50 protein-coding genes (2 of these 50 only partly in view) are annotated in these 57119 nt (G+C 63.9%); 13 read left to right on the forward strand and 37 right to left on the reverse strand.

Annotation, left to right across the window (positions count from 1 at the left end):
* From RYH74_RS15595 to RYH74_RS15605, 3 genes are all read left to right on the forward strand, one after another.
* Positions 1-1111, forward strand: the 3' portion of a protein-coding gene (locus tag RYH74_RS15595; protein ID WP_317409698.1) for an FAD-dependent oxidoreductase. The gene continues 410 nt to the left of window position 1, outside the view; the window shows 1111 of its 1521 coding nt (coding positions 411-1521); its start codon lies off the left edge, out of view; the stop codon is at positions 1109-1111.
* 71 nt (positions 1112-1182) lie between these two features.
* Positions 1183-2193, forward strand: a complete 1011-nt coding sequence (locus tag RYH74_RS15600) for an aldo/keto reductase (protein ID WP_025339051.1) — start codon at positions 1183-1185, stop codon at positions 2191-2193.
* A gap of 235 nt (positions 2194-2428) precedes the next feature.
* Positions 2429-3526 carry an alkene reductase gene (locus RYH74_RS15605; RefSeq protein WP_286919266.1) on the forward strand — a complete coding sequence of 366 codons (1098 nt, stop codon included), beginning with the start codon at positions 2429-2431 and terminating at the stop codon, positions 3524-3526.
* Positions 3527-3672: 146 nt separating this feature from the next.
* On the opposite strand, the gene RYH74_RS15610 is transcribed toward RYH74_RS15605, so the two are convergent.
* The 17 genes from RYH74_RS15610 to RYH74_RS15690 all read right to left on the reverse strand — a co-directional run bounded on the left by RYH74_RS15610 (position 3673) and on the right by RYH74_RS15690 (position 22560).
* Entirely contained in the window at positions 3673-4653 is a 981-nt protein-coding gene (locus tag RYH74_RS15610; protein WP_085589598.1) for an LLM class flavin-dependent oxidoreductase, read from the reverse strand.
* A gap of 100 nt (positions 4654-4753) precedes the next feature.
* The gene (locus tag RYH74_RS15615; RefSeq protein WP_075045186.1) at positions 4754-5665 is read right to left on the reverse strand and encodes a LysR family transcriptional regulator; all 912 of its coding nucleotides are present in this window, start codon (positions 5663-5665) and stop codon (positions 4754-4756) included.
* Positions 5666-5742: 77 nt separating this feature from the next.
* Positions 5743-6435: a TraX family protein gene (locus RYH74_RS15620; RefSeq protein ID WP_317409699.1), complete on the reverse strand. Its 693-nt coding sequence runs from the start codon at positions 6433-6435 to the stop codon at positions 5743-5745.
* 3 nt (positions 6436-6438) lie between these two features.
* The gene (locus RYH74_RS15625; protein ID WP_317409700.1) at positions 6439-7515 is read right to left on the reverse strand and encodes a metal-dependent hydrolase; all 1077 of its coding nucleotides are present in this window, start codon (positions 7513-7515) and stop codon (positions 6439-6441) included.
* A gap of 309 nt (positions 7516-7824) precedes the next feature.
* Positions 7825-9075: an OprD family porin gene (locus RYH74_RS15630; protein ID WP_075045183.1), complete on the reverse strand. Its 1251-nt coding sequence runs from the start codon at positions 9073-9075 to the stop codon at positions 7825-7827.
* 54 nt (positions 9076-9129) lie between these two features.
* Positions 9130-10329 carry a benzoate/H(+) symporter BenE family transporter gene (locus tag RYH74_RS15635; protein WP_317409701.1) on the reverse strand — a complete coding sequence of 400 codons (1200 nt, stop codon included), beginning with the start codon at positions 10327-10329 and terminating at the stop codon, positions 9130-9132.
* Between the two features lie 161 nt (positions 10330-10490).
* Positions 10491-11405 carry a catechol 1,2-dioxygenase gene (catA, locus tag RYH74_RS15640; RefSeq protein ID WP_317409702.1) on the reverse strand — a complete coding sequence of 305 codons (915 nt, stop codon included), beginning with the start codon at positions 11403-11405 and terminating at the stop codon, positions 10491-10493.
* A 30-nt stretch (positions 11406-11435) separates the two neighbouring features.
* Positions 11436-12764, reverse strand: coding sequence for an MFS transporter (locus RYH74_RS15645; protein ID WP_075045180.1), 1329 nt, complete (start codon positions 12762-12764; stop codon positions 11436-11438).
* Positions 12765-12822: 58 nt separating this feature from the next.
* Positions 12823-13584, reverse strand: coding sequence for a 1,6-dihydroxycyclohexa-2,4-diene-1-carboxylate dehydrogenase (locus RYH74_RS15650; protein WP_075045179.1), 762 nt, complete (start codon positions 13582-13584; stop codon positions 12823-12825).
* A gap of 145 nt (positions 13585-13729) precedes the next feature.
* Complete coding sequence (gene benC, locus RYH74_RS15655) at positions 13730-14740, reverse strand: benzoate 1,2-dioxygenase electron transfer component BenC (RefSeq protein ID WP_317409703.1); 1011 nt, start codon at positions 14738-14740, stop codon at positions 13730-13732.
* Positions 14741-14812: 72 nt separating this feature from the next.
* The gene (gene benB / locus RYH74_RS15660; protein WP_004374327.1) at positions 14813-15298 is read right to left on the reverse strand and encodes a benzoate 1,2-dioxygenase small subunit; all 486 of its coding nucleotides are present in this window, start codon (positions 15296-15298) and stop codon (positions 14813-14815) included.
* Positions 15295-16653: a benzoate 1,2-dioxygenase large subunit gene (benA, locus tag RYH74_RS15665; protein ID WP_046614216.1), complete on the reverse strand. Its 1359-nt coding sequence runs from the start codon at positions 16651-16653 to the stop codon at positions 15295-15297. The genes benB and benA overlap by 4 nt, the downstream gene beginning before the upstream one ends.
* A gap of 159 nt (positions 16654-16812) precedes the next feature.
* Positions 16813-17769: a helix-turn-helix transcriptional regulator gene (locus RYH74_RS15670; RefSeq protein ID WP_075045177.1), complete on the reverse strand. Its 957-nt coding sequence runs from the start codon at positions 17767-17769 to the stop codon at positions 16813-16815.
* A gap of 361 nt (positions 17770-18130) precedes the next feature.
* Positions 18131-19186: a GlxA family transcriptional regulator gene (locus RYH74_RS15675; RefSeq protein WP_075045176.1), complete on the reverse strand. Its 1056-nt coding sequence runs from the start codon at positions 19184-19186 to the stop codon at positions 18131-18133.
* 141 nt (positions 19187-19327) lie between these two features.
* Positions 19328-20356 carry a glycine betaine/L-proline ABC transporter substrate-binding protein ProX gene (proX, locus tag RYH74_RS15680; RefSeq protein WP_085664793.1) on the reverse strand — a complete coding sequence of 343 codons (1029 nt, stop codon included), beginning with the start codon at positions 20354-20356 and terminating at the stop codon, positions 19328-19330.
* A 70-nt stretch (positions 20357-20426) separates the two neighbouring features.
* Positions 20427-21380: a glycine betaine/L-proline ABC transporter permease ProW gene (proW, locus tag RYH74_RS15685; RefSeq protein WP_317409704.1), complete on the reverse strand. Its 954-nt coding sequence runs from the start codon at positions 21378-21380 to the stop codon at positions 20427-20429.
* Between the two features lie 19 nt (positions 21381-21399).
* A complete protein-coding gene (locus RYH74_RS15690; protein ID WP_025339033.1) occupies positions 21400-22560 on the reverse strand; it encodes a glycine betaine/L-proline ABC transporter ATP-binding protein in 1161 nt (386 codons plus the stop codon).
* 417 nt (positions 22561-22977) lie between these two features.
* Between RYH74_RS15690 and RYH74_RS15695 the strand changes: the two genes are divergently transcribed.
* Positions 22978-23958: a LysR family transcriptional regulator gene (locus RYH74_RS15695; RefSeq protein ID WP_025339032.1), complete on the forward strand. Its 981-nt coding sequence runs from the start codon at positions 22978-22980 to the stop codon at positions 23956-23958.
* A 139-nt stretch (positions 23959-24097) separates the two neighbouring features.
* Here RYH74_RS15695 and RYH74_RS15700 read toward each other — a convergent pair whose 3' ends face one another.
* Positions 24098-24829 carry a hypothetical protein gene (locus tag RYH74_RS15700; RefSeq protein WP_025339031.1) on the reverse strand — a complete coding sequence of 244 codons (732 nt, stop codon included), beginning with the start codon at positions 24827-24829 and terminating at the stop codon, positions 24098-24100.
* A 242-nt stretch (positions 24830-25071) separates the two neighbouring features.
* Positions 25072-25863, reverse strand: coding sequence for a histidinol-phosphatase (gene hisN / locus RYH74_RS15705; RefSeq protein ID WP_075045172.1), 792 nt, complete (start codon positions 25861-25863; stop codon positions 25072-25074).
* A gap of 146 nt (positions 25864-26009) precedes the next feature.
* Between hisN and RYH74_RS15710 the strand changes: the two genes are divergently transcribed.
* Positions 26010-26900, forward strand: a complete 891-nt coding sequence (locus tag RYH74_RS15710) for a universal stress protein (protein WP_317409705.1) — start codon at positions 26010-26012, stop codon at positions 26898-26900.
* A 245-nt stretch (positions 26901-27145) separates the two neighbouring features.
* Positions 27146-29269: a TonB-dependent siderophore receptor gene (locus RYH74_RS15715; RefSeq protein WP_317409706.1), complete on the forward strand. Its 2124-nt coding sequence runs from the start codon at positions 27146-27148 to the stop codon at positions 29267-29269.
* A 168-nt stretch (positions 29270-29437) separates the two neighbouring features.
* Here the strand turns inward: RYH74_RS15715 and RYH74_RS15720 are convergent, their stop codons facing one another.
* From RYH74_RS15720 to ptrR, 4 genes are all read right to left on the reverse strand, one after another.
* Entirely contained in the window at positions 29438-29959 is a 522-nt protein-coding gene (locus RYH74_RS15720; RefSeq protein WP_046614221.1) for an acyloxyacyl hydrolase, read from the reverse strand.
* 197 nt (positions 29960-30156) lie between these two features.
* On the reverse strand, positions 30157-30903 hold the full coding sequence (locus RYH74_RS15725; RefSeq protein WP_317409707.1) for a phytanoyl-CoA dioxygenase family protein: 747 nt from the start codon (positions 30901-30903) through the stop codon (positions 30157-30159).
* 54 nt (positions 30904-30957) lie between these two features.
* Entirely contained in the window at positions 30958-31401 is a 444-nt protein-coding gene (locus RYH74_RS15730) for a hypothetical protein (protein ID WP_025339026.1), read from the reverse strand.
* Between the two features lie 125 nt (positions 31402-31526).
* Positions 31527-32393 (reverse strand): putrescine utilization regulator PtrR, encoded by an 867-nt coding sequence (gene ptrR / locus RYH74_RS15735; protein WP_013972688.1) that lies wholly within the window; start codon positions 32391-32393, stop codon positions 31527-31529.
* A 107-nt stretch (positions 32394-32500) separates the two neighbouring features.
* Here ptrR and RYH74_RS15740 point away from each other — a divergent pair, with 107 nt between their 5' ends.
* A complete protein-coding gene (locus RYH74_RS15740) occupies positions 32501-33886 on the forward strand; it encodes an aldehyde dehydrogenase family protein (protein WP_317409708.1) in 1386 nt (461 codons plus the stop codon).
* Positions 33887-34009: 123 nt separating this feature from the next.
* Here RYH74_RS15740 and RYH74_RS15745 read toward each other — a convergent pair whose 3' ends face one another.
* Both RYH74_RS15745 and RYH74_RS15750 read right to left on the reverse strand, forming a co-directional pair.
* A complete protein-coding gene (locus RYH74_RS15745; RefSeq protein WP_238066370.1) occupies positions 34010-35920 on the reverse strand; it encodes an AAA family ATPase in 1911 nt (636 codons plus the stop codon).
* Positions 35921-36084: 164 nt separating this feature from the next.
* Positions 36085-36984, reverse strand: coding sequence for a helix-turn-helix domain-containing protein (locus tag RYH74_RS15750; RefSeq protein ID WP_085589571.1), 900 nt, complete (start codon positions 36982-36984; stop codon positions 36085-36087).
* A 183-nt stretch (positions 36985-37167) separates the two neighbouring features.
* On the opposite strand from RYH74_RS15750, the gene RYH74_RS15755 reads away from it, so the two are divergent.
* From RYH74_RS15755 to RYH74_RS15765, 3 genes are all read left to right on the forward strand, one after another.
* Positions 37168-38526, forward strand: a complete 1359-nt coding sequence (locus RYH74_RS15755; protein ID WP_085589569.1) for a glutamine synthetase family protein — start codon at positions 37168-37170, stop codon at positions 38524-38526.
* Positions 38527-38666: 140 nt separating this feature from the next.
* Positions 38667-39755, forward strand: a complete 1089-nt coding sequence (locus RYH74_RS15760; protein ID WP_025339021.1) for a polyamine ABC transporter substrate-binding protein — start codon at positions 38667-38669, stop codon at positions 39753-39755.
* A gap of 13 nt (positions 39756-39768) precedes the next feature.
* Complete coding sequence (locus RYH74_RS15765) at positions 39769-41064, forward strand: NAD(P)/FAD-dependent oxidoreductase (protein ID WP_317409709.1); 1296 nt, start codon at positions 39769-39771, stop codon at positions 41062-41064.
* A 103-nt stretch (positions 41065-41167) separates the two neighbouring features.
* Here the strand turns inward: RYH74_RS15765 and RYH74_RS15770 are convergent, their stop codons facing one another.
* On the reverse strand, positions 41168-41473 hold the full coding sequence (locus tag RYH74_RS15770) for a helix-turn-helix domain-containing protein (RefSeq protein ID WP_003260255.1): 306 nt from the start codon (positions 41471-41473) through the stop codon (positions 41168-41170).
* On the reverse strand, positions 41454-41837 hold the full coding sequence (locus RYH74_RS15775) for a type II toxin-antitoxin system RelE/ParE family toxin (protein ID WP_085615606.1): 384 nt from the start codon (positions 41835-41837) through the stop codon (positions 41454-41456). Before RYH74_RS15775 ends, RYH74_RS15770 begins: the two co-directional genes overlap by 20 nt.
* A gap of 211 nt (positions 41838-42048) precedes the next feature.
* On the opposite strand from RYH74_RS15775, the gene RYH74_RS15780 reads away from it, so the two are divergent.
* On the forward strand, positions 42049-42726 hold the full coding sequence (locus tag RYH74_RS15780; protein WP_025339019.1) for a DUF3313 domain-containing protein: 678 nt from the start codon (positions 42049-42051) through the stop codon (positions 42724-42726).
* A gap of 140 nt (positions 42727-42866) precedes the next feature.
* On the opposite strand, the gene RYH74_RS15785 is transcribed toward RYH74_RS15780, so the two are convergent.
* Entirely contained in the window at positions 42867-44243 is a 1377-nt protein-coding gene (locus RYH74_RS15785; protein ID WP_317409710.1) for an L-serine ammonia-lyase, read from the reverse strand.
* A gap of 146 nt (positions 44244-44389) precedes the next feature.
* Here RYH74_RS15785 and RYH74_RS15790 point away from each other — a divergent pair, with 146 nt between their 5' ends.
* Entirely contained in the window at positions 44390-45331 is a 942-nt protein-coding gene (locus tag RYH74_RS15790) for a LysR substrate-binding domain-containing protein (protein WP_075046970.1), read from the forward strand.
* A 170-nt stretch (positions 45332-45501) separates the two neighbouring features.
* On the opposite strand, the gene RYH74_RS15795 is transcribed toward RYH74_RS15790, so the two are convergent.
* The 9 genes from RYH74_RS15795 to RYH74_RS15835 all read right to left on the reverse strand — a co-directional run bounded on the left by RYH74_RS15795 (position 45502) and on the right by RYH74_RS15835 (position 55430).
* Positions 45502-46923 carry an undecaprenyl-phosphate glucose phosphotransferase gene (locus tag RYH74_RS15795; RefSeq protein ID WP_075045164.1) on the reverse strand — a complete coding sequence of 474 codons (1422 nt, stop codon included), beginning with the start codon at positions 46921-46923 and terminating at the stop codon, positions 45502-45504.
* Positions 46924-47080: 157 nt separating this feature from the next.
* Positions 47081-47833: a WecB/TagA/CpsF family glycosyltransferase gene (locus RYH74_RS15800; protein WP_317409711.1), complete on the reverse strand. Its 753-nt coding sequence runs from the start codon at positions 47831-47833 to the stop codon at positions 47081-47083.
* The gene (locus RYH74_RS15805) at positions 47833-49020 is read right to left on the reverse strand and encodes a glycosyltransferase family 2 protein (protein WP_317409712.1); all 1188 of its coding nucleotides are present in this window, start codon (positions 49018-49020) and stop codon (positions 47833-47835) included. The genes RYH74_RS15800 and RYH74_RS15805 overlap by 1 nt, the downstream gene beginning before the upstream one ends.
* Positions 49017-50219: a glycosyltransferase gene (locus RYH74_RS15810; protein WP_317409713.1), complete on the reverse strand. Its 1203-nt coding sequence runs from the start codon at positions 50217-50219 to the stop codon at positions 49017-49019. The genes RYH74_RS15805 and RYH74_RS15810 overlap by 4 nt, the downstream gene beginning before the upstream one ends.
* A 60-nt stretch (positions 50220-50279) precedes the next feature.
* On the reverse strand, positions 50280-51284 hold the full coding sequence (locus tag RYH74_RS15815) for a VirK/YbjX family protein (protein WP_317409714.1): 1005 nt from the start codon (positions 51282-51284) through the stop codon (positions 50280-50282).
* A gap of 154 nt (positions 51285-51438) precedes the next feature.
* Positions 51439-52413, reverse strand: a complete 975-nt coding sequence (locus RYH74_RS15820) for a glycosyltransferase (protein ID WP_317409715.1) — start codon at positions 52411-52413, stop codon at positions 51439-51441.
* Between the two features lie 5 nt (positions 52414-52418).
* Positions 52419-52943, reverse strand: coding sequence for a serine O-acetyltransferase (locus tag RYH74_RS15825; RefSeq protein WP_075045158.1), 525 nt, complete (start codon positions 52941-52943; stop codon positions 52419-52421).
* Positions 52944-52951: 8 nt separating this feature from the next.
* Positions 52952-53908, reverse strand: a complete 957-nt coding sequence (locus tag RYH74_RS15830; protein ID WP_075045157.1) for a glycosyltransferase family 2 protein — start codon at positions 53906-53908, stop codon at positions 52952-52954.
* A gap of 55 nt (positions 53909-53963) precedes the next feature.
* Positions 53964-55430: an FAD-dependent oxidoreductase gene (locus tag RYH74_RS15835; protein WP_075045156.1), complete on the reverse strand. Its 1467-nt coding sequence runs from the start codon at positions 55428-55430 to the stop codon at positions 53964-53966.
* A gap of 373 nt (positions 55431-55803) precedes the next feature.
* On the opposite strand from RYH74_RS15835, the gene RYH74_RS15840 reads away from it, so the two are divergent.
* Positions 55804-57119, forward strand: the 5' portion of a protein-coding gene (locus RYH74_RS15840; RefSeq protein WP_317409716.1) for an O-antigen ligase family protein. 211 nt of this gene lie beyond the right edge of the window; only the first 1316 of its 1527 coding nucleotides appear in the window; it begins with the start codon at positions 55804-55806; its stop codon lies off the right edge, out of view.

Genomic DNA, 57119 nt, shown 5'->3' on the forward strand with positions numbered 1-57119 from the left:
TGGCTTTGCCGGCCGCCTGGTCTGGGTCGATCAGGAGCGCCAGCCAGCCTACGATCGTACTTCCCTCAGCAAATTCGTGATCGCCGGGCAGATGCCGCCCGATGAGGTGCCGGCCCTGCTCGACGCAGACGCCCTGCGCAAGGGCCAGCTGGAGCGCAAGCATGGCAAGGTGCGCACCCTGAACACGCAGAAGCGCCAGATCACCCTGGCCGACGGCCAGCAGATCGACTATGACGCCTGCCTGCTGGCCACCGGCGGGAAGGCGCTGCGGCCCGACATCCCGGGCGTCGACCTGCTTGGGGTATTTACCCTGCGCTCACGGGAAGATGCGGCGCAACTGCTGGACGCTGCCGAGCCCGGCCAGCCGGCAGTGATCGTCGGCGACGGTTTCATCGGCCTTGAGGCCGCCTCGGCCTTGCGCAAGTACGGTGTGCAGGTGCACCTGGTCACCCGCCATGAGGTCCCCCTGGCCCGGCAGCTGGGCGAGCGCATCGGCCGTAGCATCCGCGAGTTGCACGAACGCAAGGGGGTCACCTTCCATGGCCCCACCGAGGTTGAGCGGATCGAGGGCCAGGGCAAGGTCGAGGCCGTGCTGCTGGCCAACGGTGAACGGCTACAGACGCCATTGGTGCTGCTGGGCACCGGGGTCAGACCGGCGACCGCTTTCATCCAGGGGGTGCTGCTGACCGAGGACAAGTCGGTGCAAGTCGACGCTGAAATGCGCGCTGCAGATGGCCTGTGGGCCGCAGGGGATATCGCCACCTTTCCGCTCAGCGGGCGCCCGGTGCGTATCGAACACTGGCGCCTGGCCCAGCAACATGGGGTGATCGCCGCCGCCAACATGCTCGGCGAGCAGCGCCGATATGCCGACGTGCCGTTCTTCTGGACCTACCAGCACGGCCGCACCTACGAAGTACTGGGCCACGCGCGGGACTGGAACCGCATCGAGTTCGTCGGCGAGCCGGAAAAAGGCGACTTCATCGCCTTGCAATGCGTGGATGAGCGGGTCGAGGCGGTCATCGCCAAGGGCTATTCCGATGCCATGGCGACGTTGTCGCAACGCCTGAAGCGCCCGTTGACCTTGCAGGAGGCCTTGGCGCTGATCGGTTGAGGCTGCCTTTCATTGCGCCCCGGTTGTGTGTAAAACGGGTAGATCAGCCGACTGCACAAGGACCCAAGCGCATGATCTACCGCCCCCTCGGCCACAGTGGCCTGCAGGTTTCCGCCCTTACCCTGGGCAGCATGATGTTCGGCGAGCAGACCAGCACCGAGGACGCCCTGCGCATCATCGACAAGGCCTGGGACCAGGGCATCAACTTCATCGACACCGCAGACGTGTACAACGCCGGGCGCGCGGAGGAAATCGTCGGCGAAGCGGTGGCCCGCCATCGCCAGGACTGGATCGTGGCCAGCAAGGTGGGCTTCGGCCCGGCCGATGGCCTGCCCAACCGCAGCGGGCTGTCGCGCAAGCACATCTTCAATGCCCTGGAGGCCACGCTGACGCGCATGGACATGGACTACCTGGACATCTACTACCTGCACCGCGAAGACCACAAGGTGCCGCTGGAAGAAACCGTACAGGCCATCGGCGACCTGCTGCGCCAAGGCAAGATCCGCTACTGGGGCGTGTCCAACTTCCGCGGCTGGCGCATCGCCGAGGCCTGCCACATTGCCGAGCGCCTGGGCGTGCCCAGGCCAGTGGTGAGCCAGCCGCTGTACAACATCGTCAATCGCCAGGCCGAGCCGGAGCAACTCACCGCAGCCGGCGCCCATGGCCTGGGCGTGGTGCCGTTCAGCCCGCTCGCGCGGGGCGTGCTCAGCGGCAAGTATGCGCCGGGGGCGGTGCCGGATGCCGGTAGCCGTGCCGGGCGCCAGGACAAGCGCATCATGGAAGTGGAATGGCGCCAGGAGTCGCTGGCCATTGCCCGGCAGATCCAGGCCTATGTGGAGGCCAAGGGCGTGGGTATCGTCGAGTTCGCGATTGCCTGGGTGCTGAACAATCGGCTGGTCAGTTCGGCGATTGTCGGGCCGCGGACGGAAGAACAGTGGGATACCTATGGCGGCGCGCTGGCGGTGAAGATTACGGCGGAGGATGAAGCGTTCATTGATTCGCTGGTCACGCCGGGGCATGCGTCGACGCCGGGGTTCAATGATGTGGCGCATTATGTGAGTGGGCGGTTGGCCCGTAGCTGATCGTACTCCTGTCCTGGCCTCTTCGCGGGTAAACCCGCTCCCACAGGGTCACCTATGCCTTCAGGGCCTGTGCAACCCCTGTGGGAGCGGGTTTACCCGCGAAGAGGCCGGGACAGGCGACATCCAAGCTGCTGGAACAAATCATTGGGGAGCCCAATGCCGGGCTCCCGGTCCCCCCTTTCCCCAATCACCTCGGTATCGTGCGCACCATTGGTTTTCCACCTCTGGAGCAGCAATGAAACTCTTGCAACCCCTGAAAGTCGGCCCGCTCACCCTGCCCAACCGCGTGTTCATGGCCCCCCTCACCCGCCTGCGCAGCCTCGAGCCGGGTGACGTACCTACCCCGCTGATGGCCGAGTACTACCGCCAACGCGCCAGCGCCGGGCTGATCATCACCGAAGCCACGCAGATTTCCTTCCAGGCCAAAGGCTATTCCGGCTCGCCAGGCATCCACAGCGCCGAGCAGATCGCCGCCTGGAAGCGTGTCAACGAAGGCATCCACGCCGATGGCGGCCATAGCGCCGTGCAGGTGTGGCACACCGGGCGGGTATCGCACACTTCCCTGCAACCCGGCGGCGAAGCACCGGTGGCACCTTCGGCGCTGCCGGCCGCTGCCCGCACTACCCTGCGTGACGAGCACGGCAACCTGATGCGTGTGGAAACCTCTGCGCCGCGAGCGCTGAGCGAGGCGGAAATCGCCGGCATCGTTGCAGACTTCGGCCAGGCGGCGGCCAATGCCCGTGAAGCCGGGTTCGACTTCATCGAACTGCACGCCGCCCACGGCTACCTGCTGCATCAGTTCCTCACCCCCAGCGCCAACCAACGCGAAGACCGCTACGGCGGCAGCGTCGAGAACCGTGCGCGTATCGTGCTTGAAGCAGTGGACGCGGCGATTGCCAACTGGAGCGCCGAACGCGTGGGTATCCGTGTGTTCCCGCTGGGTGGTTTCAATGGCGTGGACAATGGCGAGGACCAGGAAGCCGCAGGCCTGTACCTGATCCGCGAACTGGCCAAGCGCAACCTTGCCTACCTGCACCTGTCCGAACCGGACTGGGCCGGCGGCAAGCCGCTGCGTGACGAATTCCGCCAGGCGATTCGTGCAGCCTACCCGGGGGTGATCATTGCTGCCGGTGCCTACACCGCCGAGAAAGGTGAAGACCTGATCGGGCGTGGCTTGATCGATGCCGTAGCGTTCGGGCGCAGCTTCATTGCCAACCCGGACCTGGTAGAGCGGCTGCGGGTGCAGGCGCCGTTGAATGCGCACCGGGCGCAGTTCGATTATGCCAATGGGGCTGAGGGGTATACGGATTATCCGTTCCTCAAGCAGGCTTGATGCTGAAAGAGGGAGCTGATGGGCTCCCTTTTTTGTTGCCTGTGCCGGCCTCTTCGCGGGTGAACCCGCTCCCACAGGGATCCCACAAAGTTCAAGTCTGTGGTGATCCTGTGGGAGCGGGTTCACCCGCAAAGAGGCCGGTAGCTTTAACCCAGCTGCGCCAGGGCCTGCGCGGCATAGGCATGCGAACGCTGCCGCGCCAGCGGGTCGTGAATGCGGCAGTCGATCATCAGTTCATCCGCCCCGGTCTGCTCGATCAGGGTGCGCAACCCTTCCCTTACCCGCTCCGGCCCGCCGGCCACGGTGCAGGCCATCACCTGCTCGAGTACCGCGCGCTCATGGCCCGGCAGGCTCTCGACATAACCCTCCTGCGGCTTGGGCAGCAGGCCGAAGCGCCCGACATGCAGGTCCAGCATCCACTTGCGATGGGAGCTGGCCAGGTAATCCGCCTCGGCGTCGCTGTCGGCGGCGAACAGGTTCATGCCCACCATCACATACGGCTTGGCCAGTTGTGCCGAAGGCTGGAAGTTGGCCCGGTAGTGGGCAATGGCCTGCAGCAGGTAGCGCGGGGCAAAGTGCGAGGCGAAGGCATAGGGCAAGCCCAGTTTCGCTGCCAGGTCGGCGCCGAACAGGCTGGAGCCGAGGATCCACACCGGGATGTCATGCTTGCCCGGCACGCCGCGCACGCGGCGCTGGCCGTTGTCGGCCAGGTAGTCGCGCAGTTCGGCGATGTCCTGGCTGAAGTCGCGCTCTGGCGCAGCACCACGCAAGGCGCGCACGGTCGGCCCGGAGCTGCCCGGCGCACGGCCGAGGCCCAGGTCGATGCGGCCAGGGTGCAGGGTGTCGAGCGTACCGAACTGCTCGGCTACCACCAGCGGCGCGTGGTTGGGCAGCATGATGCCACCGGCGCCGACGCGGATATGCCGGGTGGCGTTGGCGATTTCGTTGATGACCAGTGACGTGGCGGCCGAGCCGATGCCCGGCATGTCGTGGTGTTCGGCGATCCAGTAGCGGCTGTAGTGCTGTTGCTCGACATGGCGCGCCAGTTGGCGGGACTCTTCGATCGCGTCGGCGAAGGTCTTGCCTTCGCCGATCATGACCAGGTCCAGTACGGACAGTGCAGTCATGGGGTCTCCACAGGGATTATCAGTGACTGCCAGTTTCCCTGCTGCGCAGCCAGTGATAAACCCGGCTTCAGGCCCGGCATAGGGGCCTGCCATTCCCCAATCAGTATTCCCAGGGCACGCCCGGTTCCCAGCTGGCTACCAGCAGGTCGATGAAGCCGCGTACCCGTGGCGACAGGTGGCGCTTGCTTGGGTAGACGATGCGAATCGGGTCTGCTGGCGGCCGATAGGCTTGCAGCACCTCCACCAGGGTGCCGGCACGCAGGTCGTCGCCGGTAATGTAGGTGGGCAGGTGAATCAGCCCGAAACCCGCCCGCGCGCCTTCGAGCATCGCCTCGGAGCTGTCGATGTTCAGCCGCCCGGGGTCTTCGCACAGGTGCAGCCCCGCTTCGGTATGGAAGCGCCACGGCATGGCCTTTTCACCGGCCAGGAAGGCGATCTTGTCGTGGCCGTAGAGGTCGCCGGGCACCTGCGGTACGCCGCGTGCGTCCAGGTATGCGGGCGAGGCGCAGGTGACGAACTGCTGCCAGGCCACCGTGCGCGTCAACAGTTGCGAGTCTTCCTTCGGTGCGCCGATACGCACCGCAACGTCGATACCCTCCTCGACCAGGTCGACGAAACGGTCGGTGAAGCGGATATCCGCGCGCAGCTCGGGCCACTGCTTCAGGTAGCGGTCGAGAATCGGCAGCACATGGCGCTGGCCGAACGACAGGGGTGCTGTCAGGCGCAGGGTGCCGGTGGGCTTGCCCCGGCGCTGGGCCATGGTGCTTTCCACCTCGTCCAGGTCATCCAGAATCTGCCGCCAGCGCTCGTAGGCCACCAGGCCCTCGTCGGTCAGGCTCAGCTTGCGCGTGGTACGGTTGAGCAGGCGCACGGCCATGCGCGCCTCCAGGCGAGCGATGCTCTTGCCCACCGCCGAGCGCGTCAGGCCCAAGGTGGCGGCGGCGGCGGTAAAACTGCCGGCCTTCGCGGCGCTGACGAAGGCGGCGATGTCGCCGAAGCGGTTGGGTTCCATGGGGGGTTCCTGAGTCTGGTGCGGCCGGTTTAGATGGGTATGGATTTGTGAAATGCAAGCAGGACCGTCGAGAGCGATCAAGCGAAAACCTTGATCGCCAATAAATGCACCGGATAGAACAGGTAGCCCCAACGCCCCACTGCTGGCACCCGCCAATCATCATGACGCAGCAACAGCAACCCGACCGGAATCGCCAAGGCTGCAGCAATCAGCGTCAGCACGGTAATGGGCGCCAACAGATGTTCCCGCAACCAACTGTTGGTCAGGTTCCCACCCATGGCCAACAGGCAAGGCAACACCCAGGCCGCCCCTCCCTTGCGGCGGGCCATCAACCAGGCGCCCGGCAGCATCACCCCCGACAACCCGTACATCAGCTGTTCGCTGAACAACCACCCTGCAAGCAGACCGGCAACGCCAAGCACGCGCGCCGACCTCGACGGATGATGCACGCCCCAGGCAACCAGCAACCCCAACACCAGGGTCGGCATCACGCTGAACGTTGGCGAACCACTGTCCAGCCAACGGTATACAGGCTCCGACAGCACCGCGAACACCAGCATCAACCCCAGATAACGCAGGCTGCCGCGGGTATACAGCGCCCCGCCTCTGGCACGCCCCACATTCACTGCAATGGCCAGGCAGAACAGCGGAAACGCCAACCGGCCAAGTACGAACAGGCCATCGGCAGCAGGCCACAGGAAACGCAGGTGGTCGGCGACCATGGTCAGCATCGCCGTCCACTTGACCAGGTCCAGCCCGGCTGAGCGCATGCCTCAGCGCCCGGGCTCGACTGCGCCAGGGCCCAGGTAACGGTCGGTCCAGGCAGCCAGCGGCAAGGGTGGCTGCTGTTCGACGATCCGTCGCCAGATCAGCACCAGGTCGTCGCCATTGAACGCCGCCCCTGGTCCAGCGCCCTTCCACATCGACGGCACATCGGCGATCCAGTGCCCCTGGCTGTCACGGTGGGCCATGTTGAAGCGGAACGTGTAGTTCCCCGGGATGCCCATGCGCAGGTCGCTGACCACCAGCGCATCGCCGATCTGGTCGTAGCGCAGCCAGTCATCGGTGAACCAGCGCAAACGCTGGTGCAACGGGTGCCCGGCCAGCGCTTGCGCCAGTTGCAGATTACGCGGCAAACGCTGCATTTCTGGCGCTTGCTGGTCGAACCCGCTGCTGATGCCTTCGTAGTAATCGCCATCCGGGGTCTTGGCCAGCACTCGCCAGACCAGGCTGTTGAAAGCTATCGGCACGGCACGTACCTCGCTGACGGCGATACCTTGGCGATCGAGGGCAGCCTGGAAACGTTGCTCGGCCGCCATGCGTCCGGCCAGGCCGAAACCCAGGTAGGCCGCGCTGAATACCAGGGCCAAGGTGAGTAGCTGCGTAGCCTTGCTGGTCAGCCCCTTGATGATTGCGTAGATCACCGCGGCCAGCAGCGGCACGGTGTAGACCGGGTCGATGATGAACACCGCGGCCCAGCTTTCCGGGGTGGCCTGCAAGGGCCAGAACAACTGCGTGCCGTAGACCGTGAAGGCGTCGAGCAAGGGATGGGTGACCAGTACCAGCCAGAACGCCATGAACAGCCTGGGCAAGGTATAGCCTTTGCCAGGCCAGCACTTGTTGACCAGCCAGGCCAGCAGCAAGGCCAGCCCGGTGAGCACGAACAGGGAATGAGAAAAGCCGCGGTGGTAGGTCATCTGCGACACCGGGTCGGCGTAGCGGATGATCACGTCCAGGTCGGGAAGCGTGCCCAGCGCCGCGCCATACAGCAGTGAGCGGCGGCCCTGGATGCGGCCGAGTACGGTACCTTGCAGGGCCGCGCCGAGTACGGCCTGGGTGATGGAGTCCAAGGGTGGCATTCCTGAAAAGGTGGTTTCCAGAAGCTACCTTCATCCTGCCCTGATGCGCAATTCCCTTGGTTATGGGCTTTCATTGTGGGAGATGGCCCAGCCCTTTGGGCTGCGCTGTCGCGTAGATAACTGAAAGTGCAAGCAATCCGCGTACCCTGTGGGAGCGGCTTTAGCCGCGAAGAATCCAACGCGGTGCATGGCACCGGCTGCGCCGGTGTTCGCGGCTAAAGCCGCTCCCACAGGGTCCCTGCTAACTCAATGAGTTATGTGCAGCTCCTACAAAGGTCCTGCAGGCACCCTGTGGATGCGTCAGAACAACTGCCAGGTGTACACCAGCGTCAAGCGGTTCTCGTCGATGTCGCTGCGGTAGTTGGACCGGGCCATGGCATTGCGCACCCGGATCCCCAGCCCCTTCAGCACCCCGCCCTGCACGGCGTAACCGATGTCCAGGTCGCGCTCGCGGTCGCGCCCTTCATAACCCAGCCCAGTGTCGACATTGTTACCGGTGATGTAGCGCACGGTAGCCGTCAGCCCCGGCACGCCCATGGCCGCGAAGTTGTAGTCGTAGCGCACCTGGTACGAGCGTTCGTCGGTGTAGGCGAACTCATAGGTCGGCACTTCGTTACCCAGCGGCGAGATGTTGGCAAACACCCGTGGGAACGGGCTGTCGCCATAAATGCCCTGGTAGCCGGCATGGAAGCTGTGCCCGCCATGCCGGGCCGTGAACATCGAGAAAAACGCCTGGTTGTCGATGTTGCCGAGCAACGCATCGCCATCCTCGCGTGCAGTGAAATACCCCAGGTTGGCGCTGAGCACCCAGTTGCCTACGGGCTTGCTGTGCTTGAGGCCGACAAAGCCCTGTTCGTAGATGTCCTCCAGTTGCCCGTACCACAGGCTGACGCTGCTCTGGTTGGCATTGAACGCATAATCCCCGCCCAGGTAGTTGAAGGCATCGCTTTCTGCCTGGCGCATCGGCACATGGCCGAGCATGGCGTTCATCTTGCCGTCGCCGCCTTCGTTGCGCAGGTGGGTGCTTTTCAGGTGCCCGGCCTGCACGGTCAGGCCGTCGATTTCCGCCGAACTCAGGCTTGCGCCCTGGTAGGTGGGAGGCAACAGGCGGATGTCGCTGAAGGTCAGCACCGGCAGGTTGGGTTGCAGTTCGCCGACGCGCAATTCGGTCCTGGACAACCGGGCCTTGAAGGTGGGCGCCAGGCGGCTGTATTCGTCGGCAGCGCGGCCATCGCCGTGCACCGGCAGCAACCCGGTGTTGGTGCGGTCGGGGCTGCTGTCGAGCTTGATGCCCAGCAGGCCCAGGGCGTCCACGCCAAAGCCGACCGTGCCCGGGGTGTAGCCCGACTTGAAGTCGAGGATGAAGCCCTGGGCCCACTCCTCGGCCTTGGATTGCCGGTTGGCCCCGACGATGTCGGAGAAGTCGCGGCTGAAGTAGTAGTTACGGGCACTCAGGGTGGCCTTCGAATCTTCGAAGAAGCCGCCTTCGGCGGCCAGCAACGGTTGGCTGAGCAAAGTCAGGCCCAGGGCGACGCAAGGGGTGTTGTTCATTCCGAAGCTCTCTTGATCTTGTTTTTATGGGTAAAGCGTTGGAAGCACGGCGGTTCATGGGGTACGGCGCAGCACCTCCCGGGCACGTGGCTGGCGCAGCCTGAGCAACCCATGGCTCAGCAGGCCGAACAGCAGGCCCCAGAACGCTGCCGACAGGCCCAGGAAGGCCACCCCCGAAGCGGTGACCAGGAAGGTGAACAGCCCGGCATCGCGCTCGGTCGGTTCTGCCAGGCTGCGGGCCAGGGCGTCGCTGATGGCGCCATACAGGGCCAGCCCGGCCAGGGCGGCGATCAGGGCGGCGGGGAATGCTGCGAACAGCGACATCAGCGTGGCCCCGGCGATCCCCAGCAGCAGGTACAGCGCACTGCCAGCCACCGCCGCGACATAGCGCCGCCGTGGGTTTTCATGGGCTTCATGGCCAGTGCACAGGCTGGCGGTGACCGCCGCCAGGTTCAGCCCGTGGCAACCGAACGGCGCCAGCGCGGCGCCGGCCACGGCGCTGGCACTGATGATCGGGCTGGCCGGCGTGGGGTAGCCGGCGTTGCGCAGCACTGCCATGCCCGGCATGAACTGCCCGGTCAGGGCCACCAGCACCAGCGGCAGTGCCAGGCTGAATACCGCTGCCAGGCTGAACTGCGGGGTGACCCACTGCGGCGACGCCAGCTCCAGCACCAGCGCCTCGCTGCGAAACGCCCCGCTGGCCACGGTCACCACCGTGCCCACGCACAGCACCGCCGCCACGGCGTAGCGCGGCTGCAGCCGGCGCATCAGCACGTAGGTGACGAACATTGCCAGTACCAGCAGCGGTTGCACCGGCAAGGCGCGGAACACCTCGACGCCGAAGCTGAACAGGATGCCGGCCTGCATGCCGGCGGCGATGGAGCCTGGCAGGCGCGCGATGATGCGGTCGAAGGCCCCGCTGATGCCGATCAGCAGCAAAACCAGGTTGGCCACCAGGTAGGCGCCCACGGCCTGTTCCAGGCCCAGTTGCGGCAAGGCGGTGACCAGCAGCGCCGAGCCGGGGATCGACCAGGCGATCACCACCGGCACCCGATAGCGCAGGCTGAGCAGCGCGCCAAGCACGGCGCTGCCCATGGACACTGCCCAGACCCAGGAGGACAGTTGCCGATGGGACAGGCCGGCGGCTTCTGCGGCGTGGAAGATGATCACCAGGGGGCCTGCGTAAGAGATCATCGTGGCGATGCAGCCGGCGACGATGGCGGACAGTGAACTGTCCTTGATCAGGGTTTTCATGGCACCTCTCGCAAGGCATCTGGCCGGGCTAGGTGACCGGCTCTTGTTCTTGTGTTGCCTTCTTCGCGGGTAAACCCGCTCCCACAGGGACTACACAGGTTCCAGCATTTGCGCCGTACCTGTGGGAGCGGGTTCACCCGCGAAGAAGCCAACTGGGTGGATCAGGCCTCCTGCAACGCCCGCGGCCGCCCACTGCGCTGCTCATCGGCACCGCCCCGGGCCCGCTGCAACTGGAAGTCGAACTTCAGCTCGGCATGCCGCCCCGCCTTGCCCTCGACGAACACCACCTCGCCCACCAGCCCATCGCGCGTGGCATAGGCAAAGTCATCCCACAGGTACTTGTCCCCGGCCAGGTTGATCTGCGTGGTCAGGTGCCGGTGCCCAGGCGCCGAGATGAAGAAGTGCACATGCGCCGGGCGCTGGCCATGGCGGCCCAGCAGGTCCAGGCACTCCTGGGTCGGCCCCTGCGGGTCGCAGCCATAGCCTGACGGCACGATGGAGCGCGCGCGGTAGCGCCCTTGGGCATCGGTGACGATGCGCCGGCGCAGGTTGTACTCGGACTGGCTCTGATCGAAGAACGAATAAGTGCCACGGGTATTGGCATGCCACAGGTCAACCGTGGCCCCAGGCAACGGCCGCCCTTGTGGGTCGAGCACCTGGCCCTCGAGGTACATCGGCGTGGCCACGCCCTCCTCGCTACCGTCATCCATGCGCACTTCACCTTCGGCGATGGGCGCACCGGCCACGTACAGCGGGCCTTCGATGGTGCGTGGGGTGCCGCCGACAAGGCCTGCCTGCTGGTCCTTGGCATCCTGCAACAAGTCGAGGAAGTGCTCGATGCCCAACCCCGCCACCAGCAGCCCCGCCTCGCCGCGGCCGCCCAGGCGGTTGAGGTAGTCGACGGCATGCCAGAACTCGTCCTCGCTGATTTTCAGGTCTTCGATCAGCCGCGCGGTGTCTTGCAGCAGGCGCTGCACAATGCGCTTCAGGCGTGGGCTGCCGGCATCGTTGCCAAAGCCTGCGGCCTCTTCGAAGAACTGCTGTACCTCGGCAGTGTGGGAAATTTTCACGGTCATGGTGGGTTACCTCATGTTGTTGTTCTGGAGTTACGCCTGCGCCGCAATGGCCTGGGCATGCCGACGGCCGCTGGCCAGGTGCACGGCCATGGCCAGCGCGGCAATTGCGCCGGGGATGGCGAAGGCGATGAAATTGAGTTGCAGGGGCAGGTTGATGCCCATCAGCGCTCCACCCAGCAGCGGGCCGACGATGGCGCCGTTACGGCCGATGCCCGAGGCCCAGCCCAGCCCGGTGGAACGCACTGATAGCCCGTACAGCTGGGCGGCGCCGGCATACAGCAGGATCTGCGTGCCGATGGTGGTGGCGCCGGCAATGAAGATCAGCAGGTACAGCACCGGCATGGGGCTGTTGACGCCCAGCAGGCTGATCGACAGCGCGGCGGCAATGAAGAACGCCACCTTGACCTTGACCAGGTTGTAGCGGTCGCCCAGCCAGCCGCCGAGGATCGCCCCGGCCATGCCGCCGAAGTTCAGCGCCAGCAGGAACGACAGGCTCGAGCCCAGGCTGTAGCCGGCGTTGGCCATCAGCTTCGGCAGCCAGGAACTGAGCGCGTAGACCATCAGCAGGCAGCAGAAGAACGCCAGCCACAGCGCCAGGGTGCGAATGGCCAGGCCGTTGCGGAACAGTTCCAGCACCGACGCCCCGCCGCCTTTGCGGTCGGCCGCCTGCAGCACATCATCCGCCTGCACGTCGCAATCCGGGTCCAGCCGCTTGAGCAGCTTGCGGGCCTCGTCGGTACGGCCCTGGCGCACCAGGAAACCGATCGATTCCGGGAGGTGGTAGAGGATCACCGGCAACAGCAGCAGTGGCACCGCTGCGGCGAAGAACATCGATTCCCAGCCGAAACGCGGCAGCATGAAGATGCCAACACCCGCCGAGAGCATTCCGCCCAGCGAGTAGCCACTGAACATGATCGCCACCAGCGTGCTGCGCAGGCGCTTGGGCGCGTACTCGTTCATCAGTGCCACGGCGTTGGGCATCAGGCCGCCACAGCCCAGGCCGGCAATGAAGCGGTAGATGCCGAACTCGCTCGGGCTGCTGGCAAACCCGTTGAGGATGGTCGCCCCGGAGAACAAGGCGAAACAGATGGCGATGCCCTTCTTGCGCCCGATTCGATCGGCCAGGCTGCCGAAGGCCAGGGCGCCGAACATCATGCCGAACAGCGCATAGCTGCCCAGTGCACCGGCCTGCAACGGGGTCAGGCCCCACTCTTTCATGATGACCGGCAGTACCACGCCGTAGATGAACAGGTCATAGCCGTCGAAGATCAGCAGCAGGCCGCACCAGGCCATGACCATCCAGTGGAACGGGGTAAAGCGCGCGTTATCGATGATCGGGTGTACGTCAAGGGTTCGCATGGCATCTGTCGCTCTTGTTTTTGTTGTGAAAGAAAGCTCTTTGCCTTGTGGGTGTCGCTCAGCCGAGGTCGCCGCCCCCTACCGGCAAGGTCACGCCGGTGATGTACGAGGCTTCGTCGGAAGCGAGGAACAGGATCGCGCCCACCTGCTCGTCGATGCTGCCGTAGCGGTGCATCAGGCTGCTGTCGAGGGTCTGGTCGACGATCTGCTGGTACCAGTGCCTTTCCTGTTCGGTCTGCTCGGCACTGTTGCGCGGCACGCGCCGGGGTGGCGCCTCGGTGCCGCCGGGAGCGGTGGCGTTGACCCGGATGCCCCGGCCGGCGGTTTCGAAGGCCAGGCACGCAGTCAGCGCGTTGACGCCGCCCTTGGCCGCGCCATAGGGCACGCGGTTGACGCCACGGGTGGCGATGGACGAGACGTTGACGATGGCGCCGCTGCCGCGTTCGAGCATGTACGGCAGTGCGGCATGGCAGCACCACAGGGTGGGGAACAACGAACGGCGTACTTCGGCTTCGATCTGGTCCACTTCGTAGTGTTCGAAGGGCTTGGCCCAGATGGTGCCGCCGACGTTGTTGACCAGGATGTCGAGGCGGCCGAACGCTTCAACCGCGCTGGCCATGACCCGGGCGCAGTCGGCGTGTTGTTCCAGGTCGGCAGTGAGGGTGAGCATGCCCTCGCCGGCCAGTTCGTGAACCAGTTCGGAGCGGTCTACAGCGACCACTTGCGCACCTTCGGCCTTGAGCCGCCAGCACACGCCACGGCCGATGCCCTGGGCGGCACCGGTGACCAGGGCGACCTTGCCTTGGAATCGGTTGTTCATGTGTGTCTCCTGCTTGATCCTTGTAAGGGCAATTGGGAGGGCTGCGCCCTCCATCGCGACGCAAGGCCGCTCCCACAGGGGAACGTGGTGCATGTGGGAGCGGCCTTGTGTCGCGAAAGGGCCGCACAGCGGCCCCGGCGATCTGTCAGGCCGCCGCCGCGAACTTCTCGTAATAGAAGTTCGCCGGGGTAATGCCCTGCTCGCGCACGTACTGGCTGACCGCCTCGACCATCGGTGGCGGGCCGCATAGGTACACATCCACATCGCCATCGTTCAGGTGGCGCGGTTCGATGTGCTGGGTCACGTAGCCCTTCTGCGGGTACTGGCTGTCCGGGTTGGCCACGCAGGCGCTGAAGGTGAAGTTGGGGATGCGCGCTGCCAGCGCCTGCAGGCGGTCGAGCTCGACCAGGTCGAAGTCGTTGGTCACGCCGTAGATCAGGTGCAGCGGGTGCTCGCTGCCCTGCTCGGCGATCTTCTCCAGCATCGCGGTGAACGGCGCCAGGCCGGTGCCACCGGCCAGCAGCAACAGCGGGCGCTGGATCGGCCGCAGGTAGAAGCTGCCCAGCGGCCCGGCCAGGGTCATGCTGTCGCCGGCCTTGGCCAGGTTGGTCAGGAAGCTGCTCATCAGCCCGCCCGGCACGTTGCGGATCAGGAAGCTGACCTCGCCGTCCTTCGGCAGCGAGCTGAACGAATAGGCGCGGCTCTGCTCGCTGCCCGGCACCTTGAGGTTGACATACTGCCCCGGCAGGAAGGCCAGGCGGCTGAGGGCCTCGCCCTTGATCGACAGGGCAATGGTGCTGGCCGACAGCTGGCGGACATCGCTGATGGCGGCCTCGAAGCTGGCCTGCTCGGTCTTGCACAGCTGCGACGAGGCCGGGATGCGGATGACGCAGTCGCTTTCGGCGCGCATCTGGCAGGTCAGTACGTAGCCTTCGGCGACTTCGTCTTCGCTCAGGGCGTCTTCGATGAAGTTGTCGCCCAGGTCGTAGCGCCCGGACTCGGCCTTGCACTTGCAGGTACCGCAGGCGCCGTCGCGGCAGTCCAGCGGGATGTTGATGCCCTGGCGATAGGCGGCATCGGCCACGGTTTCATGGCCGGTGGCCTCGATGAAGCGGGTCACCCCGTCTTCGAAATTCAGTGCGATCTGGTAGCTCATGTTGCACCTCGCGGGCGAGCCGGGCCACGGCACATCGCAGGACGCACCGGGCAGCACTCGCAAAACCCTGGATCAGATGTGGTAGATGTCGATGACCTGGCGCACGTAGTCGTTCTTCAGCACCACTTTCTTGGCCTTGATCAGCGGCTGCTCGCCGCGCAGGTCGAGGGTGTAGAAGCTGGTGCCGAAGTAACTGTCGGTGGTCTTGTAGCGGAAGCTCAGGGTGTGCCAGTTGAAGCGCACCTGGCAGCTACCCTCGCCCTGTTCGACGATCTCGATGTTGCTGATGTTGTGCGAGGTGCGGGTGTCGGGCACGGTCGCACTGGAGCGCTCGGTCTTGATGCGGAACACCCGGTCTTCCAGGCCGCCACGGTTGCCGTACCAGATCAGCGAGATTTCGCTTTGCGGGTCTTCGGTAAGGGTGTCGTCATCGTCCCAGCTCGGCATCCAGAAGCTGGCATCGCTGGCGTACAGCTCCAGCCACTGGTCCCACTGGGCATCGTCCAGGTAGCGCGCTTCACGGTAGAGAAAGTCGCGCACGGTTTCATAAAGGCTCATTGCACGGCCTCCACGGGGATCAGTTGCTGTTCGTCCTTCAGGGCCTGGATCATGGTGTCCTGCCAGTACTTGTGCTGCAGCACGAACAGGCCTTCGTCCTCGGTGCGTACGCCCGACAGCAGCGGCTTGAGCTCGATCTCCCTGGCCGCCTCGTCGGCGCCTTCCACCCAGTGCGCAGCGCCGCGGGACATGTCGTTCCAGCCGGTGCCGCCGCCGTAGCCGGTCTGGCACGAGCGGAACTCTTCCAGGTCATCCGGGGTGGCCATGCCGCTGACGTTGAAGAAGTCTTCGTACTGGCGAATGCGCTTGGCGCGGGCATCGGCGCTCTCGCCTTTCGGCGCGATGCAGTAGATGGTGATTTCGGTCTTGTTCACCGAAATAGGCCGGGCGATGCGGATCTGCGAGCTGAACTGGTCCATCAGGTACACGTTCGGGTACAGGCACAGGTTGCGCGAGTTCTCGATCATCCAGTCGGCACGGGCCTGGCCGAAGTCGGCGGCCAGCTGGTCACGGCGCTCGTAGGCCGGGCGGTCTTCGGGGTTGGCCCAGCGGGTCCACAGCAGCAGGTGGCCGTGGTCGAAGGAGTAGAAGCCACCGCCCTGCTTGGCCCAGGCGCCGGCACTCATGGTCTTGATCTCTTCACCCGCCTCGCGCTGCTTGCGCTGATTCTGCGTGGCGGCGTAGTTCCAGTGCACGGAACTGACGTGGTAGCCGTCGGCGCCGTTCTCGGCAGTGAGCTTCCAGTTGCCTTCGTAGATGTACGAGCTGGCACCGCGCAGCACTTCCAGGCCTTCCGGCGACTGGTCGACGATCATGTCGATGATCTTGGCCGACTCGCCCAGGTGCTCGACCAGCGGCTTGACGTCGGCATTCAGGCTGCCGAACAGGAAGCCACGGTACGACTCGAAGCGCGCCACCTTGGTCAGGTCATGGGAGCCGTCGCAGTTGAAGCTGTCGGGGTAGCCGGCGTTGCTCGGGTCTTTGACCTTGAGCAGCTTGCCGCTGTTGTTGAAGGTCCAGCCGTGGAACGGGCAGGTGTAGCTGGAGCGGTTGCCGCGCTTGTGCCGGCAGAGCATGGCGCCGCGGTGGCTGCAGGCGTTGAGGAAGGCATTGAGCTCACCGTCCTTGTTGCGCGCGATGAAGATCGGCTGGCGCCCCATGGTCAGGGTGAGGAAGTCGTTTTTCTCGGGGATCTGGCTTTCATGGGCCAGGTAGATCCAGTTGCCCTCGAAGATGTGTTTCATCTCCAGGTCGAACAGGCGTGGGTCGGTGAACATCTCGCGCTTGCAGCGGTAGATGCCCTTTTCACGGTCGTCCTCGAGCAAGGCATTGAGGTAGTCGAATCCCAGGGACATGGCCAGGGTCTCCCTTGTTATTGTTTAGACCTGGTCAGGTTAGGGATTGGTACTGGGCGGGAATATCCGGTTTGTGCGCGGTGCTATCCGTTTTGTGCAGGCTGGTGTTTCTGCGGGGCACTGTGGGAGCGGGTTTACCCGCGAAGAGGCCGGTGCGGCTCAGCGCCGATTACGCAAGGTTTCCGAGGGCAACTCGCCAAACTGCTGCCGATACACCTCGGAAAACCGCCCCAGGTGCATGAAGCCATAATCCATGGCCAGTTCGGTCACGCTGCGTACCGCGCAACTGGCATCACCCAGGCAGGCATGTACCTGCTCCAGCTTGCGCTGGCGCACATACTGCTTGGGCGTGGTCTGCAGATGCCGGTCGAACAATGCATACAACGAGCGCAGGCTCATGCACGCCTGCTCCGCCAGTGCTTCAGCTGTCAGTTCAAGCTTCAGGTTGCGGTCGATGTGGTCGATGATCCGTTCAAGGCTTGCACCCGGCGAACCCAGGCTTTCGCGGCGGATATTGGTGCTCATCAAGGTCAGCAGCTTGCTGGCGACGATCTGGCTGTAATGGCCCTGCACCCTGGGCAGCGAATCGCTCACCTCTGCCTCCTGGCAGACCATGGCCAGCAGGTTGACGAACCCGTCCAGTTCGTCCAGCCGGTAATGGTTGCGCAAGAAGCGCACCCCGCCATCAGGGCGGTGCCAGCGCTGTTCGTCGCAGATGGAGTCCAGTAGCCGGGTCGGCACCTTGAGGATGAATTTTTCGCAGTCTTCCGAGTAGGTCAGGTCAACCGGGTCGTCGGGGTTGATCAGCAGCAGCTCGCCCGGCACCAAATGGTGCTCGCGCTTGTGTCCACGCCACAGGCAGTTGCCGTTGAGCAGCACCTGCAGGTGGTAGATGGTCTCCAGTGCCGGCGAGGTAACGCGCACGCTGCCGCCGTAGCTGATGCGGCACAGGTCGAGTTCGGCGAACTTGCGGTGGCTGAGGCTGGCTTGCGGATGAGTGGTGCGGGACAGACCGATGCAATGCTGGCCTACGTGCTGGTTGACATAATCGGACACAGCATAAGGGTCGGCGTGATGAAACACGCTACTGCGCTCGCTCAGCAGGCGGCTTTCCATAGGCAAGGCACTCGGATCGTTATTGTTCTGGTCGCCGCTTCCTACGGCCCGGTGGGGCTGTGGTTGCGGTCGTCACGGTCATTCTATCGAGCCGGCTGCGGGTCACGGGGGCAGGCGACAACCGGTGGATGGGCACACTTAAGCAAAAAGGCGTGGGTTGGGCAATGCGACCTTGGGAATGGATGGGCGGATAGCGGACAGGCATGACAGGGCCAGTGTTCGTTTATCGAACGGTGTTTTCCTGTGCCGGCCTCTTCGCGGGTGAACCCGCTCCCACAGAGATCACCACTGCCGCAAGACCTGTGCACTACCTGTGGGAGCGGGTTTACCCGCGAAGAGGCCGGCACAGGCAACCGAAAGTTCAGTGCACAGCCACATCCTGCCGCCCTGCCCACCCTTGGCTCCTTGCCCGGTACTGCCGCGGGGCAATGGCGAACAGCTCACGGAAGCGCCGGTAGAAATGCGGGAAGCTGACAAACCCGCTGGCCACCGCCACTTCGGTCAATGACTTGCTGGTGTGCTGCAGCAACTGCCGCGCATGGGTCAACCGCAGCTCCAGATAGTAACGCGGCGGCGTGGCCTGTACATGCCGGCGGAACAGGCGCTCCAGATGCCGCCTGGACAAGCCGGCATGCTCGGCGATCTCGTCGATGCCGATCGGGTCTTCGATATTGGCGTGCATCAGCTCCAGGGCCAGGCGCACGCCGTTGGGCAGGCTGGGGTCGATTTCCGGCGAGCTGGCAGGTGCATCACTCAGTACCCGCGCCCGGTCGCACGCCAGCATCTGCTCCACGGCGCGGCGCAACGCTACGCCACCGCACTGTTCAAGCAGCGCCAGCATCATGTCCAGCGCGCTACTGGCGCCCGCGCAGCTCATGCGCCGGCGGTCCAGCACATGGGCCTGGCGGCTGATGCGCACCTTGGGGAACAGCTCGCTCATCATCGCCCGGCCATCGGGGTGGAAGGCGCAATCATGGTCGTTGAGCAAACCGGCTTCGGCCAGGAAGTAGGCACCGTTCCACAAACCGCCCAGCTGGCAGCCGTGCTGGTCGGCCTGACGCAGCCTGGCGCGCAGCAGCGGTGCGGTTTCCAGGCGCACACGAAAGCCGCCGCACACCAGCAGGCAATCCAGGCCTTGCACCTCCAGGTCGGCCAGCTGGGTGTTGATCGGCAGGGCGATGCCAAGGTCACTCATCACCTGGGTACCCTCACCCACTACCTGAATCTGGAACAACGGCGTGGCACTCATCAGGTTGGCGGTGACCAGACTGTCCATGGCGGCGGTGAAGGCCATCATCGAGAAGTGCTCGCGCAGGACGAAGGCGACACGCTGGCATGGCATCGACAGCGAAGTGCGGATGGCCGGGTCCAGGTGGGCCAGGTTGGTGTTCTTGAGGATGCTTTCGAAGTGGCTCATGGCTATTCACTCAACAGCGGAAATCGCGTTGCCCCCTTCGCGGGTGAACCCGCTCCTACAGGTATCGCACAGTATTCAGAGCCTGTGCAGTACCTGTGGGAGCGGGTTCACCCGCGAAGGAGCCAATGCTAATGGATCAGGTTACTTGCCAGCCTGGGCCGCAGCGTCACGAGAGGCTTGCAGCCACTGGTCGAACTGCTGGCGGTGCGCCGCTACCCATTCCTTGGCATGGCGGGTGATGTCGGCAGGCTTCTTCTCGCCCTGCTGCATCTTCAGGTTCTGGTTGCTCTCGTCGTCGGTGCTGATCTGCACCAGCGACAGGAACTTCAGCGCTGCCGGGTTCTCTTCGGCGAAGTCCTTGTTCAGCACGGCCACCACCTTGTCGATGGCAAAGCCGAGGTTTTTGCCGTGGTACATCGTGTCGACATCATTCTTGCCATCCGGCAGGTCGGTCTTCGGCACTTCCAGCCAGACCACGTCCCTGCCCTCGACCAGCACGCTGGCGATCCACTGTGGCACCCAGGTGAAGTAGAAGATCGGCTTGCCTTCCTTGTAACGGGTGATGGTGTCGGCCATCAGCGCGAAGTAGGAGCCCTGGTTGACGGTGATACTCTTGTCCAGGTCGTAGGCTTTCATGTGGTGGGCAATCACCAGCTCGCAACCCCAGCCCGGGTTGCAACCGGTCATGTCGGCCTTGCCATCACCGTCGGTGTCGAACAGCTTGGCGATCTCTGGCTTTTTGAGGTCGGTGATGTACTTGATGTTGTACTGGTCAGCGGTTTTCTTGTCGATCAGGTAGCCTTGGGCAACGCCCGGCAGGATGTCGCCAGTCTTGACCATAACGTCGTCACCACCGGCCTGCTGGTAGAACTGGTTGTGCAGTTTGTCCCACAGGTGCACGGTGAAGTCGGCATCGCCGTTGGCCAGGGCCACCATCATCACGCCGTACTCGGTCTCCTTCGGCTCCTGGACCTTGTAGCCCAGCTCGCGCAGGCCTTCCATGGCCACTTCGCCACGGAAGCGCTCTTCGGCGATGGAGGGGAAGATCGGCGTAACCTTCACGCCCTCCCCCGGTTTTTCGGCCGAGGCGTGCGCGCCCAGCGCGGCTGCCACCAGGGTCAGCGCAGTGGCGCATTTGAGGATGCTGCGGGAGAACTTGGATTCGTGCATCGTCGCTTACCTTCTTCTGATTTTTATCTTCAAGTGCGGCAGATCGAACGTCTCAAAAGCCTTGCAGTGCTCAGGCGGTCTTGCGTTGCCCTTGCGGTTGCGCCACGCCACACAGGCGCATGACCACGCCTACCGGGCCGGTGTGGTACCAGCGCAGGCTCGGGTCGGCGCTGGTGCGGGCGCCCATGGCCTGGGTCAGGCGGTCAAGGAAGATCGCCAGCAGCACCAGCCCTACGCCACCGACCGTGGCCAGGCCCATGTCGAGGCGGCCGATACCGCGCAGGACCATCTGGCCCAGGCCGCCGACGGAAATCATCGAGGCGATCACCACCATCGACAGCGACAGCATCAAGGTCTGGTTGAGGCCGGCCATGATGGTCGAGGTGGCCAGCGGCAATTGCACGCGGGTCAGCATCTGCCGCGGCGTGCAGCCGAAGGCACGGGCGGCCTCGATCTTGTCTTCCGGCACCTGGCGAATACCCAGGTTGGTCAGGCGCACCAGTGGCGGCAGGGCGAACACGATGGTTACCAGCACGCCGGGCACGTTACCGATGCCGAACAGCATCACCACCGGTACCAGGTAGACGAAGGCCGGCAGGGTCTGCATGGCGTCGAGCAGCGGGCGGATGATGCGCTCCAGGCGGTCGCTGCGGGCACACAGGATGCCCAGCGGTATGCCGATGACCGCGCAGAAGAACACCGAGGTCAACACCAGCGCCAGGGTGGTCATCGACTCGGCCCAAACGCCGATCAGGCCGAGCAGGGTCAGGGTGACGAAGCACAGCACGGCCATGCGCTTGCCGGCCAGCTGCCAGCCCAGCAGCGACGAGAGGATGATGCCGATGGTGGGTGGGATGCTCTGCAGGGTGAACTCGATGCCATTGAGCACCTGGTCGATCGGCCAGCGGATGGCGCGAAACACCTCGCGGAAGTTGTGCACCAGGAAGTTCAGGGTGGCGGTGACCCAGTCGCCCAAGGGGATGGTGGCCGCCTGGAACGGGTCGAGAATGCTGAATTCGGACATGAGGGTGTACCTCTGGGTATTAGTGGCGGCTCAGGGTCTGCAACAGCTCGTTCTTCGACAGCGTGCCCTTGAAGGCGCCCTGGCGGTCGAGCACCGGTACCGGGTACGGCAGGTCGGCCGCCACCCCGAGCACTTCGTGCAGTGGCGTGTCGGTGTATACCGGGCACTGCTCGTGCAGGCTGTAACGCTCACTGGCGGTAGCGCCGTTGGCGTCGGTGTCGACCACGCCCAGCAACTGCCCGCGGTCGTCGACCAGGTAGCCGAACGGCACGCCGGCCTGGAAGCTCGGGGCCTTGCCGTTGACCTTGCACACCACCGCCGGGTCGAACTTGGCCACATCACCGGCCTTGAGCACCCGCGAGCTGTCGAAGCTCTTGAAGAAGGTGCGCACGTAGTCGTTGGCCGGCTGGTTGATCAGCTCCTGCGGGGTGCCGATCTGCACCACGCGGCCACCTTCCATGATCGCGATGCGGTGGCCGATGCGGATGGCTTCCTCGATGTCGTGGGAAATGAAGATGATGGTGCGCTGCTGCTCGGCCTGCAGGCGGATCAGCTCGCCCTGCATCTCGCTGCGGATCAGCGGGTCGAGCGCGGAGAACGCCTCGTCCATCAGCAGGATCGCCGGGTCGTTGGCCAGGGCCCGGGCCAGGCCTACACGCTGCTGCATGCCGCCAGACAACTGGTGCGGGTAGCTGTTTTCATGGCCGGCCAGGCCAACCTGGCTCAATGCTTCACGGGCGCGGCTGTGGCGTTCGGCCTCCGCTACGCCGGCAATTTCCAGGCCAAACGCGGTGTTTTCCAGCACGCTCATGTGCGGCATCAGTGCAAATGACTGGAACACCATGCCCATTTCCTTGCGGCGCACATCCAGCAGGGCTTTGTCGGAGAGCCCGGTGATTTCCTTGCCGTTGAGGTGAATGCTGCCGGAGGTGGGCTCGATCAGGCGGTTGAACAGCCGCACCATGGTCGACTTGCCCGAACCGGACAGGCCCATGATGACGAAGATTTCGCCACGCTTGACAGAAAAGCTTGCATCGAACACGCCGACGACGTGGCCGGTCTTGCTGAAGATTTCGTTCTTGTCGGCCCCTTTGCGGAGCATCTCCATGGCCATGTTCGGGTTGGGACCGAACACTTTGAAGATGTTTTTTACCGAAAGAATCTCATCGGCATGGCTCATACGACCCTCTTTATTATGCTTATAACCAATCTTTCAACATCGCACTTTCAATAAGGCGGGTAGAGATCAGTGCGAGTACGCTTGGCAGTCCGTTCAAATTCGAACGTGAGTCAAAACCGGCACGCAGAATGTCCTGCTTCAAAATTGTCCGACTATCGATGTCTCGAATGTCGCGCCGTGTGTTCAACGTTAGGCCTTGAGCCAGAGCGGGTCCAACGACATTTGTTTCACGCAAACCATTACCTGAAGTTATCAATCAGGGCCTGAGCCCCGAGCCACAGCCTGGCGCAGTGCGCTTGAATGCAGGCGCAGCCTTGTGCAGCGAAGAGAGCGGCTCATACACTTGAGCCATGGGTGCCTGTAGGGGCCCTTTCGCAGCACAAGGCTGCTCCTACAAAGGACCTGCACCCCACCGACATGGTCAGACACTCCGAACCCGATCAGACGCTGATCAAGATGCCCTCGCTACGTGCGGTCAAAGTCTTCGTCGCCGCCGCCAAGTACCAGAACTTCACCCGCGCCGCCGAGGCGCTGTGCGTGACCCAGGCAGCGGTCAGCCGGCAAATCCGCGAACTGGAAACCTATCTGGGCGCCGAGTTGTTCACCCGCGTGGGCCGTGCGGTGGAGCTGACGGTGGCCGGTTCGATCTTCTTCGATGCGGTGCAGTTGTCGTTCGTCAACATTTCCCAGGCTGCCGAGCGCATTCGCAGCAACACCAACAGCAAGCAGGTGGTCACCCTGTGCTGTTCGCCGGCCTTCGCCGCCTTGTGGATGGGGCCGCGGATGCCGAGGTTCTTCGATGAGAACCCGGACATCGACATCAACCTGGTGACCACGCAGAACTTCCTGGCCATGGAGCCCGGGGTTCGCCCGGACATCTACATCACCAAACTGGGCAAGGTGCAGGCGGGCTACAGCTCGCACCAGCTCAACCACGACGTGATCTACCCGGTGTGCACACCGCTGTACCTGGCGCAGCACCCAGAGGTGCGTACCCTGCAGGGGCTGCGTGATGGCACATTGTTGAACCTCAGCCCTTATGGCCGCTCGCAGGTGGCCGAGCACGTGGACTGGAACGTCTGGTTGGCGTTCCATGACATCGACCTGAAAAGCCGCGCCAACACCGGCCCGCACTTCTTCAATGCCAACGATTACAACCTGCTGGTGCAGCTGGCCCTGGGAGGCCAGGGCGTGGCGCTGGGCTGGCACCACCTGGTAGAGCCGCTGGTGGCCCAAGGGCTGCTGGCAAGGCCGGTGGAAGAGGAACTGGTGCTCAAGGATACCTTCCACTTCCTGGCGTTCAACGAAGACAAGGACCATGACTCCAGTTGCTGCCGCTTGCGGGACTGGTTGCTGGCAGAGTTTCAGCCGTTGCTGGAGTCGTTGCGTACCCGCTGAATGTCGGCTGCCTGTGCTGGCCCCTTCGCGGGCACGCCCGCTCCCACAGGTACTTCATCGCCCTTCAGGCTGGTGATATCCCTGTGGGAGCGGGCATGCCCGCGAAGAGGCCGGTACAGGCAACCCGGAACCACCCATTTCACTGCACCGGCAGGAAGTTCATCAACAGCAGGCTTTGCGCATAATTCAAGCCAATCCGCCTGTACCGCTCATCCAGCAACTCCGCCAGCAAGTCCAGCCGTGCCACGATCTTGCCGAACTCAACGGCAAAACTCAGGTTGCTGCCCTCTTCCGAGATTTCGTTGGAGAACAACAGCAGCACGCCATTGGCATCCTGCCGCTGGCTCAGCATCCAGGTGGCCTTCTCGATATTGCGCGCCGCGTTGTTGACGAACAGCGGGTCGATGGTATCGGTCATGTAGAACTCGGTACGCCCGCCGTGCGCGGTGATCAGCATGCTGCCGATGGCGTAGATGAAGGCGCCCACCCGGTCACCGCGAAACTCGGGGCTCAGGGCATAGCTCAAGGCTGCCAGGTCGCGACGGTTGCCCAATTGCGGCAAGGGCTGGCGTTGTTCGATGGCGATACGGATCTGCCGCTCGGCAGTGGCCGCGTCCACGTAGCCGGACAGCTTCCACTGGTTGGGGTTGCGCAGGTAAAGCTTGTTCATCAGCAGGTACAAGCTCTGCAGGTTGTCGCGCATGGACAGCGTGGCCAGGCGGTCGACGCTGGTCTGGAACAGTTCGCTGGGCTTGCCGTTGCCGAGCTGGTTGACCATGTCGCGACCCTGCTGCTGGGTGCAGGCGCACAGGCACGTGAGGGTGCCTGCCAATAGCAGGCGGAGGAAGAATTTTGGCTTGCTTGCAACCATCGGCACCGGGTCGATATTCGGCGGCCGCACCGGGGATCAGTGTGGCCTGGCCAAGCATAGAGCCCGGAAATTGGAAAAAGTGCGGTGATCGGGGTTATGGATACCTGTGCCGACCTCTTCGCGGGTAAACCCGCTCCCACAAGATCACCACATATCTTGAAAACTGCGCAGTACCTGTGGGAGCGGGTTTACCCGCGAAGAGGCCGGCACAAGCAACACATGGATCACATGGATCACATGAATCACATGGCGTGACGCAACATCTCCACCACCTGTGCATGCAGCGCCGGGTCACCACAGGCCACCACGCACCCGCCATTCTGCGCGCTGCTGCCATCCCACGCCGTGATCACCCCGCCCGCCCCTTCGATGATCGGCATCAGCGCCTGCACGTCATACGGCTGCAGGCTCGCCTCGACGATCACGTCGACAAACCCGGAAGCCAGCATGCAGTAGGCATAGCAATCGCCACCGTAGCGCATCAGGCGCGCCTTGCCGGCAACGGCTTCGAATGCAGCCTTGCGCGCGGCGGTATCGAACATGTCCGGCGTGGTGCACATCAGCGTGGCCGAGGCCAGGTCGGCACAGGCGCGGGTCTGCAACGGCGTACCGCTGCGCCAGGCGCCTTCCGGTGTGCCGACAAAGCGTTCGCCGGTGAACGGCTGGTTCATCACCCCTACCACCGGGCGCGTGCCGTCGTTCAGGGCAATCAGCGTGCCCCACAGCGGCAGGCCGGTGATGAAGGCACGGGTGCCGTCGATCGGGTCGAGCACCCAGGTCAGCGGGCTGCTGCCGACTGCCACGCCGGCTTCTTCACCGAGGATGCCGTGCTCGGGATAGCGTGCCTGGATCAGCTCGCGCATGGCGTCCTCGGCTGCCTTGTCGGCCACGGTCACCGGATCGTACAGGCGCCCCCCCTTGTCCTCGACGTCCAGGCTGGCGCGAAAGTATGGCTTGATCGCCACGGCAGCAGCATCGGCCAGCTGCTCGGCGAAGGCGCGGAATTCGCCGATCTGTTCAGCACTCAGGGACATGGGGCGGGCCTCGTGAAAATGATGGGGCCCGCATCATACCCGACACACCGTGCCGCGCCAGCCTCCGTCGGCTGCTCATGCGGCCCTGCGCGGTCTAGACTGAACAAGACCAGACACCGGGGGGCTGCCACACGTGGAGGTGTGAGATGAGCCAGTTCAAGCGTCTGTTCGTCATGCTCGGCCCGCAGATGCGCCACACGCCAGCGCTGCAACGCGCTGCGGCGTTGGCGGAATCCAGCGGTGCCTTGCTGGATATCAACGTGTTCGTCGACGATGTCGACACCTTCGGTTTGATGAGCGATAGCCGCGAGCGTGAGCGGCTGCTCAGCGACAACCGCCAATGGCTGGCGGACGAAGCCGAACAACTGGCCAACGCCGGCCTGGATGTGTCTACCGAACTGCTGCTGACCCGCGACCCGCTGGGCAGCGTGCTGGAGCGGGTGGAACGGCTGGGTTGCGACCTGCTGATCAAGGACGTGCAGCACGAACCGGTGCTCAAGCGCCTGCTGGTAACGCCACTGGACTGGCAGTTGCTCAAGGACAGCCCGGTCGCCGTGCACCTGGTCAGCGATATCCGCCTGCCCCTGCCCCGGCAGATTGCCGCCGCGGTGGACCTGAACAGCCATGGCGCCGGCGAGCACCTGGATGAGCAGGTGATCCATTGCGCCCATGCCCTGGCCCTGCAGTGCAATGCCGAACTGCACCTGCTGCATGTGTGCGACGCGGCCAAGACCCACATTGCCGACTTCGGCGCCGGCACGGTGACCATGCCAGGCTTCGATGTCAGCGTGCGCACCGCGCAGCGGGCGGCGTTCAACCGGCTGGGCGACCACCACCAGATCCCGCTGGAGCGCAGGCACTTCCTGGAAGGGGCCGCGATCAAGGTGATTGCCCAGTTCGTCGGGCACAGCCGGGCGGATGTGATCGTGATGGGCAGCCACAGGCATGATGCCATGCAGACGTTCCTGGGCGGGACCACGGCGCATGTGCTGGAGCATCCGCTGTGCAATGTGCTGGCGATCAAGTCGGTTCGCTGAGAGCTGGTAAATCTGCACCGGCCTCTTCGCGGGTGAACCCGCTCCCACAGGTATCCCACTGACCTCAGGCCTGGTGAAACCCCTGTGGGAGCGGGTTTACCCGCGAAGAAGCCAACACGGATTTCACCTTTGGTATCTGGTACACCAGTGCCACACAAAAAGAATGCATTTGATAATGATTCGTAGTACTTTCTCGGCGCTTGCCCACCCTACCCTCAGCGCCCTACTCCAGGATCGTACCGTCGATGCGTCGCACGTTCGTTTCGCTTTGTGTGCTTCATGCTATCTCCCCACTGGCCTTTGCCGAGCCTGAACCGCTCGGCGAACCCGCCCAGATCGAACTCCAGGCCCTGAACATCACCAGCAGCGCCGACAGCGAACGTGCCGATGGCCCGGTCGAGGGCTACAAGGCTACTCGCTCGGCCAGCGCCACCCGCACCGACACCGCCCTGCACGAAACCCCGCAATCGGTCAGCGTGGTGCCCAAGGATGTACTGGAAGACACCGGCGCCACGCGGCTGCAGGACGGCCTGGACTACGCCGGCGGTGTCGGCCGCGCCAACAACTTCGGCGGCCAGGGCCTGACCACCTTCACCGTGCGTGGCTTCACCACCGGGGAGTTCTACCGCAACGGTTTCCCGATCAACCGCGGCTACCCCAACGCCCCCGACGCCAACACCGTCGAGCGCCTGGAAGTGATCCGTGGCCCGGCCAGCAGCCTGTACGGCCGTGGCGACCCCGGCGGCACCTTCAACGTGGTCAGCAAGCAGCCGCTGCCAGAGTCGAAAGTCACCCTGGGCAGCCAGTTCGATGACCAGGGCATGCACCGCGCGACCCTGGACGCCACCGGGCCGCTGAACCAGGACGGTTCGCTGGCCTACCGCCTGAACCTGCTGGGCGAAGGCGGCGAAAGCTTCCGTGACGACGTGGAAAGCGAGCGCTATGACGTGGCGCCGGTGCTCAGCTGGCAGGTCAACGACAGCACGAAGATCGTCTTCGAGGGCGATTTCATGCGCAACAACCACCCACTGGACCGTGGCCTGACCCGCTACGCCACCCAGACCGGCAGCGCCTCGCGCGACACCTATATCTGGGAAAAAGGCAGCGACAACCTTCTGCACAACGATAACAACATGGCTCAGGTGCGTTTCGAACACCTGCTCAACGATAACTGGACGCTGGGTGGCGGGTTCCAGTTTTTGGATGGCTCGCTCAAGGGTAATGCTGTCGAAGCCAATGGCGCACCCGCAGACGGCCGCACGCTGCAGCGAAACTTCAACTATCGCAAGCTGGAGTGGACTGATCGCGATTGGCAACTGAACCTGACCGGGCATTTCGATACAGGAGCGTTCAGCCACACCCTGCTGACTGGCATCGAGTACGAAGACTACGACTACAGCTCTATCATCCGACGATCCACTGCCTCCTACCCAATCGACATCTACAACCCGGTACTGGGCCAGCCAAGGCCGGCATTAGCTTCAGTGCCTACAACCTGGGATACAGAAAACCTGAAAACCTGGGCTTTCTTCATCCAGGACCAGGTGGCCCTTACCGAGCGCCTGAAGGCGTTGGCCGGTGTGCGCTTCGAACGTTTCGAGCATGATTACGACGACAAGCGGCCCGCAAACCGCGACTTCAGCAAGGGCGAAAACGGCGTCACCCCGCGCTTTGGCCTGATCTACGACCTGACCGATACGGTTGCCGTCTATGCCAATACCGCCCGTTCATTTAAGCCCAACAGCGGCGCCAGCCTGCAAGGTTCGGGCTTCGACCCCGAGAAAGGCAAGTCGTATGAGCTGGGTGTGAAATGGGAAGCGCCGGACCGTCAACTGAGCGTTGACGCGGCGATCTACCACATCGTCAAGGAAAATGTGCTGACACGCGACCCGGCGGACCCCAACTACAACCTTGCCGCTGGCGAAGTACGTAGCCGTGGCCTGGATATCAACGTTGCCGGAAACCTGACACCGGAGTGGCGTGTGATCGGTGGTTATGCCTACGTTGACGCTGAAGTGACCAGGGACAACCGCCTGCCCTCTGGCACCCGGCTGGCGAACATTCCAAGGAACAGCTTCAGCCTGCTCAACACCTACGAATTCCAGGACGGATTGGCTAAAGGCCTTGGTCTGGGGGTTGGGGTGAAGTACGTCGATGACCGCAATGGTCAAACCGAGGCAGTGACTTACAACATGGACCAGTACACCGTTGTCGACCTGCTGGCCTTTTACAAGGTCAACGACAACATTCGCCTCAACCTGGACCTGAAGAACCTGTTCAACAAGGAATACGACGAGGGAGCATTCAACTTCTACGCCTACCCAGGAGCGCCGCGGACGGTGCAAGCTGGGGTTTCGTATACCTTCTGACAGTTAATGGGGCTGCTTTGCAGCCCATCGCCGGCAAGCCAGCTCCCACCTCGATCGCATCGTCCCAGCCATACGCAGTCCCTTTAGGGGCCAGCGCAGATCCAAAGAACTGCGCGGTCCCTGTGGGAGCTGGCTTGCCGGCGATGGGCCGCAAAGCGGCCCCTGGTCTCAGAACCCTTTGCTGTAGAACAGCGAGTACGACTCGATGCCGTCGTTAGGCTGCTTGAGCCCCGCGTTGGAGTAGTGCATCGCGCGGATCCCCACCTTCTGCTCCCCCGGCAGTTTCAGGCCGAAGCCGATGCGGTCTTCGAAGTTGACCGACGAGCCCAGGCGCTGGTCGCCCACGTCGGTCTTGGAAAACGCCGCCAGGCCAATGCCGGCCTCGATGTACGGGGTATAGGTGAAACCGCTGAACTCGTAGGTGAACACCGGGCTGAACGACAGCGAGTGCGCGCCACTGGCCTCACCGCCTTCCCAATAGGTGTAGGCCGCATCCCAGTACCCGGTCAGATGACCGGTGCTGCTTTCCAGCCATTTCTTGTCCCAGTCGAACGACAGGCCGATACGGTAGGTCATGTCACCTTGGCCAGTGGCGCCGACGGCGCCGGTCACCTGTGCTGCCTGAGCCAGATTCGTTCCGGCAAAGGCCAGCACTGCAGCAGCCAGCGAAGCTGCTAGACGGGTTTTCATCAATGACTTCTCCTGATGGTCTATACGGCAAGTGGGGGCTTGGGCCCCTCGATCTTATGTGGTGACCGGATGCATCCAGACCGGTCACACGAAGTAATACTTTTCTGATTATCGACCAGATAAACAGAAAGTTGAAAGTGAATTGCCACCATTGGCTAATACCCTGCGCCAGCATCTGCCATGCCGAACAGCAGCGGTCAGTCGTATTCCGCCTCTTCGTGTTCGCCCAGCAGACGCCTTTGCCTGGGGGTGGCCTCCTCCAGCACCTGCGGGTTGAAACGCCAGTTCAGGTACGGCGAAAACTTCTGCGCGACCATGCGCCGGCCATAGTGCACTTGCAGCATGTCGCGCTCGCGTGACTGGGTGCAGTTGGCACCGCCGCTGTGCCAGACATCGCTGCGAAACACCAGCGCGTCCCCTGCCTTGCACAGCACCGGCTGGGCCTCACGGCCCTGCCAGTGTTGCTCGCCAGCCTGTGGTGGCCGCGCCGCGCGGTGGCTGCCGGGCACAATCCAGGTAGGCCCGATGTGATGGTCGATATCGCTCAGGTACAGCTGCGCAGTCAGGATCTGCGGGGGTTGGGTGAAGTCGCCGCGCTCGCTGAGCCAGTCGGGCAACTGCATGGGCAGATGGTCCAGGTGCAGGGCCACGCCAGGGTAGCCAGGGTGGCTGCGCCAGGCGGTCTGGCCGATCACATGGCAGTCGGCGCCCAGTGCCGCTTCGGCCAGGGCAATCAGCGGCGGCAGGTCGAGAAAGGGCAACCACAACGGGTTGCGGTTGAACACGCACTTGTAGTGCTCCAGCAGCCCCTGGTAATCCCAGTGGATGGGCCGCAGGTCATCGATAGCGCAGCGCAGCAAGGCGATACGCAAGGGTTCGAGCACACCGGGGAGCAACACATAGCCCCGCTCGTCCAACATCTCCAGCTGAAGGTCCAGGCTCATGGCGATGCGCTCCTTTCAGGCAGGAGCACATCCGTACTCCTGCCCTTTTTTTCATCAACGCCAGTTCAGGTTCACGGTCGCGGGGGTCTTGCCATTCACGGTCACCAATTGCTGCACCGTTTCACCCTGGGCGTTGCCAGTCACTTTGTATTTGCCGGGAGGCAACTGCACATACAGCAGCGGCCCGGCATCCGTAAGGCTGAGCACGGGCTGGCCCTGTGCATTCTGGATGTCGACGGTGGCACCGCTCTGGAACTTGCCTTCCGGGCCGGTGGAGAGTTCCACGTGCAGGTCATAGCCCGGGGTCTTGCGCAGGGCGTTGGCTTCATCCTGGCCGATGCCGCCTTGCAGGTAGCGGACGCCGTTCTGCTCCTGCTGTTGCAGTTGCACGGCCTGCATGTCGATGGGGGCATTGAGGTCGGCGGCGGCCGCCAGGGTCCATGGCAGCGCCAGGGTGATCAGCAGCGCCGCGCCGAGGGCATAGTGATGGTTACGCATGGTACGACCCTCCTTTCGAGGATGGCTTACCTATTATCTGATCCTTCGGGCGTAACGGCGTTCGTGCTGATGCATGGTCGTCTTGATGAAATTCGCATCAATGGTGTGAATATTGTGCTGGAACATCAGGTTGCGCGCCCTTCCTCGAGCAGTTTCACGAACATGCTCAAACTGCGCGATACCGTGCCCCGGCGCCACACCAGCCAGGTCTTCAGGTAACGGAAATCCTCCGACATCGGCCAGGCACTGACGGTGCTGCAACCGGGCATGTTGTCGAGCATGCTGCGCGGCATCATGGCCAGGCCGGCGCCGGCGCTGACGCAGGCCAGCATGCCGTGGTACGACTCCATTTCGTGGATCTTGCCCGGCACCGCCTGGTCCTGCACGAACCAGTTTTCGAAGTGGTGGCGGTACGAACAGTTGGCGCGGAAGGCGTAGATGCTTTCGCCGTTGACGTCCTGGGCGCGGGTTACCGGGGCGTGGTTGAGCGGCGCGATGACCATCATTTCTTCCTCGAACACCGGCATGCCTTCCAGCGTCGGGTGCAGCACCGGACCGTCGACGAACGCTGCCACCAGGCGGCCAGACAACACGCCTTCGAGCATGGTCCCGGACGGCCCGGTGGACAGGTCCAGGTCGACCTTGGGGTAGCGCTGGTTGTAGGCCGCCAGCAAGGCCGGGATGCGTACCGCGGCCGTGCTTTCCAGCGACCCCAGGGCGAAGGTGCCTTGCGGGTCTTCACCGGCCACGGTCAGCCGCGCCTCATGCACCAGGTCGAGAATGCGCCGGGTGTATTCGAGGAAGTTCCAGCCTGCGGGGGACAGGCGCAGGCGGCTCTTCTCGCGGATGAACAGCTCCACGCCCAGGTCCTCCTCCAGTTGCTTGATACGCGTGGTCAGGTTCGACGGCACCCTATGGATATGCTGCGCGGCGGCACTGATGCTGCCCTGCTCTGCCACGGCCTTGAAGATCTCCAGTTGCACCAGGTCCACAGCCTTTCTCCAAACGTGAATGTTTCGCTCATTATTATTCAGTTTTCATTAAAGCCATAGCCCACTAGTCTGGCGTCACGGTTCAACAACAACGAGAGTGTCCCGCCATGAGCGCGATCAGCAGCCTGACCCACGCCATCTCCCTCGACCCGTATAGCGGCGAGCAGATCGGCGCCTACCCGTTCGACACCGACGCCGCACTGGAAGCGGCGCTGCAACGCGCCAAGGTTGGCTACCGCCAGTGGCGCCAGGTGTCGCTGGGTCAGCGCAGCGAGTACCTGCTTGCCCTGGCCAGCACCCTCGAAACCAAGGCCGAAGCCTTCGCGCAAATGATCAGCCGCGAGATCGGCAAGCCTGTCGCCCAGGCCCGTGGTGAAGTCAGCAAGTGCGTCGGCCTGTGCCGCTGGTACGCCGAACATGGCCCGGCCATGCTCGCCGCCGAGCCGACCCAGGTCGAGAAAGCCCGCATCGAATACCGCCCGCTGGGCCCGATCCTGGCCGTGATGCCATGGAACTTCCCGGTCTGGCAGGTACTGCGCGGCGCCGTGCCGGCAATCCTGGCCGGCAACACCTACGTACTCAAGCACGCGCCGAACGTGATGGGCAGCGCCTACCTGCTGGGCGAGCTGTTCAAGGATGCCGGCCTGCCGGAAGGCGTGTTCGAAGTGCTGAACGTGACCCCGGACGGCGTCACCCGCGCCATCAACGACCCGCGCATTGCCGCCGTGACCCTGACCGGCAGCGTGCGTGCCGGCATGGCGATTGGTGCGCAAGCCGGCGCGGCGCTGAAGAAGTGCGTGCTGGAGCTGGGCGGTTCCGACCCGTTCATCGTGCTGGCCGACGCCGACCTGGATGCCGCCGTGAAAGCAGCCGTGATCGGCCGTTACCAGAACACCGGCCAGGTCTGCGCTGCGGCCAAGCGCCTGATCGTCGAGGAAAGCATCGTTGACGAATTCACCCGCAAGTTCGTCGAGGCCACTCGCGAGCTGAAGGTCGGCAACCCGCTGGAAGAAGATACCTACATCGGCCCGATGGCCCGTTACGACCTGCGCGACGAGCTGGATGGCCAGGTCCAGGCGACCATCGCCGAAGGCGCCACCCTGCTGCTGGGCGGCCACAAGGTCGATGGCGTGGCCAATTTCTACGCACCGACCGTGTTCGCCAACGTCACCCCGCAGATGACTGCGTTCAAGCAGGAGCTGTTCGGGCCGGTAGCGGCGATCATCAGCGCACGTGATGCGGAGCATGCGGTGGAGCTGGCCAACGACAGCGAGTTCGGCCTGGCCTCGACCATCTACACCGCCGACTACGCGCTGGCCGAGCGCATGACCGCGGCGCTGGATACCGGCGGCGTGTTCATCAACGGCTATTGCGCTTCCGACCCCCGCGTGGCGTTTGGCGGGGTGAAGAAGAGCGGCTTCGGGCGTGAGCTGTCGCACTTTGGGGTGCGTGAGTTCACCAATGCCCAGACTGTGTGGCTGGACCGTAACTGATTCATGACCCTGGGGCTGCTTTGCAGCCCTTTCGCGACACAAGGCCGCTCCCACAGGAAATTGCGTTTCCCCTGTGGGAGCGGCCTTGTGTCGCGAAAGGGCCGCACAGCGGCCCCGATAATCTCAATCCCGAACCTGGTCCTTGACCCAGTCCAGCATCCCCCCCGGCACGATCAGTTCATGCCGCGCCCGCGAACAGGCGGTATACAACCCCGCCAGCATCCGCGCCCGTTCATTGCGGTTCCCCGCCACCTGCGGCACCACCATCAGCTCCGGCGACACCATCACCCGGGCGAACTCCATGTTCTTCACATCCCGCACCCGCCCCAGGAACAGCTTGGGCGCCTTGTCCCAGCGGTAACGGCTCTTGGCCCTGGCAAAGTGCTCTGGCGTGTAGCCCTTGCGCAGCATGTTGGCCACGGCGACGAACGCCTTGTCATCACCCTTGTCCTGCTCCAGCGCCTGCCAGCTGGCATAGCGGAACAGCATCGGGTGACGCGGCCGGGTGCCATGGCGGTACAGCTCGATGCAGTCTTCGACGAACAGCTCGAAGTCCTTGCGCGCGCTTTTCAGCAGCACGAACGGCACGCCCTGGTGGGTCAGGCGCTGGAACCAGCCAAACAGGCCCCATTCATCGTCGACGATCAGCGCCGTGGGCTGTTCCGGCACCGTTACCGCATCGAAGAAGCTGACCCGGGTGTAATGCTCGGCGCTGCCGCTGAAGGCTGCCTGGATCGCCGCCGGGTGGGCCTGGATCAACGGGTTGAGCACGTTGTCCATCGCCGGGCCGGCCCGCAGCGAGTGGTCGATGTAACGCTGGCGGATAAAGCCGCCATGGTGCGCGCTAAGGCCGTTGAGGTTCTGCAGCTCGTCACCCAGGGCAATGATCGACTGCGGGCTGCGGTCGAGCACGGCAAGCATCGGTGCCGACAGCTCGTGGGCCTCGTCGACGATGACATGGGTGTAGCGGCTGTCGATCACATGACCGGTCAGCGACAGCAGTTTGACCCGGTGGTAGTCGCGCACCGGCAACTGGATTTCCCGTGCCGACGGGCGAATCAGCTCCTGCCAGTACAGCCGTGCCTTTTCCAGCAACACTTCCTGGTCCAGTGGCGTGGTCCCCGGCCCGGCCCAGGGCAGGTGGTGCAACTGCAGCTGGGTGTCGGCGCTGTGGCAGAACGTGCGCACCGCGCGGATGCACAAGGCAACCACATCGCGCGCGGCGAGCGGGCCGATGTCGGGGATGGCCAGCCAACGTACCACCTGCGCATCCTGCGGGCGCCACGAAAGCTTGGTGCGATACGGGTCGCGCAGGCGCCAGCCATTGCTGGTGAGGTCGCGGTTGAGCAGCTCGTCGGCCAGCTGGCCGAAGGTCAGTGCGGTGTAGGCGGCGGCATCCTTGACCCGCGCCTGCAGCGCGCGCAGCTGGCCTTCGGTCAAGGCCAGCAACAGCGTGCGCTGCGGCTCGAGCAGGCGCGCGAACTGGTGAATCAGGAAGGTCTTGCCGGTGCCGGCAAAGCCCTGTACCGCCACCGACTCATCGATACCACTGAGGAATTCGCGCAGCAGGCGGTTCTGTTGGTCGCTGAGCATCAGGTCGCTGGCCAGGGAAGGCAGGTACACTGGGTGCAGCGGGGTTGCCCGCTGGCGGTAGCTGTCGGCGAACTGGAAATTCCACTGGCCCTCGGCGTCCAGCAGCTCGTCGGCCTGGTACTCCACCTCGGTCGACAGCAGTGCGATACCGTTTTCGCCCAGCATGCCCAGGCCCATGGCGAAGGCTTCGCGATCGAAGTGCTGCGCCACCTGGCCCTGGAAGCGCCCCGGCGCGGCGCTTTCGACCTCGTTGGCAATGCGCACTATTTCGGCAAAGCGGCGTTCCTGCGCATCCGCCGAGGCGGTGGCGGGCTGGCGCGGCAGGTTCTGCACGAACAGCACGGCGGCGGCGTCGAGGACGCTGGCGGTGGTGAAGAAGTCGGTGGTGGGCTCGCTGGCGAGGCGGTCGGCCTGGTCGCTGGGCAAAGGCAGGTAGAACATCGGCACCTCGGGTGGAATCAGGGCGGCACGATAGCAATTTTCGCTGTGGAATGCTGGGTTGTGTATTGCCTGGGCCGGCCTCTTCGCGGGTGAACCCGCTCCCACATGGACCTCACAACGCCTGGCACTGAGGTGATCCTGTGGGAGCAGCTATACCACCAGATTCAGCCCCTGCCCCGCTTCAAGGTCTCGCTGGGAAACTCCTTGAACAACTGCCGGTAACTCTCTGAAAACCTTCCCAAATGCCAGAACGACCAACGCATCGCCACCTCGGCCACGGTCACTTCACCGCCATGCAGCAGATCGCGCCGCGCACCGTTCAGCCGGCGCAGGCGCAACCAGTGCGCCGGCGGCATGCCGGTATACGCCTTGAAGGCTTGCTGCAACTGACGCAAGGAAACCCCGGCAACATCCGCCAGCTCCACCAGGTTCAGCGTCTCCTCCGGGCAGTCGGCCGCCCACTCGCTCACCCGGCGCATGATCGCCCGTTCCTCGTCACGCCGGCCCAACGCCACGCCCTGCAGGCGCTGGCAGGCGTTGTCGAGGATGAACAGGCAGTCCTCCAGCAGCTGCTCCGCCAGGGCCTGCCCCTGCAGCGGGCAATCCGCCTGGCCCAGGCGGGTCAGCGTCGCGCTCAGCCAGCTGCCGAACAGCGCGTTCTGACCGCTGCCCAGCGGCACCATGAACAACCCTTCCAGGCGCTGCGGGTCCAGCCCATGGCGGGCCAGGAAGGCCTGGTCGAACACGACCGCCACTTCCTGGTAGTTCTCCGGCGTGATCCAGATGTTGCGGCTCTGTTCGTTCAGCAGGTACAGGCTGTTCTCGCTGCGGTCGAAGCAGAACGCCAGCGAACCGCTGGGTGCGCGGAAAAACTGCTCCACCCGGGTGTTCAGCCGCTCCTCGTATACCTCCACCCCGTCCAGCCCCAGGCAACGCAGCTCTCCGCTGAAATGCCCGGGCGACATCTGCCGGTACTGCTGCTGCCAGCCAGGGGTGGCACGTACTTGTTCGGTCACGTCGGTGGTGTGGAAAGCCTGGACTTGCAGGGCATTGGCGGTTGTCACGCTCGGTCCTAGTTGCACTCTTTTGGTGCATTCATTGCCGGAGAAAGTGGATAGATCAGCCATGCGGGCTGCGACCAAGATAGTCTCCAGCGCGTCACCTGGGAAGCGGGACGCCTTCGAAACCGTAGAACGGTTTACGCTGGCACGCTTGCTCCCACACTAAAACCCAACCAAGAGGTCTGTATGAACGCCCCCTTCGATCAGCTGTCCACCTGGCTGAAAGAACACCGGATCACCGAAGTCGAATGCGTGATCAGCGACCTGACCGGCATCGCCCGCGGCAAGATCGCGCCCACCGCCAAGTTTCTCCATGAGCGTGGCATGCGCCTGCCCGAGAGCGTGCTGCTGCAGACGGTCACCGGCGACTACGTTGACGATGACATCTACTACAACCTGCTCGATGCCGCCGACATCGACATGGTCTGCCGCCCAGACCCGAGCGCCGTGTACCAGATCCCGTGGGCGATCGAGCCGACCGCGATCGTGATCCACGACACCTTCGACAAGCAAGGCAACCCCATCGAGCTGTCGCCGCGCAACGTGCTGAAGAAAGTGCTCAAGCTGTATGCCGACAAAGGCTGGCAGCCGATCGTGGCACCGGAGATGGAGTTCTACCTGACCCAGCGCTGCGAAGACCCGGACCTGCCACTGCAAGTGCCGCTGGGGCGTTCCGGCCGTGCCGAAAGCGGCCGCCAGTCGTTCTCGATCGATGCCGCCAACGAATTCGACCCGCTGTTCGAAGACGTCTACGACTGGTGCGAGATCCAGGGCCTGGACCTGGACACGCTGATCCATGAAGACGGCCCGGCGCAGATGGAGATCAACTTCCGCCACGGCGACGCCCTGGACCTGGCCGACCAGATCACCGTGTTCAAGCGCACCATGCGTGAAGCCGCGCTCAAGCACAACGTGGCCGCCACCTTCATGGCCAAGCCGATCACCGACGAGCCCGGCAGTGCCATGCACCTGCACCAGAGCGTGGTCGACATCGCCACCGGCAAGCCGATCTTCGCCAATGAAGACGGCAGCATGAGCCAGCTGTTCCTGTACCACATCGGCGGTTTGCAGAAGTACATCCCCAAGCTGCTGCCGATGTTCGCGCCCAACGTCAACTCGTTCCGCCGCTTCCTGCCGGACACCTCGGCACCGGTGAACGTCGAGTGGGGTGAAGAAAACCGCACCGCCGGCCTGCGCGTGCCCACCTCCAGCCCCGAAGCGATGCGCGTGGAAAACCGCCTGCCGGGCGCCGATGCCAACCCGTACCTGGCCATCGCCGCCAGCCTGCTGTGCGGCTACCTGGGCATGATCGAGCGCATCGAGCCCAGCGCACCGGTGCAGGGCCGTGCCTACGAGCGGCGCAACCTGCGCCTGCCGATCACCATCGAGGACGCCCTGCAGCACATGGAAGACTGCGAGACCGTGCAGCAGTACCTGGGCAAGCAGTTCGTCCAGGGGTACGTGGCGGTCAAGCGTGCCGAGCATGAGAACTACAAGCGCGTGATCAGCTCGTGGGAGCGTGAATTCCTGATGCTGAGTGTCTGACATTTTCGCGGTACCTGTGGGAGCGGGTTTACCCGCGAATGCTGTGGTGCATTCAACGACGTATTCGCGGGTAAACCCGCTCCCACAGGGCACGAGCCCCTGCACCGAACTCGAAGAACAATACCAACGAGGTGTCCCCCATGCGTCATCTGCAAGCCCTGATCCCCGCCGCATTCGCCCTGCTGTTCGCCACCACCACCCAGGCCACCCCCTCGGTCAGCGTGTACAACTGGACCGACTACATCGGCGACACCACCGTGGCCGACTTCCAGGCCAGCAGCGGGATCAAGGTGGTCTATGACGTGTTCGACTCCAACGAAACCCTGGAAGGCAAGCTGCTGGCCGGGCGCACCGGCTATGACGTGGTGGTGCCATCCAACCACTTCCTCGCACGCCAGGCCCAGGCCGGTGCCTTCCTGCCGCTGGACCGCAGCAAGCTGCCCAACTGGCAGCACCTGGACCCCAAGCTGCTCAAGCAGCTTGAACAGAACGACCCGGGCAACCAGTACGCCGTACCCTACCTGTGGGGTACCAACGGCATCGGCTACAACATCGACAAGGTCAAGGCGGCCCTGGGCGTCGACCATATCGATTCATGGGCGGTGCTGTTCGAGCCCGAGAACCTGAAAAAGCTCAAGCAGTGCGGCGTGGCGTTCATGGACTCGCCCGACGAACTGTTCCCGGCCGTGCTCAACTACCTGGGCATGGACCCGCGCAGCGAAAAACCGGCCGACTATGCCAAGGCGGAAGCCCGCCTGCTCGAACTGCGCCCCTATATCACCTACTTCCACTCCTCCAAGTACGTTTCCGACCTGGCCAATGGCGATGTCTGCGTGGCCTTCGGCTACTCCGGCGACGTGTTCCAGGCCGCCAACCGCGCCGTGGAGGCGAAAAACGGCGTGAAAGTCGCCTACAGCATTCCCAAGGAAGGCAGCAACCTGTGGTTCGACCTGCTGGCCATCCCCAAGGACGCCAACAACCCCGAACAGGCCCTGGCGTTCATCAACTACCTGCTCGACCCCAAAGTGATCGCCAAGGTCAGCGCCACGGTCGGATATGCCAACGCCAACCCCGATGCCCAGGCCTACATGGACGCGTCACTGGTGAAAAACCCCGAGATCTACCCACCCCAGGATGTGCTGGACAAGCTGTACATCTCCAGCACGCCGAGCCCGAAGATCATGCGCGTCATGACCCGTTCCTGGAGCAAGATCAAGTCCAACCGCTGAGTCGAGAACGCCCATGTCTTTCACTACCCAACACACCGCTTCGTACTATGCCGCCACGGCACGCGATGCAGCGCCCTATCCCAGCCTGGACGGCGAACTGACCGCCGATGTGTGCGTGGTCGGCGGCGGGCTGACCGGGGTCAATACAGCCCTGGAACTGGTCGAACGCGGGCTCTCGGTGGTGCTGCTTGAAGCCCGGCGCATCGGCTGGGGCGCCAGCGGCCGCAACGGCGGCCAGCTGATTCGCGGCATCGGCCATGACGTCAGCGGCTTTGCCCGGCATGTCGGCCAGGACGGCGTGCACTACCTGAAACAGGCCGGCATCGATTCGGTAGCGCTGGTGGCCAGCCGCATCGCCCGGTACGGCATTGCCTGCGACCTGCGCTGGGGCTTCTGCGAACTGGCCAACACCCCAGCGCAGTTCGCCGCATTCAAGGACGAACAGGACGACCTGGCCGCACTCGGTTATCGCCCTGAAACCCGCCTGGTCAGTGCCGACCAGCTGCATGAAATCGTCGCCAGCGACCAGTACGCCGGCGGCCTGGTAGACATGGGCTCGGGCCACCTGCACCCGCTTGACCTGGTCCAGGGCGAAGCCCGCGCCGCCCACGGCCTGGGCGTACGCATCTTCGAGCAGAGCCCGGTGCTGCGCATCGAGCACGGCCCCCGCGTGACCCTGCACACGGCCCGTGGCAAGGTGCGGGCAAGCAGCCTGGTGCTGGGCTGCAACGCCCACCTCGATGAACTGGAACCACGCCTGAGCGGCAAGGTGCTGCCGGCCGGCAGCTACGTGGTGGCTACCGAGCCATTGCCCGAGTCACTTGCCAGCAGCCTGATCCCGCAGAACATGGCGCTGTGCGACCAGAAAGTCGGCCTGGACTACTACCGCCTGACGGCAGACCGGCGCCTGCTGTTCGGCGGCGCCTGCCACTATTCCGGCCGCGACCCCAAGGACATCGCCGCCTACATGCGGCCCAAGGTGCTGAAGGTGTTCCCGCAGCTGGCCAACGTGCGTATCGACTACCAGTGGGGCGGCATGATCGGCATCACCGCCAACCGCTTCCCCCAGGTCGGGCGCCTCAGCCAGCACCCCAACGTTTACTACGCCCAGGGCTATTCCGGGCATGGGCTGAACGTGACGCACTGGACGGCGAAACTGCTGGCCGAAAGCATCGCCCTCGGCCACAGCCAGGGGCTGGACGTGTTCAGCGCCGTGCCACACCTGACCTTCCCCGGCGGCAAGGCACTGCGCTCGCCGCTGCTGGCGCTGGGGATGTTGTGGTATCGATTGCGGGAGGTGTTGGGTTGACGTGGCAGCAGGCTTGCCTGCGAATCGGAAGTTAAAGGAAAATTTTCAAAAAAATCCGTAATTCACTGTTTTTAAAGGACTTTCAAAAAATCAGACAAAGGACTCAAAGAAGAACCTGTAACCCTTTGTTTTTAATGATATTCAGCAGCTTCAAAGCCGGTCCCGATGGGCGTGTCTCGCCCTGCTCCCATTTGCGCACTGTCGATGCACTCGTGTGCAAATGCATCGCAAAGACCGGCTGACTGAAGTTGAGTGCCTCGCGCAAACGGCGTATGTCCAGTGCGCTGAAATCTCGCACCGGTGCAGGGCATAGCGCTTCGTAATCCCGAAGCGTGACCTTGCCGATCGCTCCGGCCTCGTGCAGAGCGACAAGGTCCTCGCGTAACGATTCAATCAGTTTGCTGCTCACAACATACCTCCATCAGCACACCCGCCTGCAACGCCCGGCAGAGCGCTAGCGGTGATAAATCCAGAAAGACTTTGCCAGCGAATCGCAGCGCTTTCTGTTCCTCCAAGGTGATATTTGCCTTGTCACTTTTGGCAAAGCCATGCAGGAAAACACATCGATTGCCGATGCGGGCGGAAAGAAGGGTTCGATAACCGCCGCGCTTTCCCGCACCATGCGCTGCCACGCGTTTTTTGAACAACTCACCACCCAGGCTCGCATCGACCAAGCCCCTGCACATCTCGTCCACTGCTTTACACAGCACTTCGTCGCTGAGCCTGTGAGCGGCTTGCCAACGCGCGAAATCCTTGCGCTTGAAAATTTCCATCACCGGACCCCAACCATACCCTTAACGGGCATAGTTTTCCAAGGGCGGCAGAAACTGAAAAGCCAGCGAGGTCCCAAGACACTGTAGGAATTTGCGCGCCTGGGAACATTACCGCAGCCAATTCCCACTACAGATTGAACCAGCCCACTGGCCAACTGTCGCGCACCTGCTAGCGTTGTTCTGGCCGACCTATCATGGATGCATCTTCATCATGAAATCATTGCCCCGCATTACCCTGTTGTGCGCCGCACTGCTTACCATGGCCGCCTGCTCCAGCAATCGCGTGGACCCAAAGGACTACTCCGGCTTCCTCAAGGATTACAGCCGGCTGCAGGAAACCAAGAGCCCGTCGGGCGACCCGGTGATGCGCTGGATCGACCCCAAGGTCAACGTCAACCAGTACAGCCAGGTGTTCATCGAGCCCAGCCAGTTCTACCCCAGGCCGCAGCCGACGGCGGTCATCTCGGCGCAGACGCTGCAGGAAATCACCCGCTACTTCAACGAAGCGCTGCGCCGTGAAATGGGCAGCGTGGTACCGCTGGCCAAGGGCCCCGGCCCGGGCGTGATCGTGGTGCGCCCGGCCATTACTGCGGTGTCCACCAGCAACGAGGGCCTCAAGCCCTATGAGGTCATCCCAATCGCGCTGATTTCAGCCGGTGTGAACACCGCCATGGGCGGCCGTGACCAGGAGGTGGATGTCGGCGTGGAAGCTGCGTTCCTCGATGGTGCCAGCCAGAAAGTGCTGGCCCAGGTCGTGCGCAAGGGCACGGGGCAGGATCTGGAGAACAAGACCACGCAGCTGACCCTGAATGACGTCAAGCCGGTGCTGGATGGCTGGGCCAAGGACATGCGCGCGAGCTTCCTGGAAGCGAAGCAGAAAGCCCGCTAAAGCCTCACTGGTCCATGTAGGAGCGGCCTTGTGTCGCGATGGGGCGCGGAGCGGCCCCAGATCCACGTATTCAAGCTGAAATCGCTGGGGCTGCTTCGCAGCCCTTTCGCGACACAAGGCCGCTCCTACAGTTGACCGCGTCAGCATTCGACGAAGGCAACGGCCAGGCCGCCGCGCGAAGTCTCCTTGTAGTTGGCGTGCATGTCCGCCCCGGTATCACGCATGGTGCGGATCACCCGGTCGAGCGAGATGAAGTGCTCGCCATCCCCCCGCAACGCCATCTGCACGGCGTTGATCGCTTTTACCGCAGCAATCGCGTTGCGCTCGATGCACGGCACCTGCACCAAGCCGCCAACCGGGTCGCAGGTCAGCCCAAGGTTGTGTTCCAGGGCAATCTCGGCGGCATTTTCCAATTGCGGCGGCGTAGCGCCCAGCACCTGGGCCAGGCCGGCAGCGGCCATCGAACAGGCCGAGCCCACCTCGCCCTGGCAACCAACCTCAGCCCCGGAAATCGACGCGTTCTTCTTGCACAGGATGCCGACCGCCGCTGCCGCCAGCAGGAAGTCCACCACGTCCGCGTCGCACGCGCCCGGGTTGAACTTCATGTAGTAGTGCAGCACCGCCGGAATGATGCCAGCCGCACCATTGGTAGGCGCCGTGACCATGCGCCCGCCGGCGGCGTTCTCTTCATTCACCGCCAGAGCGAACAGGTTGACCCATTCCATGGCGCTGAGGGTGGAACCGATCACGTTGGGCTTGCCCAGTTCCTGCAGGCTGCGATGCAGCCGCGCCGCACGGCGCTTGACGTGCAACCCGCCCGGCAGGATGCCTTCGTTGCGCAGGCCGTTGTCGACGCATTCACGCATGGCGCCCCAAATCCGCAGCAAGCCCTCGCGTACCTCGGCCTCCGGGCGCCAGGCACATTCGTTGGCCATCATCAACTGCGCCACGCTCAAGCCATGGGCCTTGCACAAGGCCAGCAACTGCGCGGCACTGTCGAACTCGTACGGCAGCACCACCGCATTCGCTTCGACGGCTGGCGCATCGACCTCGGCTTGCTCGACGATAAAGCCACCGCCCACCGAATAGTAGGTCTGGCGTAACAGGCTGCCCTGCCCGTCCATGGCTTCCAGCCTCATGGCATTGGGGTGGTACGGCAGGTTCTCGTCGAGCAGCAGCATGTCGCAGCTGTACTCGAACGCCACCGGGTGGCTGCCATCGAGCATCAGGCAGTGCTCCTGCATCACCTGGCCAATGCGCGACTCGATGGTGGCCGGGTCGATACGGTCCGGCCACTGCCCCATCAGGCCGAGCAGGCAGGCGCGATCGGTGGCATGACCAACCCCGGTGGCCGACAGCGACCCGTACAGCCGCACCTCGACCCGGCTTGCCCGGGCCAGCAGCCCCTGTTCGCGCAGGGCCTGGGCAAAGGTAGCCGCCGCCCGCATCGGGCCGACGGTGTGGGAACTGGACGGCCCGATGCCGATTTTGAAAAGGTCGAAAACACTGATAGCCATGCTAATGCCTGACCGTGCCCGGGTATGAAGCCGCAGCACGGTTATCTGGAGAAATTGAGCGGTATTGCGATTTTGCGCGATACTGCCGCGCTGGCTCATGGATGACCAACGAAACTTCCTAAGCAAGGCTTTAGTGGTACTAAATGATGCGACGACAACTCAACGGCCAGACGTTCGTCTGGCTACACGTGTTCGCCTGTGCGGCCCGGCACTTGTCCTTCACCCGCTGTGCCGAAGAGCTGCACATCACCCCGGGCGCCGTCAGCCAACAGATGCGCCAGCTGGAGGAACGCCTGGGCTATCGGCTGTTCCTGCGCCGGGCGCGCGGTGTGGAACTGAGCGCCGAAGGGCAACGCCTGGCGCAGACCGTGACCGAGGCCTACGGCAGCATCGAAGCCGAACTGCTGCGCCTGGACGCGGGGGAAATCCGCGGCACCTTGCGCCTGCGCTCGATCCCGTCGTTCCTGGCCAAATGGCTCACGCCTCGCCTGCCGCGCTTTCAACAACGCTACCCGGACATCGAACTGCGCCTGGTGGCCGAAGACAGTGCCCAGGCGTTGACCCCGGGCGATTTCGACCTGGCCATCGACCTGAACGATGGCAGCTACCCCGGCATGCTCTCGACGCCGCTGCTGGACGAGCAGATCTTCCCCGTGTGCTCCCCCACCTTGCTGCGCGGGCGCCCGCCGCTGCACGGGCCGGCAGACCTTGCGCACTACCCGCTGCTGCACGACATCACGGCCTGGCGCGGCAGTTCGGAATATGCCGAATGGGAGTTCTACCTGGAGGGCATCGGCGCCGCCGGCCTGGATGTGCGGCGCGGGCACACCTTCAACCGCAACCACCTGACCATCGAGGCGGCGATTGCCGGCATTGGCGTGGCGATTGCCCGGCGCACGCTGCTCAACGACGAACTGGAGCGCGGCGCGCTGATCGTGCCGTTCGGGGTGCCGATCGCCAACCACAAGCGCTATGTGGTGCATTACCCGCCGGGCGGGCTGAACCAGCCGGGAGCGCGGGCGGTGCATGACTGGCTGGTGGAGGAAGCGCGGGGGTTCAGGGAGTTGCACCCGTTGAACAAGGACTAGCCCAGCCAATTGCGCTTGCACGCTGCAAATGACTCATTGAATTGGCAGGGGCCCTGTAGGAGCGGGCGTGCCCGCGAACACCGGCGCAGCCGGTGCCATGCACCGCGTTGGATTCTTCGCGGGTAAACCCGCTCCCACAGGGTGCGCAGAGCGCTTGCGAGATTTGCGCGTCAGTAGGCCTGCTTGCCGGTAAAGGCGCTAAGTGTGCGCACCAGAATCACGAAATCCAGCCACAGCGACCAGTTGTTGATGTACTCGATGTCCGAGTCCACCCGCTGGATCATCTGCTCGATATCCCTGGTCTCGCCCCTGAACCCACGCACCTGCGCCAGGCCGGTCATGCCAGGCTTGATATTGTGGCGGGCAAAGTAGTCGACGATGTCCTGCGAATACAGCGTGTCATGCTGCAAGGCATGCGGCCGCGGCCCTACGAGCGACATCTCCCCGGTCAGCACATTGAACAACTGCGGCAGTTCATCCAGGCTGGTGCGGCGGATGAAGGCGCCGACCCGGGTCAGCCTCGGGTCGTTCCTCTGCGCCTGCTTCACCACGCCATCTTCCGGCTGATGGACATGCATGCTCCTGAACTTCCAGATGCGGAACGCTTCCCCGGTCCAGCCGGTGCGTTCCTGGCGGAAGAACACCGGGCCGCGGCTATCGAGCTTGATGGCCAGCGCAACGGCCAGCAACACCGGCGATGCCAGCAGCAGGATCAGCGCCGCCAACACCCTGTCCTCGAGGTTCTTCAGGAACAGGCTCATGCCCGTCAGCGGTGTTTCCGACAAGGTCAGCACGGGAATGCCGGCAATTTCCCGCACGCTGTGGTTGATCAGGCGCAACGAGAAGATATCCGGCACCCAGTTCACCGCAATGCACTTGTCGAGCAACTTGAAATACACATCATTGATGACCTCGGAACCACCCAGTGGGGTCACCAGGTACACCGTGCGGATGCCGTGGCGAGCCACGATATCGTCAAGCTCGGCAACATGCCCGAGTACCGGCATGCGCTGCTTGCCGTCGGCGCTTTCGCGCCCGGGCTCATCGGCGCTGTCGATCAGCACGCAACCCAGCACACGCTCACCGAACCAGGGGTTGTTGCTGATTTTCTGGTACAGGAAGTTGGCCAGGTCACCGGCGCCAATGATCAGGGCGTTGTCCAGGCGGGCATGGGCGGTGAAGCGCTTTTGCAATTCGCGCACGGCAAAGTGCAGGAACAACTGGGCGATGTAGCCAATGATGAACAACTGCACGACCAGCAGCCGCGAATAGGTTTCGCTCTGTTTGGCCAGGAAAGCCATGACTACCAGAAAGCAAAAGGTTACCGACCAAGCCTTGAACAGCCGGAAAGCCTTGATGGAAAGGCCAACGTTGGTACGGTATATCGCATAGTGATCGTAGATGACTGCCAAGGCCCCCACCAGCAACAGCAGCATGATCACGTAATCGGAGGTGATGTAGCCAAACTTGTCGTAAATCAGGTACCAGGCGATACCGGTGACTGCAATCCCATCTAGGCCGGCCTGAATGGCGTTACTTACGCTGCTTCTTCTCTGCAACAAGGACCGACTGCTTCTGGGCTCTAGAACCATTTCAGACCTCATCAATTTGCGTGCAGCAAGTGCATTCCACAAACCAGCAAGACTTGACAACGGCTCATGCAAAGCCCGTGAAGCGAAATCCTGCAGCCCCAACCCATTGATCTCACTGTAGCAGCCACCCGCCATCAGTGTGCGCGGATTGTGCCGCTCATACGGGGTGTCTGGCCGCCCCTCCGTCGCGGCGGTACAGCAACGTACGCAGCAGGAACAACGGGTTGCCCACCACATAACGCATGAACAAACGCTTCGGCTCGCGCAACAGCCGGTACAGCCACTCCCCGCCCAACCGCCGCAGCCACTCGGGCGCCCGGCTGACCTTGCCGCCGAGAAAGTCCAGGATCGCGCCGCCGCACACGATCAGGCGCGGCCCGCCAGTTGCTGCCAGCCTTGCCGCCACAACCTCCTGCCTGGGCATGCCCATGCCCAGCACGATCAGCTCCGGTTGTTGCTCCCTGGCCAGTTGCAGGTAGGTATCGACGCTGGCAAAGCCATCGTGGACCGACACCGGCACCACCCCGAACATAGCTGCGCTGCGCTGCACGGCCTGGTCCAGGTAAGGTTGCCGGGTGCCCCAGAACGCGACCCGCCGCCCACGGTAGGCAGCCAGGAGCCGAGGAATGAAGTCGGTACCATTCATGTTGAGCCCCGGTTCAAGCCCCAGCCGGCGATACAGGATCGCCATGCCGGACCCGTCGCGCAGCAGCACGTCGGCCACCGACAATGCCTGGTGGCAGGCGCCATCGTGAACCACCAGGTTCATTGCATGGGCATTGACGAAGCCCAGCACGGTCGCGGCTTCCGGGGCGCTCAGCCTGTCCAGCAGGCGCTGCGCGGCAGTGGCATCCGCCACCACTTCGAGCTTGCCGACGAGGGTGCTCCAGCGTTTCTGCCACTCAGCCATCAGCCTTCATCCCGTTTTGAACGTACCCATTCAACCTGGCGCTTGATCAGGAACCGCAGATACAACGGGGCCTTTCTTGCGGCGTAAAACGGCGCGTACAGCAGCACGGAAAACGGGATCAATTCGCGACAGAAGCGCGCCCAGGCCAGTGCGACGGCAAGGCCGAGCAATGCAAACGCGCAAAGGGCGATCCAGGCAGGTGCCGCCAGGCCGAACAGCAGGTACGCCAGCCAGGCCACCAGGTTGAGCCCGAGCAGGCTCAGCACCAGCAACGCCAGGGGCGGCACCAGCAGGTCCAGGGTCATGGCCAGCAAGCTGCCGTTACGCTGGGTGACTGCGGCCAGCGCACGCCTGGGCGCATCGGCCAGCATCAGGCTCAGGTGCCCATGCTCCCAGCGGGTGCGCTGGCTACCCAGGCCTTGCTGGCTGGCAGGGAACCGGCTGCTGACCACGGCCTCGGGGCAGAACACTGGCGGCTTGCCCTGCTGGCACAGGTCCAGACCCAGTTTCACATCCTCCACCAGATGCCCGTTGGCCAGGTCGATCAAGGCCAGGTCACGCCAGCCGAACGCCATGCCGGCGCCCATCAACTGGCAAGGCAGGCCCAACCGTGCCCAACCACGCGGGCGCACCAGGTTCTTGACCCGCCAGGCGAACTCGGCAACCTGCACTGCCAGCCCGGCCCCTGCCGGTGCGTGCATCAGGTACAGCGCCTGCACCGGGCGAGCGACCTCGCGGTAGCGCCGTGCCAGGTGCTCGATCGCCCCCTCGCCCACCTGGCAGTCGGCATCCACCACGATCACCACCTCGGGCGGCTGGCTGGCCAGGTGGCGCACGCCAAAGTCCAGGGCGTAGCCTTTGCCGCGCAACCGCGCATCGCGGCGCTCCACCACTTCGGCACCGGCCTCGCGCGCCAGTTGCGCAGTGTCGTCAGTGCAGTTGTCCGCCACCACCAGCAAGCGGTCGCCAGGCCGCAACTGCGGGGCAATGCTCGCCAGCGTGGCACCGATCAGCGAAGCCTCGTCATGGGCTGGCACCAGCACGGCCACCTGCGGACGAGCGTTGTTGCCCAACGGCTGCGCGCGCGCTGGCAGGCAAGCCATCAGCACCTGCACCAACAGCAGCAGCACCGGCAACAAGGCGATGGCCGCCAGCGTGCCCAGTAACCAAGCCAATACATTCATCATGCGGATGCCTTGAAATAGCTGGCCAGCCTGGCCGCTTCGGTATCGATGTCATGCCGTTGCAGCACACGCTGGCGGGCTGCCTCGCCCATGCGCTGCAGCGCTTCGGCAGGTTGCGCCAGGCAGTCGGCCATGGCCGCCGCCAGCTCGTCCACGGCGCCGGCAGGGAACAACCAGCCGTTCTCGCCCGGCCGCACCAGCTCGGGAATGCCTGCCACATAGGTGGTCAGCACTGGCCGGCGCAAGGCCATGGCTTCCATGATCACCACCGGCAACCCCTCGGCAAAGCTGGGCAGCACCAGTGCACGCGCCGCAAGGATTTCCTCGCGCACCTGTGCGCTGCTGAGCCAGCCGGTGATGCGCACCTGCTGCTGCAAGCCGTGCCGGGCAATCAACGCCTCGATCTGCCCACGCATTTCACCGTCGCCGGCCAGCACCAGCTCGAAGGCGACCGACCGGGCGGCCAGTACCCGCGCGGCCTCGAGCAACAGCAGCTGGCCTTTCTGTTCGCACAGGCGGCCGACGCACACCAGGCGTGGCGCCGTGGGCACGCCGACCGGCGCCACCTCATGGAAGCTGCGCTCGAGGCCGCAATGCACCACCTTCACCTTGGCCCAGTGGTCGTGTGCCACCCAGCGAAACAACTGGCTGCGCCCGTACGAGCTGACCGCCGCGACAAATGCGGCACGCCGCACCTTCTCGCCCATGTGCAGGAACTGCGGTTTGTCGAACTCTTCCGGCCCGTGCACGGTAAAGCTGTAGGCTGGCCCGCCCAGCACGTTGGCCAGCATCACCACCTCGGTGGAATTGGTGCCGAAATGCGCATGCACATGTTTTGCCTCGCCAGCCTGCAACCACTGCAGCACCTGGCAGGCCTCGGCCAGGTAGACCAGGTGGTAGGGCCAGGCGCGGTCGGCCCGCAGGCCAAGGCGCATGGCCAGCCAAAGCGCCTGGAAGAACCGGCGCGGCTGTGCACGCAGCACTTGCCAGGACGGTGCCAGCAAGCCCTTGATGCCACGTTGCAGCACATAGCGGGTCCTGGCCTGTTCGCTCGAGTCCTCGGCATCCTGCAACTCGGCGTCCCACCCGCGCAGGGCAATACGCTGCACCTCTACCCCCTGGCGCTCCAGCGCCAGGATCTCGCGGCGGATGAAACTGTGGCTGACCTTCGGGTACTGGTTAATGAAATAAGCAATGCGCATAGGAATCCAGATCAAGACCCGCGTAATGAACCTTCAGGCCTGCCGTGGCAGGGCCGGCCGTTACTTCAGGCTGTCGATTACCGGCGGCCGGCGCCCCGCCGATGCCACCTCGTCAGGTGCATCCTCCTGTTTCCCTTGTAGTCCAAGGTTGTGACCGCTGCCTGGCAACCTGGCCTGCAAGCGGGTGAAAACATCGTCGAGCAACGCCTGGCGGCGGCGGTACATCGCCCGCTTCTTCGCCGGGATGTCCTGTTCCGCCCGCTGTACCGCGGCCAGCGGGAGGGCGAAGAAATCCGCATGGTTCGACGCAGTAGCGCCGTGCTCCAGCCAGATCACGTCATAATTGGCCGCCAGGTCCTGGCCTTTGTCGTTGCCGAAATACGCGTGCCGATGGTGGCGGCAGGCGTCACTGACGGCATACAGGTGCGCCACGCCCAGTGTCCTGGCCAGGCACTTCAATGCCTCGAGCAGCAGGCTGCGCGGGCGCAACCCTTCGAAGTCCTTGGTCAGGTCGCGGTAGATGGCCAATGAGGTTTCGCTGTCGACACCCTTGTGGATGCCCTGCACGGCACCGATGAACAGGCAAAGCTCGCCCTGGCTGCGGCACAGGCTGAACGCCAGGGATGCCACGCGCAGTTCGCCCTGGAACAGGTTCAATACCAACTCGCCTTCGCGCTTGAACCAGATCGGCCGGTCCAGCACCAGGCGGCAGCCCGGCGAATGGCTGGACAGCTCGCACAGCGTCAGGCTTTCGTCCCGCCCCAGCAGCAACAGCGCCGGAAACTGCCCGGCCAGCACTTCGAAGTGCGAAGCCAGCACCTCCAGGCGCTGCGGGGCTTCCCAACATTTGCTGAGGTAAGGCCACTGCACGACACCGATGCAATCCACCCCCAGCCGCTGCAAACCTTGCGGGCCCAGCGTCGCCGTCATGCGCCGCAGGAACGCATTCAGCTCAGGCCATTGCCTGGCAATCTGCAGCGTCAACTTGCGCTTGTTGTTCAGCGCCCGCAACGAGTAGCCGGGGTGCAAGGTAAACACGCTTTTCACGATCGTGCCGAGCATCATGGGCCTCTTTCTCATAGAGCTGCACGTAACTTATTGAATTAGCAGGAGCCCTGTAGGAGCGGCTTTAGCCGCGAACACCGGCGCAGCCGGTGTCATGCACCGCGTTGGATTCTTCGCGGCTAAAGCCGCTCCCACAGGGTAAGCGGACTCCTCGTCACTTGTACTCGATCAACGTCGATTTGCCGGCCGCGATGCGGTGGCGCAAGAACTTCAGTTGCCCGAGCATTTCCGGGAACTTGCCCAATACCAGAAACACCGCCTGTAGCCAGTTCTCCCGCACTGACTTGCCACCACGCCGGGCCAGGCGTACGGCCTGCAGCGGGTAGACCAGCAGTAACAGCAGGCTCCAGCCGCCAAGCAGCAGACAGGCCAGCACGGTCACCACGGGGATGCCCAGGCCCCACAGCCAGGCCCGACGCGATTCGCGCAGCCAGTGCCGCTCGGGCGGCTGACCATGCAGGTATGCTCCTTCGGCATAGGCGTGGCCAGCGCGCAGGCTACGCCGCCACCATTGGCTGAAACGGGTCATGGCGGCGTCGTGCAGGGTCATCTCGGCGTCCAGGCGCCAGATTTTCCAGCCCTTTGCCCGCAGGCGCACGCACAGTTCGGGCTCTTCTCCGGCGATCAGCTCGGGTCGAAAGCCGCCGACCGCGGCAAAGGCATCTATCCGCATCAGGGCATCGCCACCGCAGGCCTTGGCCTCGCCGATGGGGGTGTCCCACTCCAGGTCGCACAACAGGTTGTACACCGACCGCTGCGGGAAGCGCTCGCGTCGGCGGCCACACACCACTGCCACGTCGGGATGGTCGTCGAGAAACGCCTGCGCCGCGGGCAGCCAGCCGCTATCCACCTCGCAATCGCCATCGACGAACTGCACCAGTTGCATCGACGGCAGCCGCCGCTGCAAGGCGAAAAAGCCTTCGTTACGGGCGCGCGCGGCAGTAAACGGGGTGCCCAGGTCCAGCGCCAGTACCTCTACCCCCAAGCTGCGGGCCAAGTGCGGTGAACCATCGGTGGAGCCCGAATCGACGTACATGACCTTGTCCGTCCCCTGCAGCGAACGCAGGCAGCGCTCCAGGCGCTGGCCTTCGTTGCGGCCAATCACCACCACACCGATCCCGCTCGCCATGGGCCTCACTCGACGGGCGCCGTGGCGGCCGGTTGCCTGGCCTTGATGATGGCCGGCACCCCAACCGCCAGCGAATTGTCCGGCACATCCACCAGCACAACGGCATTGGCGCCAATGATCACGTCGTTGCCGATACGGATGCTACCCAGCACCTTGGCCCCGGTGCCGATATCGACGTTGTTGCCGAACACCGGTGCAATCGGCTCGTCGACGTTCTTCAGGCCCACCACCACCCCATTGCGGATGCGGCAGTCATCGCCAAAGCGGGCATAGCCGCTGATGACGATGCCGCCGAAATGGTCGATGACGAAGTTGCGGCCGATCACCACCTCGCACGGCAACTCCACACCCGTGATGATCTGCACGAACTTGAACAGGACCTTGTAGATGAGCGAAAACAGCTTGCGCAGCAGTGCCGGGCGCACCCCATAGCGCCAGCGGCCGAAGCGGTACACCAGCAGTACCCAGAAGCCCTGGGCGCCCCAGTCGCCACCGTGGGCACGCAGGTCGGCACGAATATTCTCGAACATGGCTCCACCTACCTTGTCGGTTGGCTGGCGTACCGGGTCTTCAACAACAGAGACCAGGTCGCCCGGCAGTGACGCCAGCAGGCCTGTATCGCGCCCCGGCCGCGTCGTTTCAACAGCGCCTTGAGTGCCAGCACCAGGTCGCCCAAGGTGACCAGCAGCATGTGCAGGGCCAGGCCCGCCAGCCCGTGATGCTTGCGGAAGTACAGCAGCTCGCTTTCGATCTGGTATGACGAAATCTGCCGGCTGGCCGCCTCAAGTTCGGCCACCGATCTGGAGCTTTCCCCACCGATGTGCACCACCGTGGTATGCGGGTAGAACACCACCTTCCAGCCTGCCGCCTTCACCCGCTTGCAGTGGTCGACCTCTTCGTAATAAAGAAAGTAGCGCGGGTCGAACAGGCCCACCTGGTCGAGCACTTCGCGGCGCACCAGGTAGAAGCAGCCAGGCAGCCAGTCGCACTCGCGGACCGAAGCGTGGTCCCAGTTCATTTCGTCGACCATCTTCAGGCCGGGGAACAAGCGCCCCAGCCCGGTACGCCCGACGAACACGTTGAGCGGTGTGGGGAAGTAGCGGCAACTGGGCTGCAGGTCGCCGTCGCGGCCCTCCAGGCGCACCCCCAGCACCCCGCACTCCGGGTGGGCTTCCATGTAGTCGAGGGTTTTCTGCAGGGAGTCGGCGGCGACGAAAGCATCGGTGTTCAGCAGCAAGGCGTACTTGCCCTTCAGGTGCGCCAGCAGCTGGTTGTTGGCTCGGCCGAACCCCACGTTCTGCCTGTTGCTCAGCAGCAGCGCCTGCGGGCACACCTCGGCCATGCGCTGCAGCGAGTCATCGACCGAGGCATTGTCCACCACCAGGTAGCTGGCCAGCCGTTCGCTGTCGGCCCGGCGCAGCGCATCGAACATCGGCTGCAGCAACCTGGCCGTGTTGAAGTTGACCACCATGACGTCCACAGGTTTGCTAGCCATTGTTGCCATCCCTCGAAGAAGTCCCCGCGCCTTTGCAGCATCAGCACAACATTCGTCACACCACGGCTTCCCTGGCCGCGCTCATCCTGGCATCGAGGTGGTCGGCCAGGCGTACCGCAAACTGCAGCAGCGGCATGGTCGGGTTGGAGGCACCGCCCGTGGCAAAGATGCTGCTGCCGGCGATGTAAAGGTTTTCGGTACCGAACACCCTGCAGTTGGTATCGACAACACCGAACTGCGCCGACGACGCCATGCGCGTGGTACCCATGTGGTGGGCATGTGGCGACAGCTTCAGCGGTATCGAGGTGTCATAAACGAAGTCATTGAGCTTGATGAACCCCAGGTTCATGTCCGCCCACTGCTTGGCCAGTTCGCTGCCAATGCACTTGATGGTGTGCCGGTCATCAGCGCTCAGGGCCCAGTTGACATTGACCTTGGCCACGCCCAGTGCGTCCCTCTCGTCCAGCAGCGAAATGCGGCTGCGCAGGTTGGGGAACTGCTCGATCATGGTGCTGATGACACCGTCACCGGGGCAACTGAACTTGGTCACGAAGGCGATCTTGCTGGCGACCCCCATGTCGCAGGCCAGGTTCTCCAGAAAATGCTTCACCTCGGCAGTACGACCATAGGTTTGTACATCGGCCAGCAAGGCGGCCCTGACATTGCCTTTACCTGCCTTGTATTCGTCAACGAAGGCATCGGTGGTGTAGTACTCGCGCGGCTCGGGGGCCAGCCCCGACTTGAGGATGAAAGTGCCAAGGTCAATATTCAGATGCTCCATGAAACACCGGCCGACCAGCCCGTCCTTGCTCACGACCCCCGCCGCCAGCAACGACTCGCTGTTGAGCAGTTGCCGGGCATTCTCGATGGCACCGGTGGCCAGCACGAAGTTTCTCGCAACCAGGCGCTGGCGATTGCACGCGTAATCGGACAGTACGACTGCGGCCAGGTGGCCGGAGGCCTGGTCGAACTCCAGGTTCACGCAATTGCAGTTGATGAACACGTCCAGGCCTTGGGTCTGTTCCAGGGCCGTGCCGTACTTTTGCGCAAAACGCGTGGGCGGGCTGAGCAGAAAGCGGTCTGGCTCGAATTCTCCGCCGTCGAGGCCAGCATTCAACGCGTGAAAATCCGACCCGGGCGGCAGGTCGACGATATCCATGGCAGCAGGCAGGTAGCCTGCTATCTCCGAATAGGGAATGGGCCAGCCAGGCAGGTCGCCAATAGGGGGAACGGCGAAATCCGAGGGGCTGAACGGCCGGCAACGGCCGGCCCAATGGTTGGATGTGCCGCCCAGGTAACGCAGGCGAGCCTCCCCGGCGTACAGCTCCAGGCCAGTGGATGCACAAGCGTACAAGGCTTGCGAGTTCGCCGAATATTCACGCCCGCCACCTTCGGCAAGCAGTACGCTCCAGCCCGCTGCGGCCAGGCGCAGCCCCAGGGTGATGCCCGCGGGGCCGGCACCGATGATGCAGACATCGTAACTGTCGCGCAGGGCCTTCTGCTGCTGATAATCCTTGATCATGGGTGTTCGTTCCGGAAGTAGCGAGACGGCAATACCCAGCCGTTGATCACCACGAACCCGGGCCTGCCGGCAGGTTGGCTGGCAACGGCGGGCGTAGCAGCGAACACCAAACCACCAACCCCCAGCAACACGCAACTCTGAAGAAATCCTCTACGACCCGTTTGCGCAGTGCAAAAAGTAAGCTTCCCCATGACACAGTGACCTGCACCTTTGAAAGATTTACCCGACAAGCCGCATTACCGCCAGTCCCCGGGGCCAGCGTCACAATCGACGGCATGGCGTCGATCTCTGACCGATTGGCTAAAAGGTCACTATAGTTTCAATCAGCCACGATGCTAGCCGTTGCCCACCGACGCAAAGGTGCACATAGCCAATGCCTGAACATTTTCGTGCGTTGATCGTCATCCTGTTTCTGGCGAGCGTGGTCTTCCTGCTGGCGCAGCGGCCTGCCACCGACCTGATCCCGCTCAGCGACTTCAAGCGCCGGCGCAACCTGTGGTTCCTGCTTACCCTGCTGGCGTTCTTCTCGCACAGCTTCTGGCTGTACCTGGGTGCTGGCGCCGTCATCCTGTACATCGCCGGGCGCCGCGAACACAACCCCATGGCGCTGTTCTACACGCTGCTGTTCCTGGTCCCGCCGGCTTCGGTGCAGGTGCCCGGGTTTGGCGTGGTCAATTACCTGGTCGACCTCAACCATATCCGCCTGCTGACCCTGTGCGTGCTGCTGCCGGCGGCACTGGCCCTGCGCCGGCAGGGCGACACCCTGCGCTTCGGCCGCACCTGGCCCGACAGGCTGTTGGCGGCCGGCCTGCTGCTGATGAGCGTGCTGTACCTGCGCGAAACCACCCTGACCGACACCCTGCGCCAGACGCTGTACCTGTATGTCGACGTGCTACTGCCGTATTACGTGGCCAGCCGTGGCCTGCGCCAGATCAGCGACTTCAAGGACACCCTGCTGGCCTTCGTGCTTGCCTCCTTCGTCCTGGCCCTGATCGGCGTGGCCGAGTACGTGCGCCACTGGCTGCTGTACAGCGCCCTGGTCGATGCCATGGGCGTACCGTGGAGCATGTCCGGCTACCTGAGCCGTGGCGGTTCGCTGCGCGCCAGCGTCACCACCGGGCAGGCGATTGCCCTGGGCTATGTGATGAGCGTGGCCATCGGCCTGTTCCTGTTCGTCCAGGGTTACGTGCGCCGCCCCCTGCAGCGGGCGCTGGGCGCCCTGCTGCTGGCCGCCGGGCTGTTCGCGCCACTGTCCCGTGGCCCGTGGATCGGCGCCGTGGTCATCGTGGTGGTGTTCATCGCCCTGGGCAAAGGTGCGGTCAGGCGCCTGGCGCTGCTCGCCGCGGCCGGCGTGCTGGCCCTGCCCTTGCTGACCATCGTGCCCGGTGGCGACAAGGTACTGGACATGCTGCCGTTCATTGGCAACCTCGATAAAGAGAACATCACCTACCGCGCGAGGCTGATGGACAACTCGTGGATCGTCATCCAGCGCAACCCGCTGTTCGGCTCGTTCGACTTCCGCAACACCCCGGAAATGCAATCGATGATCCAGGGTGAAGGCATCATCGACATCGTCAACACCTACATCAACCTGGCGCTGCGGGTAGGGCTGGTCGGGCTTGGCCTGTTCGTGGCGTTCTTCGCCACCGTACTGCACGGCATCCGCAAGGCCATGCGCAGTTTCCCCGA

It is taken from the genome of Pseudomonas sp. LSJ-87 (genome assembly GCF_032971465.1).
In the GTDB taxonomy this organism is placed as follows: Bacteria; Pseudomonadota; Gammaproteobacteria; order Pseudomonadales; family Pseudomonadaceae; genus Aquipseudomonas; species Aquipseudomonas putida_Z.

Coding starts and splice junctions, on each gene's coding strand:
- RYH74_RS15600 (WP_025339051.1), top strand. CDS start 1,183: ATGATCTACCGCCCCCTCGGCCACAGTGGCCTGCAGGTTTCCGCCCTT.
- RYH74_RS15800 (WP_317409711.1), bottom strand. CDS start 47,833: ATGGCTGAGTGGCAGAAACGCTGGAGCACCCTCGTCGGCAAGCTCGAA.
- RYH74_RS15630 (WP_075045183.1), bottom strand. CDS start 9,075: ATGAACAACACCCCTTGCGTCGCCCTGGGCCTGACTTTGCTCAGCCAA.
- RYH74_RS15725 (WP_317409707.1), bottom strand. CDS start 30,903: ATGAGCCTGGACCTTCAGCTGGAGATGTTGGACGAGCGGGGCTATGTG.
- RYH74_RS15730 (WP_025339026.1), bottom strand. CDS start 31,401: ATGCGTAACCATCACTATGCCCTCGGCGCGGCGCTGCTGATCACCCTG.
- proX (WP_085664793.1), bottom strand. CDS start 20,356: ATGCACGAATCCAAGTTCTCCCGCAGCATCCTCAAATGCGCCACTGCG.
- RYH74_RS15700 (WP_025339031.1), bottom strand. CDS start 24,829: ATGGTTGCAAGCAAGCCAAAATTCTTCCTCCGCCTGCTATTGGCAGGC.
- benA (WP_046614216.1), bottom strand. CDS start 16,653: ATGTCCCTGGGATTCGACTACCTCAATGCCTTGCTCGAGGACGACCGT.
- catA (WP_317409702.1), bottom strand. CDS start 11,405: ATGACCGTGAAAATTTCCCACACTGCCGAGGTACAGCAGTTCTTCGAA.
- RYH74_RS15785 (WP_317409710.1), bottom strand. CDS start 44,243: ATGGCTATCAGTGTTTTCGACCTTTTCAAAATCGGCATCGGGCCGTCC.
- RYH74_RS15670 (WP_075045177.1), bottom strand. CDS start 17,769: ATGGAAAGCCGCCTGCTGAGCGAGCGCAGTAGCGTGTTTCATCACGCC.
- benB (WP_004374327.1), bottom strand. CDS start 15,298: ATGAGCCTTTATGAAACCGTGCGCGACTTTCTCTACCGTGAAGCGCGC.
- RYH74_RS15650 (WP_075045179.1), bottom strand. CDS start 13,584: ATGAACAACCGATTCCAAGGCAAGGTCGCCCTGGTCACCGGTGCCGCC.
- RYH74_RS15605 (WP_286919266.1), top strand. CDS start 2,429: ATGAAACTCTTGCAACCCCTGAAAGTCGGCCCGCTCACCCTGCCCAAC.
- RYH74_RS15645 (WP_075045180.1), bottom strand. CDS start 12,764: ATGCGAACCCTTGACGTACACCCGATCATCGATAACGCGCGCTTTACC.
- RYH74_RS15765 (WP_317409709.1), top strand. CDS start 39,769: ATGTCTTTCACTACCCAACACACCGCTTCGTACTATGCCGCCACGGCA.
- RYH74_RS15720 (WP_046614221.1), bottom strand. CDS start 29,959: ATGAAAACCCGTCTAGCAGCTTCGCTGGCTGCTGCAGTGCTGGCCTTT.
- RYH74_RS15675 (WP_075045176.1), bottom strand. CDS start 19,186: ATGAGCCACTTCGAAAGCATCCTCAAGAACACCAACCTGGCCCACCTG.
- RYH74_RS15610 (WP_085589598.1), bottom strand. CDS start 4,653: ATGACTGCACTGTCCGTACTGGACCTGGTCATGATCGGCGAAGGCAAG.
- RYH74_RS15790 (WP_075046970.1), top strand. CDS start 44,390: ATGCGACGACAACTCAACGGCCAGACGTTCGTCTGGCTACACGTGTTC.
- RYH74_RS15615 (WP_075045186.1), bottom strand. CDS start 5,665: ATGGAACCCAACCGCTTCGGCGACATCGCCGCCTTCGTCAGCGCCGCG.
- RYH74_RS15710 (WP_317409705.1), top strand. CDS start 26,010: ATGAGCCAGTTCAAGCGTCTGTTCGTCATGCTCGGCCCGCAGATGCGC.
- RYH74_RS15820 (WP_317409715.1), bottom strand. CDS start 52,413: ATGGCGAGCGGGATCGGTGTGGTGGTGATTGGCCGCAACGAAGGCCAG.
- RYH74_RS15745 (WP_238066370.1), bottom strand. CDS start 35,920: ATGTTCTACCTGCCTTTGCCCAGCGACCAGGCCGACCGCCTCGCCAGC.
- hisN (WP_075045172.1), bottom strand. CDS start 25,863: ATGTCCCTGAGTGCTGAACAGATCGGCGAATTCCGCGCCTTCGCCGAG.
- RYH74_RS15760 (WP_025339021.1), top strand. CDS start 38,667: ATGCGTCATCTGCAAGCCCTGATCCCCGCCGCATTCGCCCTGCTGTTC.
- RYH74_RS15775 (WP_085615606.1), bottom strand. CDS start 41,837: ATGGAAATTTTCAAGCGCAAGGATTTCGCGCGTTGGCAAGCCGCTCAC.
- RYH74_RS15830 (WP_075045157.1), bottom strand. CDS start 53,908: ATGGCTAGCAAACCTGTGGACGTCATGGTGGTCAACTTCAACACGGCC.
- RYH74_RS15755 (WP_085589569.1), top strand. CDS start 37,168: ATGAACGCCCCCTTCGATCAGCTGTCCACCTGGCTGAAAGAACACCGG.
- RYH74_RS15740 (WP_317409708.1), top strand. CDS start 32,501: ATGAGCGCGATCAGCAGCCTGACCCACGCCATCTCCCTCGACCCGTAT.
- benC (WP_317409703.1), bottom strand. CDS start 14,740: ATGAGCTACCAGATCGCACTGAATTTCGAAGACGGGGTGACCCGCTTC.
- RYH74_RS15635 (WP_317409701.1), bottom strand. CDS start 10,329: ATGAAAACCCTGATCAAGGACAGTTCACTGTCCGCCATCGTCGCCGGC.
- RYH74_RS15690 (WP_025339033.1), bottom strand. CDS start 22,560: ATGAGCCATGCCGATGAGATTCTTTCGGTAAAAAACATCTTCAAAGTG.
- RYH74_RS15810 (WP_317409713.1), bottom strand. CDS start 50,219: ATGCGCATTGCTTATTTCATTAACCAGTACCCGAAGGTCAGCCACAGT.
- RYH74_RS15780 (WP_025339019.1), top strand. CDS start 42,049: ATGAAATCATTGCCCCGCATTACCCTGTTGTGCGCCGCACTGCTTACC.
- RYH74_RS15795 (WP_075045164.1), bottom strand. CDS start 46,923: ATGGTTCTAGAGCCCAGAAGCAGTCGGTCCTTGTTGCAGAGAAGAAGC.
- RYH74_RS15835 (WP_075045156.1), bottom strand. CDS start 55,430: ATGATCAAGGATTATCAGCAGCAGAAGGCCCTGCGCGACAGTTACGAT.
- RYH74_RS15715 (WP_317409706.1), top strand. CDS start 27,146: ATGCGTCGCACGTTCGTTTCGCTTTGTGTGCTTCATGCTATCTCCCCA.
- RYH74_RS15805 (WP_317409712.1), bottom strand. CDS start 49,020: ATGATGAATGTATTGGCTTGGTTACTGGGCACGCTGGCGGCCATCGCC.
- RYH74_RS15825 (WP_075045158.1), bottom strand. CDS start 52,943: ATGTTCGAGAATATTCGTGCCGACCTGCGTGCCCACGGTGGCGACTGG.
- proW (WP_317409704.1), bottom strand. CDS start 21,380: ATGTCCGAATTCAGCATTCTCGACCCGTTCCAGGCGGCCACCATCCCC.
- RYH74_RS15620 (WP_317409699.1), bottom strand. CDS start 6,435: ATGCGCTCAGCCGGGCTGGACCTGGTCAAGTGGACGGCGATGCTGACC.
- RYH74_RS15695 (WP_025339032.1), top strand. CDS start 22,978: ATGGTCAGACACTCCGAACCCGATCAGACGCTGATCAAGATGCCCTCG.
- RYH74_RS15815 (WP_317409714.1), bottom strand. CDS start 51,284: ATGATGCTCGGCACGATCGTGAAAAGCGTGTTTACCTTGCACCCCGGC.